Raw genomic sequence first — 55455 nt, 5'->3', positions numbered from 1 at the left:
GCGTGGCGGGTGCGGCGTTGCGCGTGGCCACCAGCGGAATGCGCAGGCGCGGTGAAAGGTGCGGCGCCAGCGCTTCCAGGGCTTCGGGCTCCAGCACGAGCAGCCTGGCGCGCGCGATCGCGCGGCTGTTCTCGTTCATCGAACCACCGAGCGCCGGGGGCATGAGCGGAATCGGCGCGTTCGCGTCCGCCTGACTCAGGCCCGCGGGCACGGCGCGCGCCAGGGGCTGGCCTTGCGGCGTGTACAGCAGCAGGAAGTCCAGCCCCAGCCGCTCGCGGGCCAGGGCGAGTTGCTCGTTGACGGCGTCGCGCCGGTCCGTCGGGGTCGCGGGCCGCAGGGCGGTGTAGAGCGCCTGTGAGCCCGCCACGCCCAGCGTGCCCGAGCCGACCTCGCTGAGCACCTGATCGAAATACCCATGCGCCACCGCCAGGTCGCTGCGCACCTTCGTGATCAACAGGCGGTCGTAGGCGACGTTGCCCCACAGCGCCAGCGCGAGCACCAGCATCGGAAACGCCAGCAGCAACGGCAGCAGCGCCATCGCCAGCAGCTTGTTGCGGACCGAACCGGCCAGCCAGCGGGGGGCGCGCCAGACCGTCATGCGCGGGGCGTCGGTGTCATGTCGTGCCCCATTCGGCGACGCGGCGCTCCAGCGTGCGGCGCGAGACACCGAGCAACTGCGCCGCGCGCGTCTTGTCGCCTTGCACCGAATCGAGCACCGAGAGGATGTGCATCTTCTCCAACGTGTGCAGGTCGGTGGGCAGGGCGCTGCTGGTCTCGGGGCGGCGCGCCACGCCGGGGTACAGCGCCGACACATTGAGGTTGCCCAGGATCAGCGACCGCTCCAGCAGGTTGCGCAGCTCGCGCACGTTGCCGGGCCAGTCGTACTGGCGCAGGAAGTCCATCTCGTGCTCGCTGATGGCCAGTGGCTCCACGCCGAGCGAGGGCGCCAACTGGGCGATGAAGTGCGCCACCAGTTCGGCGATGTCCTCCTTGTGCTCGCGCAGCGGCGGCAGCGCGAGGTCCACGACCTGCAGGCGGAAGTAGAGGTCCTTGCGGAAGCGGCCGGCCGCCACCTCTTCGCTGAGCTGGCGGTTGGTGGCGGCGACGATGCGCAGGTTCAGCGGCACCAGCTGTTCGCTGCCCACCGGGCGGATGTTGAGGTCTTCGATCGCGCGCAGCAGCGTGGCCTGGATGGACAGCGGCAGTTCGGCGATCTCGTCGAGGAACAGCGTGCCGCCCTGGGCGTAATGGAAAAGGCCGTCGCGCGCGCGCGTGGCGCCGCTGAACGCGCCCTTGGCGTGGCCGAACAATTCGCTCTCGATCAGCTCGGGCGAGACCGCCGCGCAGTTGACCGGCACGAAGGGCCCGCCCGCGCGGCTGCTGAGCGCGTGCAGCTCCCGCGCCACCAGCTCCTTGCCGGTGCCCGACTCGCCCTGCAGCAGCACGGTGCTGTTGACCGGGGCCACGCGCGCGATGGATTCGCGCAGCTGCTGCATGGCGCTCGAGCCACCGACCAGCGCGGCGCGCCCGGGGGCGCTGGTGACGACCGCGCGGCGCAGCACGAAGTTCTCGCGCCGCAGGCGCGAGCGCTCGTAGCAGTGCTTCACCGCGTTGAGGATCTGCGGCACGCGAAACGGCTTGAGGATGAAGTCCGAGGCGCCCGCGCGCAGCGCTTCGATGGCGGTGTCCAGGTCGGCGAAGGCGGTGATCAGGATCACCTCGCCGGTGAAGCCCTGCTCACGCAGCTCCTTGAGCCAGACCACGCCGCTCTTGCCGGGCAGGGAGATGTCGAGGATCACCAGGTCCACGTGGTGGCCGCGCAGCCACTGCGCGCCGTCCTCGGCGCTGGAGGCGCTCATCACGAAGTGGCAACGCGGTGCCAGCGTCTTGACGAGGAAGTTGAGCATGCCCTGCTCGTCGTCGACGATCAGGATCGACCAGTCGGGCCAACCCTCCAGGGTTCTTTCGGGCGAAGGGGGGAGAAAGGGGGTGTCCACCCCGAAGGATTCTACGGAGTAAGCCTACGAAATCACTGGGGTATTGGCGCATTTCCGACCCCTTGCGCGGGACGGCGCGTGCGACAACTTGTCGCACCCGGGGATGACAGTTTGGCGCGGGACGCCGCAACTGAATGGCTTTGTCTCATGGGTTATCCCTAGGCCGTCGAGCGGGGTGCCGCGCGTTGCCTGGGTGGCCGTTGCCGCGCGGCGGATGCCGATGCGGTGGCACGGTTCTGGCTATGAATTCGGAAGCGCGACCGCATGTTGCGCTGCGGCATTCAAGGATGAGAACCACTCTCATTTCAGAGGGGCACTGCCCTTATGAGTGGCTTGCATAGGTGGTGGGGGACGGTTAGATTCCACGTATGCAAAAGGCCCGCATGTTGTGTTGGTGGGCCCGACATCCACAGGAGACAGGCATGAACAAGTCCCCACGATCCACGCCCGAAGAAGGCCGTCCGAACCTGAACCGCCGCACCCTGTTCGCAGGCGCGTCCACCGTGGGTGCGCTGGCCGCTGCGGCCACCTTGCTGCCCCGTGTGGCGCCGGAAGACGCGGCGGCCGTGGTCGAGCCCAAGCCGGCGCCGACCAAGGGCGGGGGGTACTCGCTGAGCGACCACGTCAAGCAGTACTACCAGACCACCCGCATCTGAGCGAACAGGAGCTCCCCATGTTGCTGACCAAAAAATCCGGCCCGGGTGCGCACGCCTCGGGCGCGACGTCTTCCGCTTTTGTCCACCGCCTGCAGCGCGGCCTGTCCTCGGCCCTGCCCACCATGGACCGCCGCGCCTTCCTGCGCCGCTCGGGACTGGGTGTGGGCGTCGGCCTGGCCGCGAGCCAGCTCACGCTGGTGAAGAAGGCCGAGGCCGCTTCGGGCAAGTCGTCCATCGACGGCACCGGCAAGATCGAAGTCAAGCGCACCGTCTGCACGCACTGCTCGGTGGGCTGCGCGACCGACGCGATCGTGGAGAACGGCGTCTGGGTGCGCCAGGAGCCGGTGTTCGATTCCCCCATCAACCTCGGTGCGCACTGCGCCAAGGGCGCCTCGCTGCGCGAGCACGGCCACGGCGAGTACCGCCTGCGCTACCCGATGAAGCTGGTGAACGGCAAGTACCAACGCATCAGCTGGGACACCGCGCTCAATGAGATCACCGCGAAGATGAAGGAACTGCGCGAGGCCAGCGGGCCCGACTCGGTGTACTTCATCGGTTCCTCCAAGCACAGCAACGAACAGGCGTACCTGATGCGCAAGTTCGTGAGCTTCTGGGGCACCAACAACTGCGACCACCAGGCGCGCATCTGCCACTCCACCACGGTGGCCGGCGTCGCGAACACCTGGGGTTATGGCGCCATGACCAACTCGTACAACGACATGCAGAACAGCAAGTGCGCGTTGTACATCGGCTCCAACGCCGCCGAGGCGCACCCGGTCTCCATGCTGCACATGCTGCACGCCAAGGAAACCGGCTGCAAGATGATCGTGGTGGACCCGCGCTTCACCCGCACCGCGGCCAAGGCCGACGAGTACGTGCGCATCCGCTCCGGCACCGACATCCCCTTCCTCTTCGGCCTGCTGCACCACATCTTCAAGAACGGCTGGGAAGACAAGCAGTACATCAACGACCGCGTCTACGGCATGGAAGCCGTCAAGGCCGACGTGATGGCCAAGTGGACCCCGGCGGCCGTGGAAGAGGCCTGCGGCGTCAAGGAAGAACAGATGTTCAAGGTGGCCAAGATGCTGGCCGAAGCCAAGCCGGCCACCATCGTCTGGTGCATGGGCCAGACGCAGCACACCATCGGCAACGCCATGGTGCGCGCCTCGTGCATCCTGCAGCTGGCGCTGGGCAACGTGGGCAAGAGCGGCGGCGGTACCAACATCTTCCGCGGCCACGACAACGTGCAGGGTGCCACCGACGTCGGCCCCAACCCCGATTCGCTGCCCGGCTACTACGGCCTGGCCGCCGGCTCGTGGAAGCACTTCGCCAACACCTGGGGCGTGGACTACGAGTGGATCAAGAAGCAGTACGCCGAAGGCACGATGGAGAAGCCCGGCATCACGGTCTCGCGCTGGATCGACGGTGTGCTGGAGAACAACGAACTGATCGATCAGGGCCCCAACCTGCGCGGCGTGTTCTATTGGGGCCATGCGCCCAACTCGCAGACCCGCGGTCTGGAGATGAAGCGCGCGATGGACAAGCTGGACCTGCTGGTGGTGGTGGACCCGTACCCCTCGGCCACCGCGTCGATGGCGGCCATGCCCGGCAAGCCCGAAGACCTCAACCCGAATCGCGCGGTGTACCTGCTGCCGGCGGCGACGCAGTTCGAGACCAGCGGTTCCTGCACCGCGTCCAACCGCTCGCTGCAGTGGCGCGAGAAGGTCATCGACCCGCTGTGGGAGAGCCGCAGCGACCACATGATCATGCACCAGTTCGCTGAGAAACTCGGCTTCGCCACCGAGCTCAGCAAGAACTACAAGATGCAGAAGATCAAGGGCCTGGACGAACCCATGCCCGAGGACATCCTGCGCGAGATCAACAAGTCGGTCTGGACCATCGGCTACACCGGCCAGAGCCCCGAGCGCCTCAAGGCCCACATGCGCAACATGAACGCCTTCGACGTGAAGACGCTCAAGGCCAAGGGCAAGGTGATCGACAAGGAAACCGGCTACGACATGACCGGCGACTACTTCGGTCTGCCCTGGCCCTGCTACGGCACGCCGCAGATCAAGCACCCCGGCTCGCCCAACCTGTACGACACCTCCAAGCACGTGATGGACGGCGGCGGCAACTTCCGCGCCAACTTCGGTGTGGAGCGCGAAGGCAAGTCCCTGCTGGCTGAGGACGGTTCCTACTCGGTCGGTTCGGAGATCACCACCGGCTACCCCGAGTTCGACCACGTGCTGCTCAAGAAACTGGGCTGGTGGGCCGACCTCAGCGAGTCCGAGCAGAAGGCCGCCGAAGGCAAGAACTGGAAGACCGACCCGACCGGGGCCATCATCCGTGTGGCCATGGCCCACGGCTGCCACCCGTTCGGCAACGCCAAGGCGCGTGCCGTGGTGTGGAACTTCCCCGACGCCGTGCCGCAGCACCGCGAGCCGATCTACGGCACGCGCCCCGACCTGGTGGCCAAGTACCCTAGCCACGACGACCAGAAAACCCGCTGGCGCCTGCCCATTCTCTACAAGTCGCTCCAGCAGAAGAACGTGGACGACAAGATGCACGAGAAATTCCCGCTCATCATGACCTCGGGCCGGCTGGTCGAGTACGAGGGTGGCGGCGAGGAAACGCGGTCCAACCCCTGGCTGGCCGAACTCCAGCAGGAGATGTTCGTCGAGATCAACCCGAAGGCGGCGGCCGAGCGCGGTGTGCGCAACGGCGAGCGCGTGTGGGTGAACACGCCGACCGGTGCGCGCCTGAACGTGCAGGCGCTGGTGACCGAGCGCGTCGGGCCCGACACGGTGTGGCTGCCGTTCCACTTCTCGGGCCGCTGGCAGGGCGTGGACATGAAGCCCTACTACCCCGACGGTGCCTTCCCCGTGGTGCGCGGCGAGGCCGTCAACACCGGCACGACCTATGGCTACGACATCGTCACGATGATGCAGGAAACCAAGACCACGATCTGCAACGTCGAGAAGGCATGAGGAGAACAAGATGGCACGAATGAAATTCATCTGTGACGCCGAGCGCTGCATCGAATGCAACGGCTGCGTCACCGCCTGCAAGAACGAGCACGAGGTGCCCTGGGGCGTGAACCGCCGCCGCGTGGTCACGCTCAACGACGGCATTCCCGGCGAGAAGTCGATCTCGGTGGCCTGCATGCACTGCAGCGACGCGCCCTGCATGGCGGTCTGCCCGGTCAACTGCTTCTACCGCACCGACGAAGGCGTGGTGTTGCACGACAAGGACGTTTGCATCGGCTGCGGCTACTGCTCGTACGCCTGCCCGTTCGGCGCGCCGCAGTTCCCTTCGCAGGGCACCTTCGGCGTGCGCGGCAAGATGGACAAGTGCACCTTCTGCGCCGGCGGCCCCGAGGCCCACGGCAGCCAGAGCGAGTTCGAGAAGTACGGCCGCAACCGCCTGGCCGAAGGCAAGCTGCCGGCCTGCGCCGAGATGTGCTCGACCAAGGCCCTGCTCGCCGGTGACGGCGACGTGGTGGCCGACATCTTCCGCAACCGCGTGCTGCAACGCGGCAAGGGCGCCGAAGTCTGGGGCTGGGGCACCGCCTACGGCACCGCACAGGGGACCAAGTCATGATGCGCCGTTTCACCCTCACCACCGCGGTGGCCGCCGCCTTGCTCGCGCTCACCGCCTGCGGCGAGAAACCGCAGGAAATGAACGCGGCCGGCGTCAAGCAGGACAGTGCACCCTACCAGGGCGTGGGCAGCAGCCAGTACGCCAACACCGACTGGAAGGCCGGCGACAAGACCAGCTGGGAACAGCAGCTCAAGACGCGCGCGCAGTACGGCCAGAACGACTACACCCGCATGGGCGGCAACAAACCCTGAGGCCGCCACCATGCACAGCCTCCTGACCCAAGGCCTGCGCCACCTGGCGCTGCCCAAGCTGTGGTGCGTGGCCCTGCTGGCGCTGAGCGCGGCCTGGGCCAATGCCCAGACGCTCAAGGTGGACCCGCCGCAGGAAGACCCGGCGCCCGCCGGCGCCGCCGCACCCGCCGGCGGCCAGATGGGCGGCATCAAGGGCGCGAACATCTTCGAGATCGCGCCCGACGCGAACAAGGACCCGAAGTACCCGGAGCAGACCAACGCCGAACGCGGCAAGGTGCAGCCCGGCAACAACGCGCCGATGTGGCGCGACGTGGGCAAGGGTGTAACCGGCTATTCCAGCCTGCCGTACCCGGAAGCCGGCAACCTGATCCAGCCGTTCGTGAACTACCCCGGCGCGCGCCTGACCAACGCGGGCGAAGCCTGGCGGCAGGTGCGCAACCAGTGGATCATTCCCTATGGCGGTTCGGTGCTGCTGATCGTCGCGGTGGCGATCGCGCTGTTCTACTTTGCCAAGGGGGCGATTCCCGTGCACGGCCAGCCCACCGGGCGCGTGATCGAGCGCTTCACCTACTTCGAGCGCGCGGCGCACTGGGTCAACGCCATCGCCTTCGTGGCGCTGGCAGTCTCCGGCATCATCATGGCCTTCGGCAAGTTCTTCCTGTTGCCGATCATCGGCAGCACGCTGTTCGGCTGGCTGACCTACGCGCTCAAGAACCTGCACAACTTCGCCGGGCCGCTGTTCGCGGTGTCGCTGGTGGTGGTGATCCTCACCTTCGTCAAGGACAACCTGCCGGCCAAGGAAGACATCACCTGGCTGCTCAAGGGCGGTGGCCTGTTCAGCGGCCAGGAAGTGCCTTCGCACCGCTTCAACGCGGGTGAGAAGGTGGTGTTCTGGGCCGGTGTGTTCTTCTTCGGCCTGATCGTGGTCGGTTCGGGCCTGTTCCTGGACAAGCTGCTGCCCTCGGTGGACTACACGCGCGGCAACATGCAGGTCGCGCACATGATCCACGCCAGCGCGGCGGTGCTGATGATGGCGCTGTTCATGGGCCACATCTACCTCGGCACCATCGGCATGAAGGGCGCCTACAAGGCCATGAAGACCGGCTACGTGGACGAGACCTGGGCCAAGGAACACCACGAGCTCTGGTACGACGACATCAAGGCCGGCAAGATCCCTGCGCAGCGCACGGCGGGCCCGGTGGACGCGGCCAGCGCGGCCGAGGCCTCGCGCGCCGTCAAGGCCTGAACCCCAAGAGACAACGAGGACATCTCCATGAAACGCAGCCTCCTGTGCCTGACCCTGCTGCTGGCCGCCACGGCCCACGCCAAGCTGCCGGCGCCCCCGCCGCCGACGGAAGAAGCCAAGGCCAAGGCCGCCGAAGCGGCGGCCAAGACGGCCTGGGCCGCCAAGGTCGACGGCTACAAGCTGTGCGCCTACATGGACAAGGCCGCCGCCAACTACTTCAAGACCGCCGCAGCCACCGGCAAGAGCGTGCCACCTGCGACGGCCAACGCGCCCGCGTGCACCGACCCCGGGCCGTTCGCCTACGTGGCGCCCAAACCGGCCGAGGCCGCCGGGGCCCACTCGCCGCCGGAAACCGCCAAGGCACCGCCCAGCTCGAACGCGCCTGCGGCGGCGACCACGCCCGCCAAGAAATAAGCCTTCCCACCGCCTTGTCATGGGCCGCACCTCCGGGTGGCGGCCCTTTTCATGCGGTAGTCTTCGCCCATGCCCCTGCTGCCCCAACTGACCCAGGCGCGCGCGCCGCTCACCCGTGACGTCGAGGTCATGAACGAGCAGGGTGCGCGCGAGATCATCGCCATTCCCGCCGAGCGCGACCTCACCGTCTACGTGGACAAGCGCGAGCTCGTCACACTCATGACGCTGGGCGCGCAGCCCGAGTGGCTGGTGCTGGGCTACCTGCTCAACCAGCGCCTCATCGCCTCGGTGGACGAGATCGAGTCCATCACCGTGGACTGGGACGTGAACGCCGCCTCGGTCAAGACCCGGCACGGCATCGACCGCATCGAGGAGCGCACGTCCAAGCGCGTGGTCACCACGGGTTGCGGCCAGGGCAGCGTGTTCGGCAACCTCATGGACGAGATCGACAGCATCCGCCTGCCCGACGAGGCCAGGCTGACGCAGTCACAGCTCTACGCCATCGTCAACGCGATCCGGCTCAAGGAGAGCACCTACAAGTCGGCCGGTTCGGTGCACGCCTGCGCGCTGTTTTACGGGCAGGAGCTGCAGCTGTTCGTGGAAGACGTGGGCCGCCACAACGCGGTGGATACCATCGCCGGCTGGATGGCGCTGCAATCGGATGCACCCACCGGCGAGAAGATCTTCTACACGACCGGCCGCCTCACCAGCGAGATGGTGATCAAGTCGGCGCAGATGGGCGTGGCGGTGGTGGTCTCGCGCAGCGGCATTACGCAGATGGGGCTGGACGTGGCCTTGCGCGTGGGCCTGTGCGCCATCGGCCGTGCCACCAACCAGCGCTTCCTGTGCTACGCCAACCCCCAGCGCCTGGTGCTGGACGCGGTGCCGCCGGTGACGCCGCGCTCACAGCCGGTGTCTCACTAGGGTTCGGGCCGGCGCCACAGCCAGATCAGCACGCCGGCCATGCTGCCGGTGGCCGTGACCATGGCCCAGGTGGGGGCGCCGGTGAGGGGCATGATGGCTGCGCACAGCGTCATCATGAGCGTGGCGCTGCGCTTGGCGCGCCGGCTCACCTGGCCGCCCTGTTGCCAGTCGCGCAGCATGGGGCCGAAGAGGCGGTGGGCCATCAGCCAGGCGTGCAGGCGCGGCGAGCTGCGCGCCGCCGCCCAGGCGGCCAGCAGGATGAACACGGTGGTGGGCATGCCCGGCACGACCACACCGATCAGACCGAGCAACAGGCACAACAGGGCGAGGGCGGCGAGCAACCAGCGGGTGAGGCCCCGCGTGGGGGCAGGAGGTGTCGTGGGCATGGGAATCGGTTGTCAGCGCAGGATGCGCAGGGCCACCGGGCCGTCGCGGTTGCCGATGAGGTTGAGCACGTTGCCCAGGGCGTCGCGCCGCTCGGGGGCGGCGCGCGCGCTGCCCTGGAAGCGCAGTTGTCCGCCGATGAAGGCGCCTTCGCCCTGGAGTTGCAGCACGCCCTGCGTGGTGGAGAGCGCGAGCGCGGTGGTGCCGTCCTGGCCGCCTTGCAGGGCCATGCGGTAGCTGCCCAGCGGGCGCACGGTGGAGATGCGGGACGAGACCGAGTCCGCCTCGATCAGCAGCTCGCCCTTGAGCTGCCAGCCCTGCGCGCTCTGGTGCAGTTGCAAGTGCTGCGCGCGCAACGCCAGATCGCCTTCGAAGCCCAGGGTGTTCCAGGGCGTGCCGAGCCCACGCAGCAGGCCGGCCGGGCCGTGCCAGTCGAGCGAGGCGGCGCTCAGGACCACCGCGCCGCCCGCATCACGCGTGGCGACCAGGTGCAAGGGCTGTCGCAGGCCGGCCTCGTTGTGAAGCGTGATTCTGAGGGCTCCCCACCCAGGGCGCAGGCGCCACGCCAGGCGCCCGGGCAGGGTGGTGGCATCGCGGCTGCCGGCACCGCCCTGGAGCCGAAGCTCCGCGGAGCCGTCCCAGAGCGTGCCCCGGGTGTTGACGAGGACGATGCGCTCACCGCCGGCGCGCTCGATGAAGCCGGTCGCCCAGGCCGCTGGAAAGCGCAGCACCAGCGCCGCCAGCAGGCCCAGCAGGGCGCACCCGAAGGCCCAGCGCCAGGGTGGGTTCATGCCGACGCGGCCACCACGGCGCAGTGCCGTTCCACATGGGCCAGGGCGCGCGCGAAGGCGGCGTCGGCACCGGCGGCGGCGCGGGCCTCTTCGTTCGCCGGCAGCACCAGCTCGTCGAATTGCTCGACGAAGCTGCGCCAGTGCGCGGCACGGCCGTCGGGGTGGGGCGCCAGGTGGCGCGCGCCGTGTTCACCGCTCAGGCCCAGGCTGGCCACGCGCTTGAGCAGGAAGGCCGCGCCGAGGTTGGAGCCTTCCACCGTGTAGAGCCAGCCCAGTGCGGTGGCCGTGTCGGTGTGGCTGCCGGCGGGGAACACCGGGGCTTCCAGCGGTTCGGGCAGCGCAATGCCAAGGTCGCGCAGGTCCTGCTCGACCAGCGCCAGGCGGCTGCGCTGCGCGAGCAGCGGCAGGTGGTGGTTCAGCACCGGGTCGTCGTAGAGCGCCTGCACGTCGCGGTGCAGCAGGTACTGGGTGAGCACGAAGCGCGCGTAGTGGTCGCGGCTGGCGAAGGGGTTGAAGGCCATGATGCGCCGGTCCAGCACCTCGTGGGTGCTGCGGGTGGCTTCCTTCAGGCGCTGGCGGCGGCTGTCTGTGGTGTGTGCGTTCGTGGTCATGGTGTGGCGATCGATGTCATGGAGGGGCATTCAGGTGGGGCGACGGCGGCGCCAGGCCAGCGCGCCGAGCAGGGCCAGCGGGCCGGCGAGCCAGCCCATCGCGCCGCCACCGCCGTTGCCGCCGGCTTCGGCGGAGGCGTTGGCCGGCACCACGTCGATGGTGAAAGAGGCCGCCACCGGCGCGGGGAAGTTCACCGGGTCGCCGCTCTGGCAGGTCAGCGTGTAGGTCCAGGTGCCCAGCTGTGCCGGGGTGTGCTTGTCGCTGGTGGAGGCCACGGGGCGGCTGCCGCTCCAGGGGTTGCCCGGCGCGTTGCTGCTGGCCACGCAGTTGTTGATCAGCTGGCCGCTCCAGCTGAAAGTGACCTCGCGGCCCAGTGCGATGGTGCGCGCGGAGGTCGGTTGGCCCGCGCCGAGGTTGTTCAGCGCCGTGGCGTTCAGTGTGACTTTCGGCTCGAAGTTGAACACCGGCACCTCGTCGCCGGGTGTGAAGCGGAACAGAACACCGTTGTTGCTGGGGCCGCTTCGGTTGGTGATGCCGTAGAAGTGGCCGTCCACGCCCTTGCGGAGGTTGAAGGGGTTGTTGCCCTCGGTGGCCGCAGTGAAGGCATAGAGCGTTTCATACTTCTCCAGGGCGGTGTTCCAGCGGAAGACCGTGCCAGCGCCATTCACGCCGCCGCTCGCCGTGGAGCCGTAGAAGTGGCCGTCGTCGCCCAGCACCAGCGATGACGGGTACGCGCCCTCGGTGTTGGCGTTCGCGCCGGCGAGGTGGTGCAGAACCTCGAAGTCGGTGCCATCGGGCCGGATTCGGAACAGCACGCCGGTGCCGTTGGTGCCCGCAAAAGGGTTGATGCCATAGATGCGGCCGTCGCTGCCTTCCAGCAGCGGCCCGAAGCTGCCTGTGTTGAAAGACAGCGCCGGGTCGGTTTGGTAGAGCAGCGCCACCGCATCGGTGTTTGGATCGAGTGCGGCCAGGCCGACCGTGCGCGACACGTTGGTGGAGCCGAGCCCGTACAGCTTGCCATTGCTGTGGTTCAACAGCCAGGTGATCAGACGCGTGGTGCGTCCGGCGGCGACGTTGTAGCTGTAGATCGTGGTGATGCCACCGGCGCCGCTTTTGTCGACCTTGTAGGAGTCGTTGGTGAAGCTGGTGTACAGCGTGCCGTTGCTGGCTTCCTTCCAGGTCCTCAGGCCGTTTGTGGTGTGTTCGGCCAGGCCGTTGATCCAGGCGCTGGAGGCAAAGTCGAACTGGCTGAGCCCGGTGTTCGTGGTACCGCGGATACCGAACAGATCGCCGCTGGCGGTCACGGTCAGGTGGCTGACGTTGCGGGCGTCGCTGGCGAGCAGGGTGGTGAACTGGCTGGTGGCCGAATTGAACCGGAACAGCAGGCCGTTGGACATCACCCCGTAGAAGTTGGGGCCCGTGGCTTGCACGAAACGCGACTCTTCGGCGTACGCCGAGTCGTAGACGGCCGGTTGGGCGGGAAGCGTGTGCAGGACATCGACCGATGGCAGGGTGGCCTGCGCAGCGGCCGCGGCCACCGACAGCAGGGCGAACACCGCGCGGCGGACGTACCGGCCGGTGGGAGGAGGGGCGAGGGTGTGTGCGGACATGGTGTGGATTCGCTTCGCTTGAATCAGAACTGGTAGGTGAGCGTGACCTTGGCGGTGCGCCCGGGGGAGGGAATGGCCACCGCAGAGCTGGTCATGGCCTCGACGTAGTAGCGGTCGCGCAGGTTCTCGACGCTGAAGTTCAGGTCGAGGTGGCGCCCGATGCGCCAGCTGCCGAACAGGTCGTAGATTTCGTGCGGGCGCCAGCCGGTGTTGACGGTCTGCCCGGCGCTGGTGAGCAGGGTGCCGGCGGAGCCGGTGACGAAGTGGGCACGCAGGCCCAGGGTCAGGCGGCGCTCCAGCAGGCGCGTGCCCAGGGTCAGCGTCTGGGTGCGTTTGGGTGGCAGCACCAGGCCCGCCATGTCGGTGCCGAGGTTGGCGTCGAAGGTGTCCTTGCAGCCGGGCGCCAGGTAGCCGCAGAACTGGGCTTTCTCGAAGTGGTTCAGTCCGTAGCTGCCAAAAAAAGCCCCGTTGTCGTACCGGGCGCTCAGCTCCACGCCTTTGAAGCGTGCGCCGTCGATGTTGGTGTAGTAGTAGGGCGAGCCGGTCCCGGAGGACAGGTGGCGCGCGAGGTAGCCGGTGTGGCGGTTGTTGAACAGCGTGAAACCCACGTTCACCGCGTCTTCGCGGGCCCACACGTTCTTGCCGTTCCAGCGTGCGCCGACCTCGGTGCTTTCCGTCACTTCGGGTTGCAGCACGCTGCGGTTGTGGCCATAGGTCAGGCCGACTTCCTTCGGCGTGGGCGGGCGCCAGCCCTCGCTGGTTCGGACGAAGAACGCGAGCGACTCGATCGGCTGGATGGTCAGGCCCACGCTGGGGTTGACGCGGTCGTGGCCGTCGTTGATGGCAAAGGGAATGCGGGCCTGCCCCGGAATCGGCGAGATGAAGCTGCCCGTGCCTTCGCTGGCGTAGGACTCGCGGCGCAGCCCGACGTCCAGGGCCACGTGCTCGTTGAACTGCACGTTGGCGCGCACGAACAGGCTGGAGAACTCGCGCTCGCCGCGGGGTTCGGTGATGCCCAGGCCGGTGGTCTTCTCGTGTTGCAACGAGCCGCCGTAGGCCAGCGTGAGACCCACGCCGGCGAGGTCGAACACCGAGCTGTTCCACGCCTCCAGGCCCTGCGTGTCGGTGGTGCCGGACACGCCGTAAGTGATCTCCGGATGCAGCTCGTCGAGCTTCACGTGCCAGAGGTTGAGGCGCAGGTTCCAGAGCGGGTTGGCGGCGGGCTTCCAGCCGTAACGCACCAACGAGGTGGTCTTCTCCACCTCGGACAGCAGCTTCTGTTCGATGTTGTAGTCGAACGCGGTGATGCGCGATTCACCGAACTTCGACTCCAGCTGGTTGTGGCTGAGTTCGACCCATTGATCGGCCGGCAATTGCAGGCGCGCCTTGAACAGCGCGGACTTCGTGTCCTGCGAGGTGTTGAACACCTCCTGGTCGGGCTTGTAGAGCGAGATCGGTTCGCGCGTTTCGCCCGCGGGGCCGTGGTTGCTGAACGTGGGGCTGCCGCTGGAGCCCGCGTAGTAGTTGCTGCTGCGCCGTTCGCTGTGCACGGCCACCAGGTCGAGCTTGCCGTCGAGTGCGCGCCATGCGCCGGCCACGCTGCCCGACTTGTTCCGGTCCGGTGTGCGCACGTCGATCGCACCCGTGTTGTTGTAGGTGCGAAAACCGGTGCCGGGGCTGGCGTTGTTGGCCCAGCCGCCACGCAGGCGCAGGCCCCAGTTCTTGCCGTCGCGCAGCAGGTCATCGGCGGTGAGGGTGCTGAGGTTGACCACGCCGCCGCCGGTGCCGGCACCGTGCGGGCCGCTGTTGGGGCCTTTCTCCACCACGATGCCGCTGACCAGGTCGGGGTCCACGTAGTTGTGGTTGTTCTCGCCGCCGTAGCTCTTGGAGGTGTTGCTGGTGGACTGCGTGCCGTCCACCAGTACCTTCACGCGGTCGCCCTGCTGGCCGCGCACGTTGAGGTCGAACGAGGCGCCGTTGCGCGCGTTCGCGGCGGTGACGCCGGGAACGCCTTTGAAGATGTCGCTGGTGCTGGTGGGCGGCAGGCGGTCGAGTTCCTCGCGGCTGACCGTGTTGACCGTGGCGGCGTTGGGCAGGGCCTGTTCGCGCTCGGCCGTGACCAGCACGGTGGGCAGCTCGACCGCGTCCGCCTGCGGGGCGGGCGTGGCCGGCGCGGGCGCGGGCGGGGGCAGCGGGCGCACCGTCAGGGCGCCGGCCTCGATGCGGCCGGCCAGGCCGCTGCCTGCCAGCAGGCGTTCCATCGCCTGCTGGGGTGTGAAGCGGCCCGTCACGGCGGGTGCGCGCTTGCCGGCGAGCAGCGCGGGCGACACCACCAGGGTCAGGCGCGACTGGCGCGCGAGGTCGGTCAGGGCCTGCGACAGCGCTTGTGCCGTGCCGGTGGTGTTGAGCACCACGGAGGTGTCGGTCGCGGTCTGGGCCCACGACGTGAGCGGCGTGCCCAGTGCCAGCAGCACGGCCAGCGGAACCGTGGCCAGCGGCCAGCGGGGAATCTGCATCGGATCCATCTCCAACAACGTCGGGGCCGCCGGGTATTCGGGGCCCTCTGTTCAGGAAGACGGATCAGCGCAAAAAAACCTGATGTGTGTGTCGCTGTGGATGAAAAAAAGCGCCGCGCTTCAGCGCGCCACGATCTCCGTGCCATCCGCGCCGCGCACGAGGCGCACCGGCAGCACCTCGGGCAGGCTGCGCGCGAATATGCCGAGTTGCTGCAGGTCCACGCTGGCCGTCACCGGCAGGCGGGCCACCGCCGCGTCGGTCGCGCGAAGGTCTGTCTCGCCGTAGCGGCCCAGCTCGTCAAGCACGCGGCCCAGCGGCACGTTGTCGAAGTCCAGCCGCCGGTGCTGCCACGCGGCCATGGCGTCGGTGGGCATGCGGCCCACGGCGCCCGGCTGGCCTTGCGCATCGGTGGTGACGGTCTGGCCGGGCGTGAGCTCCACCGCCTGCGCGCCCGTCGTGTCGTTGGCGCGGGCCACGCGCACACGGCCCTCCAGCACGGCCACCCGCACCGTCTGCTCGCCTTGCAGCGACGGGGTGTAGCGCACGGAAAACCGCGTGCCCACGACGGTGATGCGCGCCGCGCCGGCCAGCACATCGAAAGGCTGCGCGGTGTTGCCCCGCACCTGGAACAGCACCTCGCCTTCGGGCAGGCGCACCTCGCGCCGGTTGCGGTACAGCGTGACGCCGGCGCGCGTCGCGGTGTCCAGCAGCAGCTGGCTGCCGTCGGGCAGTTCGGCCGCGAGGTTCTGCCCGCGCTGCGTGGCGTAGTCGCGGCTGAAGGTGGGTTGCTGTTGCCAGTGGTCCCAGCCGAACCAGCCGCCGCCTAGCACCCCGAGCGTGAGCACGGCGGCCAGCGCATGGGACAGGCCGCGCCGGCGCAGCGCCGGGGCCGCAATGGGAGGCGGGGCCGCTGGTGCCGGGGCGGGTGCCCGCGGGGTGTCCAGGGCGGACGATTCGGCCGCCTTGTCCAGCGCCAGGGTGGTGCGCAGGCGCGCCGTGCCGGCCGGGGGGATCTCGTCGATGGCGCTCCAGACGCCGGCCAGTTCCTCGAACGCGGTGCGGTGCTCGGGCGCTGCGTCGAGCCAGGCCTGCAAGGCGGCCTGTTCCGGTGCCGGCAGGCCGTCCGCCGCGCGCACCGACCATTGCAGGGCCTCGAAATCCACCGGCGAGAGCGCGTCCAGCAGGGACTCGTCGATCGGTTCATCGACGTGTGGGGGCGGCGGTGGCGGGCGCTGGTTCATGGGGGCGATTTTCGTGGTTTCTCCCAAGGAGACGGATCAGGCCGCCAAAACCTGATGTCGGGTGCTTCGCCGCTCAGTCGTCGAGGGCCGGTGTCCGTTTGGCGCGGACGGTTTCGCCCAGGGCCTGGCGGCAGGCCGCCACCGCCAGCATGATGTGGCGTTCGACCGCGTTGACGCTGACCCCCATGGCAGCGGCCACCTCGGCATGCGACAGCCCTTCGATCTTGTGCAGCACGAAGGCCATGCGGCAGCGCGGTGGCAACCGCTCGATGGTGGCCACCAGCGTGCGCGCGCGCTGCATGCCGGCGTAGATGGCCTCGGGCTCGTGCGCGCTCGGGCCGGCCATCTCCTGGAGCAGGTCGTCGCTGTCGTGCTGGCGCACCTTGAGGTGCCGGTGGCGGTCGATCAGCAGGTTGCGGGCGATCTCGAACAGCAGGGCACGCGCGTTCTCGACGGGCTCGCCCGAGCGCATGCGCGCCAGCATGCGCTCGAAGGTCAGCTGCACGAGGTCTTGCGCTTCGTGCGGGTCCTTGACCTCCCGCATGAAGAAGCCCAGCAATTCGTCGTAGTACCGAACCAGCATGGCGAGCCAGAAACCCTGGATGAAAAGATGTGCGCAAGTGTAACTCACGAATGAGAATTATTCCCATTTGAGGTGGCGTTCCATCACCAGCAGGCCTGCTGCTGCCGCCACGCCATACGCATGCGCCTGCGCCACGATGGCGCCGCCGATCAGCGCGGCCTCGCTGGCCACGGGGCCGACCGCCCACTGCCATGCCATCCAGGCCAGCACCGTGGCCAGCGCCACGCGGCCCAGCCCATCGCCGCGCCGGGCCTGCGGCCAGAGCGTGAGCACGAACAGGCCGTACAGCACACCCGACAGCCCCACGTAGTGGGTGAGTGACGGATCGAAGGCCAGCAGCATCAGCGAGACGCCCAGCCCCAACCCGGCCACGCACGCCAGCAGCCTGCCGGGGGACGGCAGCGGGTTCGCCAGCACGCCGCAGAGCACCAGTCCCAGGGCGTTGAGCGCCCAGTGGGCCCAGCCCAGGTGCACCAGGTGCGCGGTGAACAGCCGCCAGAGCTCGCCGTCCAGCAGGGCGGCGCGCTCGAAACGCAGCGTTGCCCGGGCACCGGCCGGCAAGGCCTGCAGCACCGCCATGGCGGCGATGAGCGCGGCGATGGCGAGCCAGGTGCGGCGGTGGGTTGGGGAAGGGCGGGACACGGCGGGCAGTATAGAAACCGCGCATGAAGGCATTGCGTGAGGACATAAACTCGACCCACTGCCCATCCGCCGCCGGGGCATGCCACGGCGGCCCGCCTTTTGAAAGCGCCTTTCCCATGAGCCGAGACGTCCACGTCATTGACCACCCCCTGGTGCAGCACAAGCTCACCCTCATGCGCCGCAAGGACACCAGCACCAAGAGCTTTCGCGAGCTGGTGCATGAGCTGAGTGCCCTGCTGGCCTACGAGATCACGCGCGACATGCCGATGCAGGAGATCGAGATCGAGACCCCGCTGGAGAAGATGACCTCGCGCGTCATCGACGGCAAGAAGGTGGTGCTGGCCTCCATCCTGCGCGCCGGCAACGGTTTTCTGGACGGCATGCTGCAGGTGATCCCGGGCGCGCGCGTCGGCCACATCGGCCTGTACCGCGACCCCGCCACCCTCAAGGCGGTGGAGTACTACTTCAAGATGCCACACGACATGCACGAGCGCGACGTGATCGTGCTCGATCCCATGCTCGCCACCGGCAACTCCGCCGTGAGCGCGGTGGACCGGCTCAAGAAGACCAACCCTCGCTCGATCCGCTTCGTCTGCCTGGTGACCTGCCCCGAGGGCCTCAAGACCTTCCATGACGCCCACCCCGACGTGCCGGTCTACACCCCGGCGGTGGACCGCGGCCTGAACGAACACGGCTACATCGTGCCGGGCCTGGGCGACGCGGGCGACCGAATCTTTGGGACGAAGTGAACCAGTCGGGCCGCGCGCGCTCGAACCCCGCACCATGACACCGCCCACCCCCTCCTTGCCCATCCGCTTCTGGACCCTGGGCTGGTCCTCCCTGGTCCGCGACTGGCGCGCGGGCGAACTGCGCCTGCTGATGCTCGCCGTCACCCTCGCGGTGGCCGCGCTCACGGCGGTGGGCTTCTTCGCCGATCGCCTGCAGGGCGGCCTCACGCGAGACGCCAGCGCGCTCATCGGCGGCGATGCGGTGGTCAGCAGCGACCACCAGCCGCCACCCTCGTTCGAGGCCCGGGCGCGCGAACTGGGCCTGACCACCACGCAGACCCTGGGCTTTCCCACCATGGGCCGCGCGCGCGACGAAGAGGGCGGCGCCGCGCGCCTGGTGGCGCTGAAGGCGGTCGGCGAGGGCTACCCGCTGCGGGGGACCCTGCGTGTGGCCGAGGCCCAGGGCGGGCCCGACAGCGCCACCCGCGAGATCCCTGCCCCCGGCACCGTGTGGGTGGACGAGGCCCTGCTGGCGGCGCTCGATCTGAAGATGGGCCAGGCGCTGCTGCTGGGCGATGCCACGTTCCGCATCGCGCGCCTCATCGTGGTCGAGCCGGACCGGGGCGGCGGCTTCATGAGCTTCGCGCCGCGTGTCATGCTCAACGCCGCCGACCTGCCCGCCACCGGCCTGGTGCAGCCCGCCAGCCGGCTGACCTACCGCCTGGCCGTGATCGGCAACGAGGCCCGCGTGGCCGATTTCAGCGACTGGGCCACGAAGGCCATTGAGCAGCCCGACGTGCGCGGCATGCGGCTGGAGTCGCTCGAAGGCGGTCGGCCCGAGATGCAGCAGACACTGGGGCGCGCCGAAAAATTCCTCAACCTCGTGGCCCTGCTGGCCGCGCTGCTGTGCGCCGTGGCCGTGGCGATCGCCGCGCGCGGCTTCGCCCAGCGCCACCTGGACGACTGCGCCATGCTGCGCGTGCTCGGCCTCTCGCAAGGCACCATGGCGCGCGCCTACACGCTCGAGTTCGCGCTCATCGGCCTGTTCGCCAGCGCCCTGGGGGTGGCCATCGGTTATGCGGTGCACCACGCCTTCGTGCTGCTGCTGGCCGGTCTGGTTGAAGCCAGCCTGCCCGCGCCCAGCCTCACGCCGGTGCTGCTCGGCCTGGGCATGGGCCTCACGCTCATGATGGCCTTCGGCCTGCCGCCGGTGCTGCAGCTGGCCCAGGTGCCCCCGCTGCGCGTGATCCGCCGCGACGTGGGCCAGCTCAAGCCCGCCACGCTGGCCGTGCTGGGCCTGGGGGTGGCGGGTTTCGCCGCGCTGCTGCTGGCCGCCAGCCGCGACCTGCTGCTGGGCGCCATCGCCGTGGGCGGCTTCGCGGGCGCGGTGCTGCTGTTCGCCGCCGCCAGCTACGCGGCGGTGCGCGTGCTGCGCGCGAGCGTGAACGAGGCCACCGCGCCGCGCGCGCTCGTCATGGCCACGCGCCAGCTCTCGGCCCGCCCGGCGTTCGCCGTGGTGCAGATCAGCGCGCTCGCGGTCGGCCTGCTCGCGCTGGTGCTGCTGGTGCTGCTGCGCACCGACCTGATCTCCAGCTGGCGCAGCGCCACGCCGCCCGATGCGCCCAACCGCTTCGTCATCAACGTGCAGCCCGAGCAGGGCGAGGCCTTCCAGCAGGCGCTGCGGCAGGGCGGCGTGCAGCGCTTCGACTGGTATCCCATGATCCGGGGCCGGCTGGTCACCATCAACGGCAAGACCGTGGCGCCCTCGGACTTCACCGAAGACCGGGCGCAGCGCCTGGTGGACCGCGAGTTCAACCTCTCCAACACCGCCACGCTGCCCGCGCACAACCCGGTGGTGGCCGGCCGCTGGACCGAGAACGAACGCGATGCGCTGAGCGTGGAAGAGGGGCTGGCCGAAGAGCTCGGCCTCAAGCTCGGCGACCGCCTGGGCTTCGACATCGCCGGCCAGATCACCGAGGGCCGCATCACCAGCCTGCGCAAGGTGGACTGGGGCTCGATGCGGGTGAACTTCTTCGTCGTGTTCCCGGTGGCCCAGGTGCCCGACGTGCCGCTGAGCTACATCAGCGCCTTTCGCGCGCCCGAACCCACCAACGGTTTCGACAACGCCCTGGTGCGCCAGTTTCCCAACATCACCAACGTCGACATGAGCCAGACCATCGCCCAGGTGCAGCGCGTGCTGGGCCAGGTCATCAGCGCGGTGGAGTTCCTGTTCGCCTTCACGCTGGCGGCCGGTCTGGTGGTGCTGCTCTCGGCGGTCACGGCCACGCGCGGCGAGCGCGAGCGCGAGTTCGCCATCCTGCGCGCCGTGGGCGCGGGCTCCGGGCTGCTGCGCCAGGTGCAGCGCATCGAGCTGCTCGGCGTGGGCCTGCTGGCGGGCTTCCTGGCCTCGGCCGTGGCGGTCGCGGTGGGCTGGGCCCTGGCCCGTTTCGTGTTCCAGTTTTCGTGGACGGCTTCGCCCTGGGTGCCGCTGGGCGGTGCCGTTGCGGGCGCCTTGCTGGCGTTGCTGGCGGGCTGGTGGGGGCTGCGCAGCGTGCTGCGCACGCCGGTGGTGGAAACCTTGCGCAAGGCAGCAGTCTGAAAAAAACGGCATGAGCGATCTCATTCAACCCCAGGAACCCACGCAGCACGCCACGCCGTTCGACTGGATCGGCGGCGAAGACCGGGTGCGCGCGCTGGTCGACCGCTTCTACGACCTGATGGACATCGAGCCGCGTTACCGCGAACTGCGCGCGGCTCACGGCAGCACGCTGGAGAGCGCGCGGCAGAAACTGTTCTGGTTCCTCTGCGGCTGGCTCGGTGGCCCGCAGCACTACACCGAGCAGTTCGGCCACCCGCGCCTGCGCATGCGGCACATGCCGTTTGCCATCGGCATCATCGAGCGCGACCAGTGGCTGGCCTGCATGGACCAGGCGATGGGCGAGACTGGCGTGGACGCGGCGCTGCGCGAGCGGCTCAAGACCAGCTTCTTCCAGACCGCCGACTGGATGCGGAACTCGCCGGGCTAGGCTTCACCTCGCTGCCTGCGGGATGTCCTCGTGCAGGCAGAGGTAGTTGCCTTCGGTGTCCTTGAACCACGCGGCCTTCTCGGCACCGAGCACGCACACGTGGTTCACAGTCTTGAAGTCCGGGAAGTCGTAGTCCTCGAACACCACGCCGGCCTGCTTGAGTCCGCCGATGGTGGCGACGATGTCCGCCACCTGGAAGCTGATCGCCGTGTGCTCGGCCTTCGTGCCTTCGGGTTTGGGAAACAGCGCCAGGGTGGTGCCGCCCACCTGGTACACGAACTTGCCGTCCGGCCGGGTGCCGCCGGGCGTCAGCCCGAGCCGTCCCTCGTAGAACTGGCGGGCCCGCGCCATGTCGATGACGGGGAGCATGGTGGTCACTGCAGCGTTGTTCAGCATATGCAGTCCTTTCCAACAGCGGACATGCAGTATGGACCCGCGTCAGCCCGAGCGCAACAGCACCACCAGCGCGCCCGCACCCCCTTCGGCCGGGCGCGCCTGCACGAAGGCGATCACTTCCTTTTTCTGCACCAGCCAGCGCAGCACGCGGTTCTTCAGCACCGGGGTGCGCCCGGGTGAACCCAGGCCCTTGCCGTGCACCACGCGCACGCAGCGCAGGCCGGCGAGGTGGGCTTCACGGATGAAACGGCCCAGGGCTTCACGGGCTTCGTCGGTGCGCAGGCCGTGCAGGTCGATCTGGCGCTGGATGCTCCAGCGGCCTTCGCGCAGCTTGCGCACGATCTCCGGCCCCAGGCCCGGCCGGCGGTAGCTCAGCAGCTCATCGGTGTGCAGCAGGGTCTCGACGTCGAACTCGTCCGACAGGGCCTCACGCATCACCGAGGCCTCGTCTCGCTGGCGCTGCAGGGGCAACGGGTCCACCGGCACCGGGCGCGGCTCGATGCGGCCCGGGTGCGCGATCGGCCGCACCGGGCCGACCGCGAGCTCGAACAGCCGGTGCTCGCGTTCGCGCCGGGCCGTGGCCAGGCGCTCGGCCTCGCGCTCGGCGGTTTCGCGCGCGCTGCACTCGGCCAGCGCGTTGCGGATGGCCTTGAGTTCGCCGAGGGTGGTCGCCTTCATGTCCGCCATTGTGGAGGTTCCAAGGCTGTCGTCTTTCAGGGAGCTTCCGTATCCATCGGTTTGCGTGGATGCTTCTTTTAAATGTAGTAATAAATATTTTATTTGATACCAAGATTCTGGAAAATATGATTTATAAAGTGGTACTTTAAAAAATGAAAGGCGAGGTGCTTCTTGACATCAGGTTCCCGGTATCTCCGCTATGGCGGGGCTGCGTACGACAAGACTTCAGACGCCTTGATGGCGCGATTCGTCGACAGCTGGTACGCGCGAGCGACAGTGCGACGGCCATGGGCTTGGGAGCCGGCCCTCGATCCTGAGGTGCCTGACTTCGTGACTGCGCTGCTGCCCTTCCGGGATGACCCTGCCTTTCATCAATGTCCGCAGCACCTTCAGTCCGCGTGCCTGTCGGCGGCTTGGCTGGTCTACAACCACAAGACGATCTCGATCGAGACGCAGATCATCATTCCTGCCTGCCTCGACCTAATGCAGCTGAGCACGTCTCACCGACTGTCGGATCGCGAGTTGAGCGCGGTCGCAGAGACCGTCACCGATGAAGGCTTCCACACGCTCGTGGCGGCCGAGTTGTGCCGGATGACCTCGTCCTTTCGGGGCATCGACGTGCGCATGCCCGCGTTCGATCTCACCTTGCGGCTGGACGCGCAGCAGCGGGCGATCGCGGATCCCCGCCGCTTCGCTCTCGTGCGCCTGGCCTACGCGACGGTGTCGGAGATCTTCATCAGCGACTACCTATCGCTTTTGAGCGAGGCCGACGAGATCCAGCCCCTGTTCCGCACCGCCGTCGCACTGCATAAGGCCGATGAGGTGTGTCACAAGCGCCTGTTCCCGATGCTGGTGCGGCCGGTCGTTCAGGACTGCAGCACGGATGAGAAAGCCTTGTTCGTGCGTTCGCTCTACGAAGCCCAATCCGCCTTCACCAGCCGGGAAACGCGCCTGTGGGCTGATGTGCTGGATCAGCTCTACCGAGGCCTCCCCGATAGTGAGGGCCTGCGTCCGCCGCAATGCACCGAACTGCACGGTGATGGCGACTTCGAGGGCGTGGCGGACTTGGTGTCTGAGCTGGGGCTGGCGAGATCCGACCTTCTCGAGGCGCGCGCTCCATCGCTTGCCTGAGCCCCCGCTGATCAGGCGTGCGCTTTACGCGCCACCACTTTCCGTTTGCGTTAACCCCCAACTGTGTTCGAGGAGAACCGAGGCATGTGTTCAATTTTTGGCATTTTTAATCCCGCAGTTTCCGAGCAGGAGGCGCGGCGGATCGCGGTGGATCAGTCCAATCTCATGATCCACCGCGGGCCCGACTCGCACGGCGTCTTCTCATGTCCGAGCGGCGTCCTGGTGCACAACCGCATATCGATCGTCGATGTGTTTACCGGTGGCCAGCCTCTCTACAGCCAGGACCAATCGGTCGCGCTCGTGGCCAACGGCGAGATCTACAACCACCACGAGGTCCGTCAGACGTTCGCGCAGTACCCTTTCGCAACAGCGTCGGACTGCGAGGCCATCCTGGCTGCGTACATGGAAGAAGGCGTGGCCTGCCTGCAGCGCCTGCGGGGCATGTTCGCCTTCGCCATCCTGGACCAACGCACCGGGACCTATCTGATCGGCCGGGATCACATGGGCATCCTCTCCCTCTACTACGGCCATGACGCCAGTGGCGCCCTGTACGTGGCTTCAGAGATGAAAGCCTTGGTGGGCGTCTGCGAGCGCATTGAGATCCTTCCGCCCGGGCACTACCTGAGTAGTGCATCGCCGGCGCCTGTTCAGTACTACGAACGGGACTGGCAGAACTTCGAGGGCGTGCGCGGCTGGTCGAGCGAAGTCGCGGCCCTGCGCGAGGCGCTGGAGGAGTCGGTCGAGTCGCACATGATGTCCGATGTGTCTTTCGGCTTGTTGCTGTCGGGGGGGCTCGATTCGTCGCTGGTGTCCAGCATCGCGGTCCGCAAGTACGTTCAAGCCGGTGGCCGGGCATCGGACCTATGCTCCTTCTCCATCGGCCTGGAGGGATCGCCCGACCTAGCCGCCGCGCGTGAGATGGCCGCCTTTCTCGGCACCCGCCACTTCGAGCACGTGTACATGATCGAAGAAGGTTTCGACGCCATCCGGAAGACCATCTGGCACATTGAGTCGTACGACGTGACGACGGTCAGGGCGTCGACGCCGATGCAGATGCTGGCGAGGAAGATTCGCGGCAATGGCGTGAAGGTCGTGCTCACCGGTGACGGATCCGATGAGGCCTTCGGGGGCTATCTGTACTTCCACAAGGCACCGGGTCCTCGCGAGCTTCACGAGGAGTGCCTTCGGAAGCTGTCGATGATGCATCTCTACGATTGCCTGAGGGTCAGCAAGACCCTGCTGTCCTGGGGCGTGGAGCCCAGGGTGCCCTTCCTAGACCGACAGTTCCTTGACGTGGCGATGCGCATCGACCCCCGCTTCAAGATGTGCGGTGACGGCAGGATAGAGAAACACATCCTGCGCGAGACCTTCGCCGACTACCTGCCGCCCAGCATCGCATGGCGTCAGAAGGAGCAATCGTCCGATGGTGTCGGTTATGAATGGATCGATGGCTTGAAGGCCATGGCCGCGCAGGCAGTGACAGATCGCGCGCTGCAAGCGGCGGGGCACCGCTTTCCCCACAACACCCCTGGGTCCAAGGAGGCCTACCTGTACCGATCCATCTTCGAGGAGCTCTTTCCGCACCGATCGGCGGTGTTTTGCGCGCCTGGCGGCAAGTCGGCAGGCAACGCCACCGAGGCAGCCAGTGCCTGGCTGGGGGGGCAGTTGATCGACGATCCTTCGGGTCGTGCGGTGATCGGTATCCACGCCAGTGCCATGGCGGCCCACTGAGACTTGGAGGGAAACGCCATGCAAGCCCCGAACGAACAGCAGAATATCGGCCTGGGTATCCATGCCGGCGTCGGTGCCTCCCTCATATGGGGCACATACCCCTTGTGGTACCGGCCGCTATCCCATGTCCATACTTATGAGTTACTGGCTAACCGAATCCTGTGGTCCATCGTGTTTCTGATGCCCCTGCTGTTCTTCGTCTATCGCAAGGGCGCGCAGTTCCGGCAACTCGTTAGAGACGTCACCAAGCTGCCTGTGGTGGCCGTCTGCGCGGCCATCTTGGCCGTCTGGTGGTTTCTCTACATGTACTGCGTGACTAACAACCGCGTGCTGGAAGCAGGTCTTGGATACTATCTAGGGCCCATCTTCACCGTGGTGATGGGCATGGTGTTCCTGCGGGAGCGCATCGACCGCTGGTCGGCGGCATCGGTGCTGGTTTCTTTTGCGGGCATCGGGTACTACGCCATCGCTACCCAAGGCAGCTTTCCGTTCTTGGCCATCGGCCTCGGCCTGTGCTACGCGGGTTACACGGTCTACAAGCGGGCCAACGTCAACTTTGATGCGCAGGTTTCGGTCGCCCTCGAGTTGCTGGCCTTACTGCCGGCGGCGATGCTCATCTTCGCGCACTACGTACAACAGGGTTCCTTACAGTCCTTCCGGACCACCAGCCTGACCGACAACGTTCTGTTGTTCATGCTCGGAGTGATCAACGTGTTGCCCATGTGGTGGTACACGGTGGCCACGCGAAACCTTCCCACCGTGCCTATGAGTTTTCTCCAGTACATCTCACCTACCTGCAATTTTCTGCTGGCCGTGTTCTGGTTCGCCGAGCCTTTCTCGCGGCACTCCCTCATCATGTTCCTGCTGGTGTGGACGGGTGTGGGCATCTACACCGTGAGGACGATCCACCGCATGCACAGCGCCCGTGCATCACTGCCGCCAGGGGTGCAGCGTGTGCGGTGAGCCACCCTGGTTCGTGGCTCCGATGAACCTGCCCAACGGCCTGGACGATGGCGGCGGGGTACGTGAGGCGTATGTCTCGCTGGTCCGTTTGTTAACTGCTGCCTCGCCCATGGCGTCGATCATCCATGCCTCGGGGGACGTGCTGGGCACCGCTCTGGTGGCGCCCGTGCTCGAATGGCGGGACGGTCACCTGATGCTGGGCTTCTTCGAGGGCGACGTGCCCGAGCGGGTGTCGCAGGTGCTGATCGTGTGGACGGTGAGCGCCCGAGTGCCACCCGGCCTGTGGCCGTCTCCCGCGCCGCTCACGGCCTTCGCGGGCTACCTGCACGTGTCACTGCGTTGTTCCTTGCTGGAGCCGGTCGCGCCGCAGCGCTTTTGGGCGCGCCAGGCGCTGGTGCAAGGCAACTTGGGCGACCTCGGCACGGCCGACCTCGGCCGGGTCTTGCAGGGGCTGCGGCTATGTGGGGACGATGCTCAGCGCACTGCCGCGGGCGTGTTCAGCGCCTGGACGCGTTACGCGGCCAGCGCCCATTAGGGCACAACCCCAGCCGCCCATCGGCCGCATGCGGTCATGCACAACCTCCCGAGACCCAACAACTAGATCAAGCCTTCCTGGGCCATGGAAACCGCCTTCTCCCGTGTGACCACGAAATGGTCGAGCACGCGCACATCCACCAGGGCCAGGGCCGTGAGCACGGTGCGGGTGAGCTCGACGTCGGCGAGTGAGGGTTCGGCGTTGCCGCTGGGGTGGTTGTGCGCCAGTACCACGGCCGCCGCGTGGAAATGCAGGGCGCGCACCACGATCTCTCGCGGGTACACCGCCGCCTGTGCCAGGGTGCCGCGAAAGAGTTCTTCCATGGCGATCAGGCGGTTCTGGTTGTCGAGGTACATCACGGCGAACACCTCGTGCGGCCGCGCGCCCAGGTGCAGCTGCAGGTAGTCGCGCACCGCGCTCGGGCTCTCAAAGACGGCTTTTTCCTCCAGCCTTTCGGCCAATGCACGCCGGGCCAGTTCCAGCACGGCGATCACCACGGTGCGCTTGGCGGGGCCGAGCCCCTTGATCTGCTTGAGGGCGTCGGCCCCGGTATGGAGCAGGCCGCTGACACCACCGAAGCGCTCCAGCAGCTCCTCGGCGAGTTTGAGCACGTTCTTGCCGGCGATGCCGGTGCGCAGCAGCAGGGCAAGCAACTCGCCATCGCTCAGAGCGCCGGCCCCTCGCTCAAGCAGTTTTTCGCGGGGGCGCGAGTCGCGCGGCCATTGCTTGACGCCAGTGATTGACAGGTCATTCATGGGCGGTCCTTCCTGATGGGATGGGGTTTTTACAATAGAGGGCTGTGTCGGCTCCCAGCTGTCCATTTTGCATACTTTTGACTGATATAACCCCACGCCCTATGCCCCAAGTCCAAGAAGGTTCCTTCCTGACCCTGCACTACCGCATGTCCGGACCGCAGGGACAGGTGATCATCGACACCTTCGAGGGCAAGCCCGCGACGCTCAGCCTCGGTGCGGGCGAGCTGTCGCCCGCGATCGAGCAGCGCCTGATCGGGCTGGAAGAGGGCACGCGCACGGTGATCGAGCTCGCCGCCGGCGAGGCCTTCGGCGAGCGCCAGCCGGACATGGTGCAGTGGGTGGCGCGCAAGCTGCTCAACGAGCTGGGCGACCCGCACGAGCAGTACGCGGCGGGCGACGTGGTGCAGTTCCCCACGCCCGACGGCCTGGGCAGCTACGCCGGTGCGGCGGTGCAGGTGCGCGAGGACGGCGCGGTGCTGTTCGATTTCAACCACCCGCTGGCGGGTCAGCCGGTGCGCTTCGAAGTGCAACTGATCGGGGTGCTGTGATGGGCGATTCACCCGAAATCATCATGGCCGAACCCCGGGGCTTCTGCGCCGGGGTGGACCGCGCCATCGAGATCGTCGAGCGCGCGCTGGCCAAGTTCGGCCGGCCGATCTATGTGCGCCACGAGATTGTGCACAACACCTACGTGGTCAACGACCTCAAGTCCAAGGGCGCGATCTTCATCGAGGAGCTGTCCGACGTGCCGCCCGGCGCCACACTGGTGTTTTCGGCGCACGGCGTGAGCAAGGCGATCCAGGACGAGGCGAAACAACGCGGCTTCCAGATCTTCGACGCCACCTGCCCCCTGGTGACCAAGGTGCATGTGGAGGTGGCCAAGCTGCACCGCGAGGGCTACGAATTCATCATGATCGGCCACAAGGGCCACCCCGAGGTGGAAGGCACCATGGGCCAGCTCGACAGTGGCATCCACCTCGTGGAAGACGTGGCCGACGTGGCCCTCGCCGCGCCCGCGCAGACCGAGAAGCTTGCCGTGGTCACGCAGACCACCCTCTCGGTGGACGACGCGGCGGAGATCCTCGACGCCGTGAAGGCGCGCTTTCCCAGCGTGCGCGAGCCCAAGCAGCAGGACATCTGCTACGCCACGCAGAACCGGCAGGACGCGGTCAAGCTGCTGAGCCCGCAGGTGGACATCGTGATCGTGGTGGGCAGCCCCACCAGCTCCAACAGCAACCGCCTGCGCGAGCTGGCGGTGAAGCTGGGCACGCCCAGCCACATGGTGGACAACGCCGACGAGATCCAGGCCGAATGGTTCGAAGGCAAAAGCCGCGTGGGCCTCACGGCGGGCGCCTCGGCGCCCGAGATCCTGGTGCGCCAGGTGATCGAGCGCATCAAGGCGCTGGGCGCGATCTCGGTGCGCACGATGGACGGGCTGACCGAGACCATCAAGTTCCCGCTGCCCAAGGGCCTGAAGATCGACGGCGAAGACACCAAGCCGCTGGAACACCTGCGCTGAACGCGCGCCGCGCCCGGCCGGGGCGCAAAACTACAATCGCCGCATGCTAGACATCGTTCAACTGAGAAAAGACCTCGACGGGGTCGTGGCGCGCCTGCAGACCCGCAAGCAGCCCCAGCCCTACCTGGATGTGCCCGCCTACCAGGCGCTGGAGTCCGAGCGCAAGGCGCTGCAGACCCACACCGAGGACTTGCAGAGCCGGCGCAACGCGCTGTCCAAGCAGATCGGCATGCTCAAGGGCAAGGGCCTGCACGCCGAGGCCGAGGCGGCCATGGCTCAGGTGACGGCGCTCAAGGCCGAACTCGATGCGTCGACCGCGCGGCTGGATGTGATCCAGGCCGAGCTGCAGAACCTGTTGCGGGCCGTGCCCAACCTGCCGCACGAGAGCGTGCCGGTGGGCGACGACGAAAACGGCAACGTGGAGCTGCGCCGCTGGGGCACGCCCCGCACGTTCGACTTCGAGCTGCGCGACCACGTCGACATCGGCGAAAAGCTCGGGCTGGACTTCGAGACCGGCACCAAGCTCGCGGGCTCGCGCTTCACCTTCATGCGCGGCCCCATCGCCCGGTTGCACCGCGCGCTCGCGCAGTTCATGCTGGACGTGCAGACGCAGGAGCACGGCTACACGGAGTGCTACACGCCCTACATCGTCAACGCCGAGACGCTGCTGGGCACCGGGCAGTTGCCCAAGTTCGAGGGCGACATGTTCGCCGTGAAGAAGGGTGGCCAGGAAGGCGAGGAAGTGCCGGACACGCAGGCGCTCTACCTCATCTCCACCAGTGAAATCACGCTGACCAACACCGTGCGCGACACGGTGCTGGTCGAGGCCGAGCTGCCGATCCGCCTGACCGCGCACACGCCCTGCTTCCGCTCCGAAGCGGGCAGCGCCGGGCGCGACACGCGCGGCATGATCCGCCAGCACCAGTTCGACAAGGTCGAGATGGTGCAGATCGTGCACCCCGAGAAGAGCTACGAGGCGCTGGACGCGATGACCGGCCACGCCGAGGCCGTGCTGCAGAAGCTGGGCCTGCCTTACCGCGTGATCGTGCTGTGCACCGGCGACATGGGCTTCGGCTCGACCCGCACGCACGACCTGGAGGTGTGGGTGCCCGCGCAGGGCACCTACCGCGAGATCAGCTCGGTGTCCAACTGCGAGGCCTTCCAGGCGCGGCGCCTGCAGGCGCGCTTCAAGAACGCGCAGGGCAAGAACGAGCTCGTGCACACGCTCAACGGCTCGGGTCTGGCGGTGGGCCGCACGCTGGTGGCGGTGCTGGAAAACTTCCAGAACGCCGACGGCAGCGTGACCGTGCCCGAGGTGCTGCGGCCTTACCTGGGCGGTCTGGAGCGGCTCACGCCCCAGTGACCGGACACCCGGTGGGTGCTGGCCGCTCCCCGGATGTCGAAAGCGCCCTGGCCCGTTCGTCGTGAGGGTGGGGCGCCCCTGTTGGCGGCGGCCCCTTTGCTCCAGAAAGGAAACGCCATGGCCAAGCTCGTGTTCGGCATGAACCAGTCCCTCGACGGCTATGTCGACCACACGGGTTTCGCGCCCGGCCCCGCGCTCTTTCGTCACTTCATCGAGCAGGCCCAGGGGCAGACGGGCAGCGTCTATGGTCGCGTGATGTACGAGATCATGCGCTACTGGGACGACGAGCACCCGGAATGGGACGCCGAGGAACGCGCCTTCGCGGCGGCGTGGCGCCGGCAGCCGAAGTGGGTGGTCTCGCGTACCCTGAAGTCGGTCGGCCCCAATGCCACGCTGGTGGGGGATGACCTCGAGGGTGCGATCCGCTCGCTGAAGGCCGGGCACGACGGCGAGATCGAAGTGGCCGGTCCGAACCTGGCGAAGCGCCTCACCGAGCTGGGCCTGATCGACGAGTACCGGATCTACCTGCACCCCGTGGTGCTGGGGCAGGGCCAGCCCTATTTCGCCGGGCCCCGGCCGCCGCTGCGCCTGGTGAGCCACGAGCCGATGGGCGAGGACGTGCTTCGGTTGACCTACGTGCCGGCCTGAGTTCGTGAGGATGGCCGGTGTCAGCGCGGCTGGCGCATGAGGTGCTGCGCCACCGCGTCGAAGGCCGGCAGCGTGGTCGGGTCGTTGGCGGAATTGCTCGCCACCGGGTGCGAGGCGTAGCGCACGATCACCACGCCGGCCTGCGGGTTCACGTAGATGCGCTGGCCGTGCACGCCGCGCGCCATGAAGGCGCTGTCGGGCTGGTGGGTGACCCACCACATGTTGCGGTAGCTCCAGCCCGGCAGCAGGCTGTAGCCGGCCTGAGCGAAGGCCTCGCGGCTGCCGCCGCGCCGGATGTCGTCCACCACGGCCTTGGGGACGATCTGCTGGCCGTTGAAGCGGCCGTTCTGGCGCAGCATCTCGCCAAAGCGGGCGAGATCGCGCAGGCCGGTGTTGAGGCCACCGCCGGCGAAGGGGGTGCCGGTGGCGTCCACCGTCAGGTAGGCGTCCTGTTCCGCGCCCAGCCGGCTCCAGATGCGCTCGGACAGCAGCTCGGCCACGTTGCGCCCGGTGACGCGCGCGATGATCCAGCCCAGGGCGTCGGAGTTGACGGTCTTGTAGGCAAAGGCGGCACCGTGCCGGCCCTCGGGCTGCACGGTCTGCAGGTACTCGTAATAGCTGCGCGGGCCGGTGTAGTCCTTCGGCTTGGGCAGCGGGTTGCCGGCCTGCGAGAAGGCCCAGACCTCCGCATTGGGGTCGGCGTAGTCTTCGCTGTACTTGAGGCCGGTGGTCATGTCGAGCACCTGCCGCACGGTGGCGTTGCCGAAGGCCGATCGCGCCAGCTCGGGCACGTAGTCCGCGACCCGCTTGTCCGCGTCCAGCCGGCCTTCGGCCACCAGCATCGCGCCCAGGGTGCCGGTGACGGACTTGGTGACCGACATGGCGCCGTGCTGCCCCTGCGCGTTCAACACCCCGAAGTAGCGCTCGTAGACGACGCGGCCCCGGTGCAGCACCAGGATGCCGTCGGTGTAGTTGGCCGCCAGCGATTCGGCCCAGGTCATGGTGGAGGTGGTGCCCAGCGGCGTGAAGCGCACGGCATCGATGCCCGGCCGAAGCGCGCGCGGCAGGGGTGTGGGCGCGCCCACGCCGCGGGAGACGTTCACCGTGGGCATCAGCTGGCGGAAGTTCGACACGCTCCAGCGCATCGCGGGAAACTGGAAGTAGCTGCCGTCGTCGAAGCGCAGCTGGCGCTCCGGCGGGGGCGGGGCGCCCACCATCCAGCCCAGCCGGGCGGGGTCGCTGGCCGTGGCATCCGGCGGCGGGGTCTGGGCGGAAGCGGCGGTGGCCGCGCCCAGCACGAGTGCGAATGGCAGCAGAGCGGATTTCATGGTGCTCCCGTGTGAACAGGGGGTCATGTTGGGGGGCTGGTCAGGCGGGCGCGAGCCAGGACTTCTTTCAGGTCGCGCAGCCCGACCGGTTTCTGCAGGCGCGCATCGAAGCCGTCGAAGTCGGCGCGCCCCGCTTTCTCGTCTTCGACACCGTAGCCCGTGACCGCGGTGGCGAAGAGGGTGTCGCTGCCGGGCAGAGCACGCAGTTCCCGCAGGGTCTGCGCTCCGCTCTTGTCCGGCATACCGATGTCGAGAAACACCAGGCGGGGGGTGTCCTGCCGGGCCGCTTCGAGCGCCGTGTCGCCGTCGTACGCGGTGCGCACGCGGAACCCCAGCAGGCGCAGGATGTCCGCGAGGCTGTCGGCCGCATCGCGGTTGTCGTCCACCACCAGCGTCCAGGGCGTCTCGGTTGGCGCCACCGCGGTGTCCATGGAGGCCCCGGGCAGTTCGAAATGAAAGACGCTGCCCTGACCCGGGCCCGGGCTGGCGGCGGCGATGCTGCCGCCATGCATTTCCACGATGGAGCGCGCCAGCGCCAGCCCGATGCCCAGGCCGGATTGCCGTGACGCGGCCACACCGTCGCCCTGGGAGAAGAGGGCGAAGATGTCGTGGATCGCCGCCGCCGAGATGCCTTCGCCGTTGTCGGTCACCTCCACCCTCAGTCGCGCGCCGTTCACGCGGGCACTCAGTTTGATGGTGCCGCCGATGGGGGTGAACTTCGAGGCGTTGCCCAGCAGGTTCTGCAGCACCTGGGCGAGGCGGATCTCGTCGGCGTTCACCCAGATCTCGGTCAGCGGCAGGTCGAGGTCGAAAGCCTGGGACCGGACGTCCATCGCCGGCCGCACCGATTCGATGGCCCGTGCCGCCACCCGGTGGAACGACACCCGTTCGGGCTTGATGCGGATCTTGCCGCTGGTCAGGCGCCCGGCATCCAGCAGGTCGTCGATCAGCCGCGTGAGCTGGGTCAGCTGCCGGTCGATCATGTCGCGGCTGCTGCGCAGCGTGGGGCTGGGCGTGGATTCCATCTGCAGAATCGACACGGCGTTGCGGATGGGCGCCAGCGGGTTGCGCAGTTCGTGGGCGAGCATCGCGAGAAACTCGTTCATGCGCTTCAACGAGTGCTCCAGTTCGCGCTGCTTGCTGCGTTCGCTCATGTCGCGCGTGACCTTGGCGAAACCGAGCAAGCGGCCGTCGGCGCCATGGATCGGCGTGACGATGATGTTGGCCCAGAAGGTCGAGCCGTCCTTGCGCACGCGCCAACCCTCTTCCTCGGTCCGGCCATGGGCCAGGGCGTCCCTGAGTTCCCGGACGGGCAGACCGGCCTGCACGTCTTCCTGGCGGAAGAACAGGCTGTAGTGCTTGCCGATCACCTCGCTGGCCGCATAGCCTTTGATGATTTCGGCCCCGCCGTTCCAGCTCTGGATGATGCCGGTGGGGTCGAGCATGTAGATGGCGTAGTCGCGCACGCCCTCGATCAGCAGGCGAAACCGCTCCTCGCTTTGTTGCAAGGCCTCCTCGTGGGCGCGCCGTTCGGTCAGGTCCCGCGTGACCTTGCCGAAGCCGGTGAGGGTGCCGCGGGCATCGCGCAGCGCGGTGATGACCACGTTGGCCCAGAACGGGGTGCCGTCCTTGCGGATCCGCCAGCCTTCTTCTTCGTACTTGCCGACCGCGGCGGCCAGCTGCAGTTCGTGGTCGGGCCATCTGCTGGCGCGGGCCGCCTCCGGATAGAACATCGAAAAATGCCGGCCGATGACTTCGTCGGCACGGTAGCCCTTGATGCGTTCGGCGCCGGCGTTCCAGGACATCACGTGGCCCGACGGATCGAGCATGAAGATGCCGTAGTCCTGGACGGCCTCCACCAGCAGCTGGAAGCGGTCGGTGGCGCTCGACGGTTCGGGCGGGTCGGAGGGGCTCACGGGAGTTCGCTCCAGAAGATGGAAGGGAGACGACGGCTCACAGTCTACGCCGCCGTGGAATTGCCCCGGCTTTCCCCCGCTGTTCGCGGCCTTCCGGATTCGCCGGCGTGGGAAATTCATCGTTTTGCAGGTCGTCTGACCTTGCCCGTCCTCGGGCCCTGTCAGGCATTCACTTCCACTGGACGAAGAAAGAAGAAGCCGCGTGACCCATCCCCATTCCCTCCCCACAGGCGCGTCTCTGGCATCCATGAGCCTGCGCACCAAGTTGTTGTTGCTGGTCGTCGGCGTCGTGTTGCTCGGGTTTGCCGTCACCGTCGTTTCCCTGACGCGGCAGGCCGGCCAGCTGCAGGAAAGCACCGCCCTCATGTACGCCGAGGAACTGGCGACCCGCAACGCGGCCCAGGTCGGGGCCGAGCTGAACGCCACCATGACGGCCGCGCGCACCCTGGCGCAGGCGCTGGGCGGTCTGAAAAGCACCGGGCAGGCCGACCGCATCGAGGCCGACGCGCTGATCCGCAACGTGCTGGAAGGCTCGCCCCATTTCCTGGGGGTCTGGGTGGCCTGGGAACCCAATGCCTTTGACGGCCGCGACGCCGAGTACGTGGACAAGCCCGGCCACGACGCCACGGGCCGCTACATCCCCTACTGGAACCGGGGCTCGGGTTCGCCGATGGTGGAGCCGCTGGTGGACTACGACAAGCCCGGCCCGGGCGACTACTACCAGCAACCCAAGCGCACCGGCAAGGAAACGCTGATCGAGCCCTACAAGTACACGGTCGGGGGCAAAGAGGTCTTGTTGACCACGACCTCGGTGCCGATCGTGGTCAACGGCCAGTTCGTGGGCGTGGCGGGCATCGACCTGCCGCTGTCCAGCCTGCAGGAAAAGGTGCAGGCGATCCGCATCTACGACACCGGCTACGCCAGCCTGCTGTCGAACGGCGCCGTGTACGTCGGAGACCGCGACGCGGCCCATGTGGGGCAGGTTTTGAAGAAGCCCGCCGAACTGGAGGCCATGCGCAATGCGCTGAGCGAGAACCGCCCGCAGCGCGTGCGCTACCAGCACGAAGGCCTGGGCACCGAAGTGACCAGCGTCTACGTCCCGATCCAGGTGGGCAAGGACAACTCATCGTGGGCCTTTGCGGCCACCGTGCCGCAGGACCGCATCCTCGCCGAGGTGCGCCAGCTCAACGTCACCGCCGCGATTCTCGGTGCGGTGTCCATCGTGCTGGTGTCGCTCGGCCTGCTGTGGGCCCTGCAGCGCCTCGTGCTGCGCCCGCTGGGCGGCGAGCCGGCCGAAGCGGTGGCCGTCAGCGCCCGCGTGGCACGCGGCGACCTGGGTCAACCGGTGCCCGTGCGGGCCGGGGACACGGAAAGCCTGATGGCCCAGCTGGCCGTGATGCAGAAGGACCTGGCCGGTGTGGTCGGCCGCGTGCGGCGCGGCGCCGAGGCGGTGGCCACGGCCAGCGCGGAGATCTCCCAGGGCAACCAGGATCTCTCCAGCCGGACCGAGAACCAGGCCAGCGCGCTCGAAGAAACCGCGGCCTCCATGGAGCAGCTGGGCACCGCTGTGAGCCAGAACTCGGGACACGCGCGCGAGGCCGATCAGCTGGCGCGCTCGGCCACGTCGCTGGCGGAGCAGGGCGGCGCGGCGGTGCAGCGGGTGGTGGACACCATGCACGACATCGATGCCGGTTCGCGCAAGATCGCGGACATCATCGGCGTCATCGACGGGATCGCGTTCCAGACCAACATCCTTGCGCTCAATGCGGCGGTGGAAGCGGCGCGCGCCGGTGAACAGGGCCGCGGCTTCGCGGTCGTGGCCGGCGAGGTGCGCAACCTGGCCACGCGCTCGGCCCAGGCGGCCCGCGAGATCAAGGCGCTGATCGGCAGCAGCGTGGAGAGCGTGGGCAACGGCACCCAGCTCGTGAACGAGGCCGGCCAGACCATGCAGGAACTGATTGCCTCGATCCAGAAGGTCTCCCGACTCATGTCGGACATCAGCACCGCCAGCGGTGAACAGAGCGCGGGCGTGAGCCAGGTCGGCGAAGCCGTGGTGCAGCTGGACCAGACCACGCAGCAGAACGCCGCGCTGGTGGAAGAGATGTCCGCCGCCGCCAGCAGCCTGCGGCAGCAGGCGGACGAGCTGGTCAGGACGGTGTCGGTGTTCCAGCTCGGCGCGGCCGCCCGGGTCGATTGAACCGCGCGGGCGTGCTCACGGCAGCACGCCCTCGTCGTAGATCCTGCCCAGTTCGAGGGCGTCGGCCTGGATGATCCCTTGTTCGATGTAGTGGCGGCGCATCTTCTCGATGGTGGGCACCCGGATCCGTCCGGAGGGGTTCTCGAACGAGACGGTGGCCAGCAGCCGTTGCGCCGTGGGCGCATCGACGTTGAAGCGTTGCATCAGGCGTTGGCGGTTCTTCTCCGGACTGGCCTGCGCCACATCGCGGGCCCCTTCCAGCAGCGCGGCGACCGCGCGCCGGATCAGGGCCGGATCGCGCTGCAGCGTGCCGCGTCTGGCAAGGATCACGTAGGGGTCCCAGTCACGGCCCAGGAAGCTCGAGAGTTTCACCACGCTGGCGAGCCGCCTGTCCTTGTCGATCAGGGCGGCCGCGTGTTCGGTGGTCACCCAGATGTCGGCCTGCCGCTGGTTGAGGGCCTGGTAGTTCTGCGGCAGTCCCCCTGTCGGGACGAAGCTCACCTCGTTCGATGCCACCCCCAGTGACTTGAGGAAGAGGTCGGCGTAGAGCTTGTCCGTGCCCGACATCTGGGTCACGGCGATGCGCTTGCCACGGATGTCGGCCGCCTGGATGGGCCGCTCGGTCAAGGACCACATGTGCCACTCGGCGTGCAGGCCCAGGTCGGCGACGACCACGAAGTCCACGCCTTTGCTCATGTAGTTGATGGCCGCGCCCAGGCCGTACAGGCGGACGTCGGAATGGTTTTCTTCCTCGGGGTTCCAGGTGCGGCGGTCCCCGCCGCCCAAGGGGGGCGGCGTCGTGGGCTGCAGCCCCTGCTTCTGCCACAGTCCTTGCTCGCGGGTGACCATCTCCACCAGGGCGGTGGACGGCACGGTGCCGACGCCTGGGGCGAAGGTCAGGGGTTGAAGGGGCTGCTGGGATGCGGCGGGTTGCGCGAGCGCCGTGCAGGCCGCCACGGCCAGCAGGACCCGGGTCAGGCGGTTGGGGAGGCGGGAAAGGGCCGGCATGGTGTCTCCTCGTCAGGGGCGCTGCAGGCCGATGCGGTCGATGATGGGGCGTTCCGACTGCATGATCTCGTGGGCGAAGGCCGTGAACTGCTGGCTGCTCATGTACTGGGGGTCGATGTCGTACTTGCGCAGCGCGTCGCGGAAGCTCTCCTGGTCCATCGCCTGCTTGAACGCGTTGTGCAGGCGCTCGACCACGGCGGGGTCGGTGCCGCCCGGCGCGACCAGCCCGAACGGCGCGTTCTGCACGATGGGGTAGCCGAGTTCCTTCAAGGTGGGCACGTTGGGGAAGCGGGGGCTGCGGGTCTCGCCCGCCATCGCCAGCAGGCGCAGCGAACCCGATTCGACCAGACTGGCCCAGCTCGGGCCGTCGGCGAGCGATTTCACATGGCCGCCTCGCACCGCTGTGAGCGCCTGGGCGCCGCCCGGGAATGGGATGTGGCTGAACTTGACGCCGGCGCGCTGGCCGAGGTCTTCCATCGTCAGATGGGGCGACGACAGGGTGCCCGGCGTTCCGTAGGTCATTTCGCCCGGGTGCGCCTTGGCGTAGGCGATGTAGTCCGCCAGCGTCTTGATGTCGGAGCTGGCGGGCACGGCCAGGCCAAAGGGGTAGGAGGCCAGGCCGATGATGTACTTCAGGTCCTTGACCGGGTCGTAGCTGGTCTTCGTCAGGTAGTGCTGGCGGAAGACCGAGACCGCCACCTGGGCGATGGTGTAGCCGTCGGCCGGCACGGTCTGCATGAGCTGGGCGGGGATCACCATGCCCGCCCCCGGCTTGTTGTCCACCACCACCGGCTGGCCCAGGATGCTGCTGGCATTGGAGGCCAGCACGCGGAACGCCGCGTCGGTGGCACCGCCCGGCGCGAAGCCCACAAGCAGCCGGATCGGCCGGGACGGAAAGGCGGTCTGGGCGCGCGCGGCGGGCGCCAGGGCCAGCGTGGCGGCGGCCATGGAGCCGCTCAGGAGTTGGCGTCGTTTCATGGGAGCTTCCTTCTCGAAGAACGTGCGTCAGGCGGCACGGGGTTGATCGGTGCCATCCAGGGGTGTGGCCCAGGCGTCGTAGCCGTACACCCAATCGGCGTTGTTGTCGTTGCGCAGCCAGTCGTTCTTGCCCGAGGCCACCTGGATCTGGCTGGCGCGCGGCTTGCGCAGCGCTTCATAAGTGCGCAGCGCTGCCGCGCCATCCGGCCCGGCGGCCAGGCAGCGCGCCAGGACCACCGCATCCTCGATGCCCATGGCCGCGCCCTGGGCCATGAACGGCAACATCGGGTGGCAGGCATCGCCCAGCAGCGTGATGCGGCCCTGCGTCCATTGCGCCATGGGCTCGCGCACGTACAGCGCGGTCTTGAGCACCACCTCGCAACGGCCCAGGATGGCCTGCACCTCGGGGTGGAACTGGGCGTAGGCCGCGAGCAGCTCCTGCTGCGTTCCCTTGACCGACCAGGACTCGTGGCGCCAGCTGTCCTCCCGCGCGGTGGCGAACACGAACAGCTCGCGCCCGCCCTGGATCAGGAAGGTGAACACCTGGCTGGCGGTGTTCGGCCCCCACCACTTGGTGGTCGGCGTCAGGTCCAGGTGGCCGAGCTGTTGCGCATCGACGATGGCGCGGAAAGCCACCTGACCGGTGAAGGTGGGCTGGTCGGCGCCAAACAGGTTTTCCCGCACGGCGGAATGGATGCCGTCGGCACCGACGATGGCATCGAACCGGTGCGTCTGGCCGTTGTCGAGCTCCAGGGTGGCATGGCCGTCGCCCTGGGACACCCGCCGGACCCGGCTGCCCAGGTGGATCTCGATGTCCGACGCGGCCGCTTCCAGCGCCGACAGCAGATCGGCGCGGTGCACCGTGAGCTGCGGGGCGCCGTACCGGCGCTCGCCGGCTTCGCCCATTTCCAGGCTGGAGGTCACCTCCCCGCTGTCCCAGGTCCGGCTGATGCGGCGGGTGGGCCGGAAGGCCGAGGCCCGCAGCGCCGGGCCGATGCCCAGGCCGTCCAGCGCCCGGACGGCGTTGGGCGTCAGGTTGATGCCCGCGCCCACGCGCCCGAACCGGGCCGCCTGCTCGAAAACCACCGGGGTGAGGTTCAGGCGCTTGAGCGCCAGCGCTGCCGAAAGGCCGCCGATGCCCGCGCCAATGATGGCGATGCGATGAGAGGTCATGGTCTGAATTGTTATGAATGCGAAAACAAGTTTTGTATGTTAAATTTTTCGTTCCAAAACCGACCAGGTGAAAACCCTGATGGGGGCGGGCGCCGATCAGCGCCGGCCCAAAAGTCGATTTCATAGAATCGCTGCGCAACGCGAGGCAGCCCGCCTGGTGGCGTTGCGCCCCTCCGCCATGAACCCCACTCCCGAGACCCCGCCCTCGCTGACACCGCCCTCCACCGACGAGCCGGACGGTGGCGAGACCGACAAAAATCCGTATTGGGTGGAGGCCCTGGCCCAGGGCCTGGCGGTGCTGAGGGTGTTCGAGACCGAACACGGCAGCCTGACGCTGACCGACATCGCCCAGCGCCTCGGCTGGAACCGCGCCCGACCCTTCCGGTATGTGCAGACGCTGGAGCGGCTGGGCTACCTCAGCCGGGAGGAGCCGGGCCGGCGCTACCGACCGACGTCCCTGACGATGTCGCTCGGCTACGCCTACCTCAGCCGGCTGTCCCTGATCGAGCTGGCGCAACCCGTGCTCAACCAGCTGCGGACCGCGGTCAATGCGTCGGTGCACATGGGGTTGCTGGACGGTGGGGAGCTGGTCTACGTGGCCAACGCGCGGATTCCGCTGCCGACCGCGATCAACATCCATGTGGGTTCCCGCACGCCGGCTTTCGCGACCTCGATCGGGCGGATCCTGCTGGCCTACCTGTCTCCCGAGGCCGTGGACGCCATCCTGGGGACCGGGCCCATCCCCGCCATGACGCCCAACTCCACCAGCGACCCGGTGGCGTTCCGGCACCTGCTGGCGCGTGCGCGCCAGGACGGCTACGTCTTCAACGACCAGGAGTTCCACCTGGGCGTGCGCTCCATCGCGGCGCCGGTGTTCGATGCGGCAGGCCAGGTCGTCGCCGGCATCAACGCGACGGCGATGACGCACGCGTTCACCGACGAGGTGGTGAAAGACGCGGTGTTGCCGGCCGTGTGCGCGGCGGCCAGCGAAATCTCCCGGGGCCTGGGCTTCGTCGGGAAGCCCACCCCCGAGCCGGCGTGATCCGGTCCCCGGGGCCGGTGCCTCGCGTCAGGGCGTGATGCCGGCTTCCTTGATGAAGCGGGTCCAGCGCGTGCTCTCTGCGGCCTGGTAGCGGCCCAGGTCCTGCGGCGAGCCGCCGGCCACGTCGGCGCCCAGGTCCGAGAGGCGCTGGCCGAGTTCCGGCGTTCGGATCGCGGTGTTGATGGCCTGGTTGAGCTTGGTGGTGACGTCCGTCGGCATGCCGGCGGGCCCGAACACGCCGTACCAGATGGTGACGTCGAAGCCCGGCAGACCGGCTTCGGCCACCGTGGGCACGTCCGGCAGCAGCGAGGACCGCTTGGGCGTCGTCACGGCCAGGGCCTTGAGCTTGCCCGAGCGGACCAGCTGCAGCACCACGGGCATGCTCTCGAACGCCATCTCGATGCGGCCGCTGGTCAGGTCGAGCAGGGCGGGTGAGCTGCCCTTGTAGGCCACGTGCGTGATCTCCACGCCGGCCATGCGCTTGAAGAGCTCGCCGGCGAGGTGCTGCATCGATCCATTGCCGACCGACGCGAAGTTGTAGCTGTTCGGGTGGGCCTTGAGGTGGGCGATCAGTTCGCGCACCGAGTTGGCGGGCACCGAGGGAGGCACCACGAGCACGTTGGGCACGGTGCCCACGAGCACGATGGGGGTGAAGGACTTCACCGGGTCGTAGGGCAGGCCCGGCACCATGCTGGCCGCCGTGGCGTGCGTGCCCGGGCTGCCCAGGGTCAGCGTGTAGCCGTCGGCGGGCGCCTTGGCCACCATGTCCGTGCCCAGGGTGCCGGAGGCGCCGGGCTTGTTGTCGACCACCACCGGCTGGCCGAGCGTGCGGGCGATCTCGTTGCCGATGGCGCGCGAGAGCACGTCGTTGCCGCCGGCCGGCGCCCAGGGGGACACCCAGCGGATGGGCTTGGTGGGGAAGGTCTGCGCGGTGGCCGTGCCCAGGGTGGCGAAGGCGCAGAGGGTCAGCAGCAGTGGGGGCAAGAGCCTGTTCATGGTCGTGGTTCCTTTGGCTTCAAACAAAAAAAACATCCCTGTGGTGGCTTGTCGGTGGTGTGTCCATCAATCCGCGCGCAGCGCGCGCTCGACGAAGTCGAGCCGGTCCTGTCCGAAGTGCAGATCGCCGTCGATCACGAAGCTGGGCACGCCGAACACGCCGGCCGCGAGGGCTTCGGCGGTGTGCGCCTCGAAGCGGGACCGGGCCTCGGGGGTCGAGGCACGCGCCAGCAGCGCTTCGGCGTCCAGGCCTTCGTCGCGCACCATGCGCGCGAGCGTGGCCGGGTCGGCGATGTCGAGGTCGTGCACCCACACGCCGGCGAGCATGCGCTGTGCCAGGGGCCAGACGACCGCGTTGCCGTGGGCTTCCTGCGCCACGATCAGCAGTTGCGCGGCCAGTGATTCGTCCACGGGGTGGTGGGCGGGCCTGGCGCTGATCGGCATGTTCAGCCAGGTCGACCAGCGCTCCCGCTCGCGCGCCCGGAAGGCTTGCCGGGCAGGGGACAAGGCGGCCAGCGGCGTGCCGCCGGTGGCGCGGAACACGTGCAGCAGATCGATGGGTCGGTAGACCACGGTGGCGCCCGTGTCGCGCACGATGGCATGAAACCGGGGGCCGCCGAGGTAGACCCACGGCGACAGCACCGAGAAGTAGAAGGTGACGGTTTTGCCGCTCATGCCTGGCCGTCCTTGGCGGTGTCGCCGGCGCGTGGCAGCACCACGGCATCGAGCGCGACCGCGCCTTGCCCGGCCGGGAACACCCGCAGCGGATTGATTTCGATGGACTCGACCGTCGCGGCCTGGTTGACCGCCAACTGCGACAGCCAGACGATGGTGTCGGCCAACGCGTCGGCATCGGCCGCGGGGGCACCCCGGTGACCCTGCAGCAGCGCATGGGAGCGCAGCTCGCGCAGCATGCCGTGCGCCTGTTCGTGCGACACCGGGGCGAGCCGAAGCGCCACGTCGTTGAACAGCTCGACGAAGACGCCCCCCAGGCCGGCCATGACCACCGGGCCGAAGATCGGGTCCTGCTGCGTGCCGACGATGAAGTCCAGACCGGGCCCGGCCATCGGCGTGACCAGGGCGCCCTCGATGCGGGCCTCGGGGGCGTCGCGGCCCACGCGCGCCATCATCTGGCGCCAGGCGGCCGCGACAGCGTGTTCGTCGGCCAGGCCCAGCGCCACGCCGCCGACCTCGGTCTTGTGCACGATGTCGGGCGACAGCACCTTGAGCGCCACGGGGTAGCCCGCCTGGCGGGCGGCGTCGATCGCTTCGGATTCGGTGGTCGCCACCCGTTCGTCCGGCACGGCGATGCCGCAGGTGGCGAGCACCTGCTTGACCGCGTGCTCGGTGCGGGCGTCGGCCAGGGCGCTCGCGTCGGGCAGCGGGCGGGGCGCCGAATGGCGGGCCGGAGCGCGCAGCCGCGCCTGGGCGAGCGACCTGAGCGCGGCCACCGCGCGCATGGCCCGCGTGGTGTCCTCGAACAGCAGGTAGCCCGCCGCCTGCATCTGCTGCGCGAGCGCGGGCGGCGCCAACATGGACAGCACCATCAACACCTGCGGGAACTCGCGCCGCAGGCGCGTGAGGATCTCGGCCAGCGGTTGCTGCAGGTGGGGTGCGTGCGGCATGGCGGTGAGGAACAGCAGCACGCATTCGTGGTTGCCCTCGGCCAGCAGCGTGCGCACAAAGGTCTCGAACACCTGCATGTCGGCCCAGATCTGAGCCGTGCCGTCCACCGGGTTGCGCACCGAGGCGTGGGGCAGGAGCGCCTGCAGGCGTTCCTGCGCGGGAATGGGCAGGGGCGTGAGCGTCAAGCCGTGCTGTTCGGCCGCGTCGGCGGTGAGCACGCCGATGCCGCCAGACACGGTGAAGACGCCGACCCGACCTTCGCGCGGCCGCAGGCCGGTGGCGCAGGCGCGGGCCACGTCGAAGAAGTCCTCCACCGAGTGGGCGCGGTGGACGCCGTATTCGCGGAACAGCGCGTCGAACACGCGGTCGTCGCCGGCCAGCGCGCCGGTGTGCGACTGCACGGCGGCGCGGCCCACCTCGGAACGGCCCGCCTTGACCATGATCACCGGCTTGCCCGCGTCCTGCGCCAGCGCCAGCGCCTCGATCAGGCGAGCGGGTGTCTTGCAGCCCTCCATGTAGCCCATGATCACGTCGGTTTCGGGGTCCTGCGCGAAGTGGGCGATGCAGTCCGCCAGCTCCACGTCGCATTCGTTGCCAGTGGTGACCCAGGCGCCCAGGGGCAGGCCCTGCTCGCGGGCCATCACCAGCGCCTGCCCGCCGAACGCGCCGCTCTGGCTCACCAGCGCCACGCGCCCCAGTGGGGGCAGGCCCAGATCGACCATGAAGGCGAAGGTGCCCAGGAAGCCGGTGCGCAGGTTCATGAAGCCCATGCAGTTGGGACCGAGGATGCGCATGCCGCTGTCTCTTGCGATGGCGCCCAGTTCCGCCTGCGCCGCGCGCCCGGCTTCGCCGACTTCGGCAAAGCCCGAGCTGAACACCGTGACCGCGCGCACGCCGCGCTCGGCGCAGCTTCGCACCGCCGGCAGCACCGCCTGCGCCGGCAGGGCGATGATGGCGTGGTCCACCGGCGCCGGGAGGTCGGCCAGGCTGGCGTAAGCGGGCAGGCCCTGGACCTCGGTGGCGCGCGGGTTGACGGGGTAGATCGCACCATCGAAGCCGTGGCTGCGCAGGAATTTCAGCGGCCGTCCGCCGATCTTGGTGGCGTCGGACGACGCGCCGAGAATGGCGACCGAGCGCGGCGCCAGCAGCGCGGCCAGAGAGCGCGGCGGGGTCGGGGGGGCGAAGTGGCGGGTGTCGCTCAGCAGGTTCATGGTGCGGGGGCTTTTTTCTCTTGGTCCTGGCGGCGGGCGGCGAAGAAGGCCGCCACGAGGCCTTGGGTCTGTTCGGATGAGGCCAGGCGCAGGTAGGCCTGGCGCTCTGTGGATGCGCCTTCGGCGAAGGGGCGTTCGGCGGCGCCGGCGATGAGCGTGATGGCTTCCTGCACGGCTTCGCGCGCGCCGAACCGCTCGGCCGCGAGTTCGCGGTAGCGCGCGAGGAGCGACGGTGTGGCCGGGCCCCCGGGCACGCCGAGGTCGGCGGTGCGCCGCCACGGCCGTCCGCCCGCGGCGATGGCCAGGGCCCAGGCCGCTGCCGTTTCGCGCAGGTCCAGGTCGGGCGGCACGACCGCGTCCAGCCAGCCGGTGGCCAGGGCGGTGTCGGTCTTCATCGGCTGGGCGAGCGCCACCATCTCCAGGGCGGCTTCGATGCCGACCAGGCGCGGCAGCCGCTGTGTGCCGCCCGCGCCGGGCACAAAGCCCAGGTTGACCTCGGGCAGCGCGAGCAGGGCGTCGTGCGATCCCACGCGGGCATGGCAGGCCATGGCCAGCAGCACGCCGCCGCCAATGGCCTTGCCCTGGATCGCGGCGACCACGGGCTTGGGAAAGCGCTCCACCACCTCGGCCAGTTCGCCCAGCGGCGTGCTGCCGGGCGGATCGGGCTGGCCGACCTCGCGCAGGTCGCCGCCGCCGGAGAACATGCGGCCCTGGCTGGCGATCACGACGGCCCGCACCGCCGCGTCGTCCTGGATCGCCTGCAGCGCGTCGCGCAGGGCGCGGCGCACCCCGCGGTTCAGGGCGTTGATCGGGGGGTGGGTGATCTCCAGCCACGCGACGCCGGCCGTGCGGTGCTCGGCGACGAGGGGCGCGTCGTCGGGGCGGGTCTGGGTGTCAGCGAGGTCCATGCGGCCAGTGTGGACCAGATGATGATTCTGAAAAACTGAGTTATTTTGATCGAACGATTCCATAATGGAATCAAAATGACCGAACCACTTTCACCCTCCACCTTCACGGGCGTGCGCCTGTCGCACCTGTTGTTGTGCCGTGCGCTCGTGTCCACCGGTACCTTGCATGGCGCGGCGCGGCTGCTGCACCGCACGCAGCCTGCGGTCACCAAGATGTTGCAGGAGCTGGAGTCATCGCTGGGCGTGCGCCTGTTCGAGCGCGGGCGCATGGGGACCCACCCCACCGCCAGTGGCCGTGCCTTTCTGCACCGCGCCGAGGTGATGCTCAACGAATGGGGCATCCTGCGCGACGAACTGCAGGCCATCGAAGCCGGCGAGGCCGGTCTGCTGCGCGTCGGGGCCACGCCGATCATGCTGTTGTCGCTGTTGCCGCGCGCACTCGGGCGCTTCCTGGAGCGCCGCCCCGGCATGCTGGTGCGCTTCCGGGAAGGGTCGATCCACGACCTGCTGATCGCGCTCGATTCGGGGGAGGTGGACTGCGTGGTCGGCCGCTTCTCGGGCGAGTTGCTCGACAGCGAGCCCAGGCGCACGCTGCGGGTCGAGCGGCTGTACGACGAGACCCTGGCCATCGTGGCCGGTGCGCGCCACCCGCTGGCCCGCCGCCGCCGGTCGGTGGGGTGGCAGGAACTGGCCCAGGCCCAGTGGGTGCTGCCGCCGCCGGAACTGGTGACGCGGCAGCTGCTCAACACCGAGTTCATCCGCGGCGGCGTGACGCCGCCCAAGCCCCTGATGGAGTCGGCCTCTTTCACCAGCAGCCTCGCGCTCGCCCACGAGCTCGTGACCCTGGCCATGGTGCCCCTGGATGCGGCCCGGCTGGCCCAGCGGCATGGCCTGGTGCGTGTGCTGCGCACGCCCCTGTCGACGTTCTCGGCGCCGATCTCCATCGTGCAGCGCCCCAGCTCGCTGCAGGGCGAGGTCTACGCCGACTTTCTGGCGTCGGTGCGTGCTGCGGCGGCCCAGGTGCGGGCCTAGCGCGACGCGACCGTGTAGATGCGGTTGCGCCCTTCCAGGCAATACGTCTGGGCGTGAAAGATCGGCCGGTCCTGTGCGTAGTGCACGCGGTCGAGCAGCACATAGAGCTGCGGCTTGCGGTTCCCGCGCGCCCAGCCGATGGCGCTGGAGTGCACCGCGTGGTACTCCACTTCGGTGCGGTCGGTGCGCACGCCCAGGCGCGCGAAGATGTCCACGAACGACATCGAAAACAGGGCCTCGTCCAGCGCCTCGGGGAACAGGCTGTCGACATAGCGGTCGTAGCCGTAGCTCAGCAACTCGTCGTCGCTGTAGATCGCGCGCTCGGTGTAGAGCACGCGCGCGCCGGTCGGCAGGCCCAGTTTGTGGGTTTCCTCGGGCGTGCCCGCGCGCCGTTCCAGCTTGTGCAGCACGATGCGCGGCGTGCGCCCCTGGCCCTTGATGGTGTCGGTGAGCGATTCGAAGTGGCCCATGCCCATCGAGGCCGGCGGCGGCGGGGGCGGGCTCACGAGGGTGCCCACGCCGCGCTGGATGCGCAGCAGCCCTTCCGTCACCAGGCGGCTGATGGCTTCGCGGATGGTGTTGCGCGACACCGCATAGGCGCCGGCCAGCGCGGTCTCGGCCGGAATCGCCTGGCCCGCGGCCCATTCGCCGCTCGCCAGGCGCCGGCGCAGGTCCTGCGCCAGCCGGTCGGGCAGGGTCAGGATGTCAGCTCGGCCCATGACTTGCGCTCGCCGGCAAAGTTCTTGTAGACCTGTTCCCCGGCCACGATGGGCTCGAAGCGCGGTGCCTCGCCGTCGGGCGCGAAATCGCGCGGGTCGATCACCTGGTGGTAGTTCGGGTGGATGAACAAGGGGATCGAATAGCGCTCGCGGCCCGAGCGGTTGATCACGCGGTGCAGCGCCGATTTCAGCCGGCCGTTGCTCCAGCGCGTGAGCAGCTTGGCGACGTTGAGCACGATGGATTTTTCGTCGGGCACCACCGGCAGCCAGTCCTGGTCCGGGCCGAGCACCTCCAGGCCGCCGTTCATGTCCTGGATCAGCAAGGTGATGAGGCCCTGGTCTTCGTGCGCGCGCACCCCCTCGTCCGCGATGTGCTGCACCACCTCCTGCGGCGGGTAGTGGACCACGCGCATGTTGGAGTAGGTGTTGCGCGAGACGTTGGCGAAGAAGTCCGCCGGTGCACCGAGGTGCAGCGCAAACGCCTGCAGCACCGCTTCGCCGACCTGGAACATCTCGCGGTAGCAGGTCTCCAGGTGCTCGCGGAAGCCCGGCACATCGGGCCAGGGCGTGGCCGCGTAGAACGGCAGCGGCAAGAGGGCCGGATCGATCGGCGGGATCGGATGGCCCATGCTGAAGGCCTCCTGTCCGCTGGGCTTCTGGCCCGGCTTGGCGTTGTCGAACATCGGCTGGAAGCCGCGGTTGGTCTTGCGCTCCTGGTAGGGCGCCTTGGCTTCGTCGCTCTGTCCGAAGAACGCTTCGGCGGCGCGGAAGGTGTCGGCGATCACCGCGGGCGGGACGCCGTGGCCCACCAGCTTCATGAAGCCGTAGGTCTCGGCGGCGCGACCCATGTCGCGCGCGATGGCCTCGCGCGCGGCCGGGTCGTCGCCGAACAGCGGCGAGATGTCGATGGTGGGGATCGCGTGGGTGGCGGCAGGGTTGCTCATGCGGTGTCTCTCAGTTGGCCTTGATGCCCGGGTTGAAGGCGTTGGTCATCATCTCGGCGGCGGGGGCCACCGACTTGATCTGGTCGTATTCCTTGTAGAAGGCCATGGTGTCGTCCCACACCTTGGGGTCCATCCACAGCAGGCCGCGGGCCTTGGTGTCGGCACTCTGGTTCAGCGGGTTCTGCACCTTCATGCGCCAGGCGAGCTTGTCGGCGCGCTCGATCTGCTGCGGGTAGGCATCGACCAGCTTCACCGCTTCTGCGGGGTGGTCGATGGTGAACTTCAGGCCTTTGGCCACGGCGCGCACCACCTTGCGCACGGTCTCGGGTTTCTCCTTGATCATCTTGCCGCTCGTGAACAGCGTGTCGCCGTACGAGGCCACGCCGTACTTCGAGAAACGCACGACCTTCCAGGTCTTGCCTTTCAGGTGCGCGGGTGCGTCGGCCTTGGCGGCTTCCAGTTCGACCTGGTAGGTCTGGTTGTGCAGGTGGCCGGTGAAGTAGTCCACCTTGCCCACCAGCAGCGGTTCGGCGTTGGCCAGCACGGTCTCGACCTTGATCTTCGACAGATCGAGGTTGTTGCGTTTGGCCAGGGCCTTCAGAAACATCTCGCCATCGGCCTGGATGCCCACGCGTTTGCCTTCGAGATCCTTCGGCGTGGGTTCCGGGTCGCCGGGGTTGCCCAGGCCGATGTACACGTACGGCAGCTCCTGGATCAGCGCGCCGATGGCCACCACGTCCACCGGCGACGGGGCCAGGCGCGCGGACATGATGAACGAATGGGCCATGACGCCGAACTGAGCCTGGCCCACGCCCACCGTGGGGATGGGGTTCTTGCCCGGGCCGCCGTCGATGAAGCTGACCTTGATGCCCTCTTCGGCGAAGTAGCCCTTGGCATCGGCCACCATGAGCGCGGCGTACTGGCCGTTGCGCAGCCAGGAGAGCGCGATTCGGATGTCTTCGGTCGGGGCCTGCGCGGCGGCGCCGCTCCAGGTGGTGATGCCGACGGCCAGGGTGGCGGCGAGCCGGATGAAGGGTGCGCGCATGGTGGAGCTCCTTGAGGATCGGAAGGGACGTTCGGAAAAGGGGATGGGTCGGGCAGAGGCGTCACTTGCCGCCGTTGCGGCTGCGCTCGCTCCAGTTGATGCGCGCGCCGATCAGCTGGACCAGCATGTAGATCGCATAGGACAGCACGGCGGCGAGCAGCGCCACGGCATAGACCTGGTCGCCGCGGTACTGGGCCATCGCGCGGTTGATCACGTAGCCCAGGCCTTCGGAGGAAATCATCCACTCGGCGGCCACCGCGACGATGATGCTGCCGCTGCCCGTGATCTCCTGCGCCGCGAGGATGTACGGGACCGAATACGGCAGCCGGACCTTGAGGAACACCTTCCAGGGGCTCACGTCGAGGATGCGCATGCGGTCGAGCACCACGGTGTCCACCGCCGCCAGGCCGCGCATCGTGTTGACCAGCACGGGGAAGAAGCCGGCGATGGTGACGATCATCACCTTGGTCCACAGGCCGTCGCCCACCGCCAGCACCAGCACCGAGGCCAGCGCCACATAGGGCACGTTGCGGATGGTGATGGCCGCCGGCATCAGCAGGCGGTTGAACATCGGCAACGAGGTGAACAGCACCGCCAGGCCGATGCCGACCACGTTGGCGAGCAGGAAGCCGATGGCCGCCGCGCGCAGCGTGACCACCAGGTGCTGCGTCACGAACGAGGTCTCCTGCGTCAGCACCGCCAGCACCTGCGTGGGGCGCGGGATCACGAACTCCGGCAGGCCCGAGAACGCGATGGCCAGGTACCACAGGCCGAGGATGGAGACGATCGGCAAGGCGATGCGCGAAACGATCCTCAGCACGCGCCGCAACAGGGTGAGCGCCGCAGCGGCCGGCGGTGCCGGTGCGACGGCGGGAGGGGTCACGGTGGTGGTGTTCATGCGGCGGCCCTCCATTGGCCGAACAGCAGGCCGCGGATGCGGTCGGTGAGGGCCACGAATTGCGGATCGGTGCGGAAGGCCGCCGTGCGAGGGCGCGGCGAGGGCACGGTGATGTCGGCCAGGATGCGGCCCGGCGCCGGTGAAAACACGATCACGCGATCGGCCAGCAGCACGGCTTCATCGACATGGTGGGTGACGAACAGCACGGTCTTGGGGCGCGTGGCCAGTTCGGTGCCCAGCCACAGGCCCAGTTCCTCGCGTTTCATCTCGTCGAGCGCGGAGAAGGGTTCGTCCATCAGCAGCACCTCGGGGTCGTGCGCGATGGCCGAGGCGAAGTTCACGCGCTGCAGCATGCCGCCCGAGAGGTGGTGCGGCATCTTCTCTTCATGGCCCGCCAGACCGAAGTCGCGCAGCAGGCCGCGCGCGGGCAGGCCGGCCCGGCCGGTCACCTTCTGGGTGAACTCGACATCCTCGATGGCGCGCTTCCAGGGCAGCACGGCCGGGCGCTGCGACACCAGTCCCAGCTTGCGCTGGCGCCGCACGGTGGCGGGCGGCAGGCCGCCGATCCGCACCGAGCCGCCGGAGGGTTGTTCCAGGTCGGCCACCATGCGCAGCAGCGTGGTCTTGCCGCAGCCCGATGGCCCGACCAGGGCGATGAACTGGCCGGCGGCGATGTCGAGATCGACCGCATCGAGCGCGACCGTGGCACCGAAGCGGCGGGAAAGGTTTCTGAGTTGAATGTCGGCGGACATGATGTCTGGACGTCCCCAAAAGTGGGCGGGTTGTTGGACGTCCAATGTCCAGAGCGAGATTCATGCCACCGCCTCGGCCCGCCGACCGAAGTCTGTTTGAATTCAAAGGGCCCGTGGCCGGACGCCGGCAGGGCCATGGCCGTGGCGACACCTGTCTCAGGGATTCCCCGAAGGTCAACTCCGTTGACAACAGGTTCCGCCAACTTCACAATAAACCTAACGAACGATCGCTTTTCATGACAACGACCAAATCCACTCGACCGCCCCGAGCCGACAACCGTTTGCCTGAACTTCTGGATGCCGCCGCGCGCCTCTTCGCGCGGCGTGGATACGCCGCGACTTCCATGCGCGACATCGCCGTCGAGGTCGACATGAAGCCAGGGTCGCTCTACTACCACTTCCCCTCCAAGGAGGAGCTTCTGCTGGCGGTCTACCAGGCCGGCGTGCTGGAGCTGGAGAAGACGACGGCCGAAGCCCTGCAGAAGGAAACCGACCCGTGGGTGCGGCTGGAGGTGCTGTGCCGGGCGCATCTGGAAGTCGTCCTGCGCGACAGCGACTACGCCCAGGTGCTGATCCGCGTGTTGCCGGACGACATTCCCCAGGCCGCGGATCGTCTGCGGGAACTCCGCGAAAGCTACGAACAGGTCTTCCGCACCACCGTGGCGCAGCTGCCGCTCTCTGCGGGCACGGACCGGCGTGCCCTTCGTCTGATGCTGATTGGCGCGCTCAACTGGGCGGTGCTCTGGTTCAACCCCGACGGACGCGATTCCCCACGCGTTCTCGCGCGAAAGTTTGTGGGGCTAGTGAAGGAAATACAAGATGGCCGAACGTCCCCCTAGGGTGATCGTCACGAAGATTGGTTTTGACGGACATGACCGAGGCAGCCGCGTGATCGCGGCCTGCCTGCGCGATGCGGGCATGGAGGTGATCTACACGCCGCCGTGGCAGGAGATTCCCACCGTCGTCAAGCTCACGATGGAAGAGGACGCCGACGTCATCGGCATTTCCTCGCTCGCCACCGACCACCTCATCGTGCCCAAGCTGATGGCCGCGCTGAAGGAGGCGGGTCTGTCGGATGTGCAGGTCATCGTCGGCGGCATCGTGCCGGCCAAGGACGAATCGACGCTGCTGGACTGCGGCGTGGCCCAGGTGTTTCACCCCGGCACCTCGCTGGACGATGTGGTGGTGTCGGTGCGCGCGCTGTCCGAGAAGCGCCGCGCCTTGCTGGGAGCCTCGACATGAACGGCCAGGCCCAATGGGAAACCGAATTCGCCCAGGGTGTGGCGGGCGACGCCACCACCTACAACCGCTCCGGCATCGGCATCAAGCCGCTGTACACCCCGCAGGACCAGACCGGCGCAGCACCGTATGACGAAGCGCTGGGCTATCCCGGCCAGTACCCGTACACGCGGGGCATCTACGCCACCATGTACCGGGGTCGCAGCTGGTCCCAGCGCCAGCTCATCGGCCTGGGCGTGCCCGAGGACTACAACCTGCGGGTCAAGGAGATCCTCGACCTCGGCGCCTCGGCCCTGTCGCTGATCCCCTGCAACTCGGTGTTCCGGGGCTACGACGCCGACGACGTGCCGTCGGAGTTGCTGGGCACCTGCGGAACGGTCATCAACCACGTGGAAGACATGCGGGTCGCCCTGGATGGTGTGCCCATCGGCAAGCTCTCCACCGCCATGAACGACCCCTCGCCCTTCACGCTGCTGGCCTTCGAGCTCGCGGTGGCCAAGCGCCGTGGCGTGCCGTGGACCAAGATCACCGGCACCTCGAACCAGAGCGATTGCATTTCCCATTTCGTCGCGAACCACATGTTCTTCCGCCTCGCGCTGCAGGGCGCGCGCCGGGTCATCGTGGACCACATCGCGTTCGCGAACAAGCATGTGCCCGGCTGGAACCCGCTGTCCATCGTCGGCCAGCACATGCAACAGGCCGGCGCGACCCCGGCCGAGGCCATGGCGTTCACGCTTTGCTCCGGCATCCAGTACGCGGAAGACTGCATCGCCAGCGGCATGGACCCCGACCAGTTCCTGCCGCGCTTCACCTTCTTCTTCGACGTCTCGGTCAGCTTCTTTGAAGAGGTGGCCAAGTTCCGCGCCGGTCGCCGCATCTGGGCCCGGCTGTGCCGCGAGCGCTTCGGCGCCAAGGACCCGCGTTCCTGGCGGTTCAAGTTCCATGGGCAGACCTCGGGCGTGGACCTGACGCGCCAGCAGCCGCTCAACAACGTCGCGCGGGTCACGGCGCAGGCCATGGCCGGCATCTTCGGCGGCCTGCAATCGCTCCACACGGACGGCTACGACGAGGTGTTCTCCACGCCCACCGCCGAGGCCGCCCGCATCGCGGTGGCCACGCAGAACATCCTGCGGGAAGAGGCCCACCTGACGGACGTCATCGACCCGCTGGGCGGCTCCTACTACGTGGAGTCGCTCACCAACGACATGGAGACGAAGATCAACGCGATCATCTCGATGATCGATGAGGCCGGCGGCATGTACCAGGCGGTGGAAAAGGGCATCGTGCAGCGCATGATCGGCGAATCGGCGCTGGCCTTCCAGAAGAAGGTCGATGCCGGTGAGCAGACCATCGTGGGTGTCAACGCCTACCAGGTCGAGGAAGACCCCGCGACCTACCCGTCGCTGGAGTACCCCGACGCCGAGCGCATGCAGTCCTACCTGCGCCGCCTGGCCGACTTCAAGAAGTCGCGCTCCAACGCGGACGTCGACAAGGCGATCGCCGCCCTGGCGCGGTCGGCCAACACGGCCAAGTCCAACGTGTTCGAGCATGTGGTGGCCGCGGCGGAGGTCGGTGCCACGCACGGCGAAATCTGCGGCACCTTGCGCAAGGAACTGGGCTTCGGACATCCGTTGACGGTGGTGTGATCGCCGTGAGCAACATGTCCATCCAGAAGGTGCTGGCCGGCGACCGGCGCTCGATTGCCCGGGCCATCAGCGCGCTCGAGAACGGCGGCGAGACCGCCTACGAGGTGCGCCGCGCCATCGCGGCATCGCAAGGCCGCGCGCACGTCATCGGCGTCACCGGGCCACCCGGCGGTGGCAAGTCCACGCTGGTGTCGTCGCTGATCAAGGGCCTGAGGCAGAAGGGCAGGACGGTCGCCGTCGTGGCCATCGATCCTTCCAGCCCGTTCACCGGCGGTGCGGTCCTGGGTGACCGCATCCGCATGGGAGAGCGCCAGAGCGACGAGGGTGTCTTCATCCGCTCGCTCGCCTCCCGCGGCCATCTCGGCGGCCTGTCCGTGGCGGCGGGGGATGTCATCGACCTGTTCGACGCCTCGGGCTTCGACGTCGTGATCGTCGAGACCGTGGGTGCGGGCCAGTCCGAGGTGGAGATCACGCGCTTTGCCGACACCCGCCTCGTGGTGTGCCCACCGGGCCTCGGGGACGATGTGCAGGCCATCAAGGCGGGCGTGCTGGAAATTGCCGACCTCTTTGTCGTGACCAAGGCCGACCTGCCCGATGCGCGAAAGACCGAGTCCGAGCTGCTGGCCATGTTGACGCTGAGGCGTTCGCAGGCCGAGGCGCCGCAGGTCAGGTGCGTGTCGGCCCCCCGTGACGAGGGCATCGACGAGCTGGTGGACTGGCTCGACGCGCGAAGCGAGCGGGGCCGGCGGCACGCGGCTGGCGGTGCCAAGGCGGCCTACAACCTGGTCTCCCGCTGCATCGCGGGCGACAACATGGCCCGGCTGCTCGGCATTGAACTCGTGTCGGCGTCGATGGGCAGCACCACGCTGCGCATGAAGGTGATGCGCAAGCACATGAACTTCAACGACCGGTGCCACGGTGGCGCGCTCTTTGCGTTGGGCGACATGGCGCTCGGCCTGGCCTGCAACTCGCACGGAAAGATCGCCACCCTGGTGGACGGCCAGCTCAGCATCTCCACGGCGGTGGAGGAGGGCGAGTGGCTGGTGGCGCACGCCTACGAGGTCTCGCGCTCGCGCAAGATCGGCAGCTACCAGGTGAAGATCACCCGGGCGCGCGACGACGAGCACATCGCGTTGTTGCACGGCACGGTCTATGTGCTGGACCGGTCCGTCGAGCCGGTGGCGGGCGAGGGCGCGTGATGGGCCTGCTCTCGGAAGCACCGCTGCAGGGGCGGGGGCGGCAGCGCCTGCGCTCTCTCAAGCGCCTGGCGCGGGCCGGCAGCGGCGCCCAGGCCGAACCCTCGCTCAGGCTCCAGAGCCAGGTGATCGCGCTGGCGCTGCTGGACCGCAGCATCAAGTTCAAACACCGGCGGCTGGCGCTGCTTCGGCTGAAAGAGGCCGTTGAGCTGGGCGCCTCGGTGAACACCGAGCAGTGGACCTATTGCAAGGGCGTCATGGCCCTGGTGCAGGACGTCGCGCTGCGGGCCGATGTCGAGCGCGCCGCGACCTGTTTTCAAGCTTCCCGCGTTGCCAAGGTAGGACCCCTGTGAACACGACTTTCCCCCGATGGCTGCTGGCACAGGCGGCCGAGCACGGCGACCGCCCGGCGATGCGCGAGAAGGAATACGGGATCTGGCAGACGACGACGTGGTCGGGCATGGCGCAGCTGGTGGAACAGCTGGCGTGCGGGCTGCACCAGGCGGGCCTGCAGCGCGGCGAGCACATGGTGGTCATCGGTGCCAACCGGCCGCGCCTGTACGCCACCATGCTGGCCGCGCAGTCGCTGGGCGCCATCCCCATCCCGCTGTACCAGGACGCGGTCGCCGCCGAATGCGTCTTCCCCATCAACAACGCCGA

General features: G+C 68.3%; 54 protein-coding genes (1 of these 54 only partly in view). 27 read left to right on the top strand and 27 right to left on the bottom strand.

Translation table 11 applies throughout. The features are described from left to right. Window positions 1-598 carry part of the coding region annotated (locus tag AC07ZS_RS18445) for a sensor histidine kinase (RefSeq protein ID WP_494799982.1) on the bottom strand (this coding region is incomplete at its 3' end). 1242 nt of the annotated region lie to the left of the window's left edge, so 598 of the 1840 annotated nt are shown. Window positions 599-614: 16 nt separating this feature from the next. After that, entirely contained in the window at window positions 615-1997 is a 1383-nt protein-coding gene (locus AC07ZS_RS18440) for a sigma-54-dependent transcriptional regulator (protein ID WP_494799981.1), read from the bottom strand. A 422-nt stretch (window positions 1998-2419) separates the two neighbouring features. On the opposite strand from AC07ZS_RS18440, the gene AC07ZS_RS18435 reads away from it, so the two are divergent. The 7 genes from AC07ZS_RS18435 (at window position 2420) to AC07ZS_RS18405 (ending at window position 9088) form a co-directional block, all read left to right on the top strand. Next, on the top strand, window positions 2420-2653 hold the full coding sequence (locus AC07ZS_RS18435) for a formate dehydrogenase (RefSeq protein ID WP_494799980.1): 234 nt from the start codon (window positions 2420-2422) through the stop codon (window positions 2651-2653). Between the two features lie 17 nt (window positions 2654-2670). Then, complete coding sequence (locus tag AC07ZS_RS18430; RefSeq protein WP_494799979.1) at window positions 2671-5640, top strand: formate dehydrogenase subunit alpha; 2970 nt, start codon at window positions 2671-2673, stop codon at window positions 5638-5640. A gap of 10 nt (window positions 5641-5650) precedes the next feature. After that, window positions 5651-6253 carry a formate dehydrogenase FDH3 subunit beta gene (gene fdh3B / locus AC07ZS_RS18425; protein WP_291115509.1) on the top strand — a complete coding sequence of 201 codons (603 nt, stop codon included), beginning with the start codon at window positions 5651-5653 and terminating at the stop codon, window positions 6251-6253. After that, window positions 6250-6504: a hypothetical protein gene (locus tag AC07ZS_RS18420; protein WP_494799978.1), complete on the top strand. Its 255-nt coding sequence runs from the start codon at window positions 6250-6252 to the stop codon at window positions 6502-6504. The genes fdh3B and AC07ZS_RS18420 overlap by 4 nt, the downstream gene beginning before the upstream one ends. A gap of 10 nt (window positions 6505-6514) precedes the next feature. Continuing rightward, window positions 6515-7750 (top strand): formate dehydrogenase subunit gamma, encoded by a 1236-nt coding sequence (locus tag AC07ZS_RS18415; protein ID WP_494799977.1) that lies wholly within the window; start codon window positions 6515-6517, stop codon window positions 7748-7750. 27 nt (window positions 7751-7777) lie between these two features. After that, on the top strand, window positions 7778-8164 hold the full coding sequence (locus tag AC07ZS_RS18410) for a hypothetical protein (protein WP_494799976.1): 387 nt from the start codon (window positions 7778-7780) through the stop codon (window positions 8162-8164). Window positions 8165-8233: 69 nt separating this feature from the next. Beyond that, complete coding sequence (locus AC07ZS_RS18405) at window positions 8234-9088, top strand: formate dehydrogenase accessory sulfurtransferase FdhD (RefSeq protein ID WP_494799975.1); 855 nt, start codon at window positions 8234-8236, stop codon at window positions 9086-9088. On the opposite strand, the gene AC07ZS_RS18400 is transcribed toward AC07ZS_RS18405, so the two are convergent. From AC07ZS_RS18400 to rrtA, 8 genes are all read right to left on the bottom strand, one after another. After that, entirely contained in the window at window positions 9085-9474 is a 390-nt protein-coding gene (locus AC07ZS_RS18400; protein ID WP_494799974.1) for a YbaN family protein, read from the bottom strand. The genes AC07ZS_RS18405 and AC07ZS_RS18400 overlap by 4 nt on opposite strands. A 12-nt stretch (window positions 9475-9486) precedes the next feature. After that, a complete protein-coding gene (gspN, locus tag AC07ZS_RS18395) occupies window positions 9487-10263 on the bottom strand; it encodes a type II secretion system protein N (RefSeq protein WP_494799973.1) in 777 nt (258 codons plus the stop codon). Continuing rightward, on the bottom strand, window positions 10260-10874 hold the full coding sequence (locus AC07ZS_RS18390) for a biliverdin-producing heme oxygenase (RefSeq protein ID WP_494799972.1): 615 nt from the start codon (window positions 10872-10874) through the stop codon (window positions 10260-10262). Before AC07ZS_RS18390 ends, gspN begins: the two co-directional genes overlap by 4 nt. Before the next feature lie 30 nt (window positions 10875-10904). After that, entirely contained in the window at window positions 10905-12485 is a 1581-nt protein-coding gene (locus tag AC07ZS_RS18385; RefSeq protein ID WP_494799971.1) for a choice-of-anchor tandem repeat GloVer-containing protein, read from the bottom strand. A 23-nt stretch (window positions 12486-12508) separates the two neighbouring features. Continuing rightward, window positions 12509-15001 carry a TonB-dependent receptor gene (locus AC07ZS_RS18380; protein WP_494799970.1) on the bottom strand — a complete coding sequence of 831 codons (2493 nt, stop codon included), beginning with the start codon at window positions 14999-15001 and terminating at the stop codon, window positions 12509-12511. Window positions 15002-15121: 120 nt separating this feature from the next. Continuing rightward, the gene (locus tag AC07ZS_RS18375; protein ID WP_494799969.1) at window positions 15122-16243 is read right to left on the bottom strand and encodes a FecR family protein; all 1122 of its coding nucleotides are present in this window, start codon (window positions 16241-16243) and stop codon (window positions 15122-15124) included. A gap of 73 nt (window positions 16244-16316) precedes the next feature. After that, window positions 16317-16874 carry an RNA polymerase sigma factor gene (locus AC07ZS_RS18370; RefSeq protein ID WP_494799968.1) on the bottom strand — a complete coding sequence of 186 codons (558 nt, stop codon included), beginning with the start codon at window positions 16872-16874 and terminating at the stop codon, window positions 16317-16319. A 9-nt stretch (window positions 16875-16883) separates the two neighbouring features. After that, window positions 16884-17468, bottom strand: coding sequence for a rhombosortase (gene rrtA, locus AC07ZS_RS18365; RefSeq protein WP_494799967.1), 585 nt, complete (start codon window positions 17466-17468; stop codon window positions 16884-16886). A gap of 116 nt (window positions 17469-17584) precedes the next feature. Here rrtA and upp point away from each other — a divergent pair, with 116 nt between their 5' ends. The 3 genes from upp to AC07ZS_RS18350 are packed head-to-tail and all read left to right on the top strand — an operon-like array spanning window position 17585 to window position 21222. After that, the gene (gene upp, locus AC07ZS_RS18360) at window positions 17585-18217 is read left to right on the top strand and encodes a uracil phosphoribosyltransferase (RefSeq protein ID WP_382323429.1); all 633 of its coding nucleotides are present in this window, start codon (window positions 17585-17587) and stop codon (window positions 18215-18217) included. A 34-nt stretch (window positions 18218-18251) separates the two neighbouring features. Next, window positions 18252-20795: an ABC transporter permease gene (locus tag AC07ZS_RS18355; RefSeq protein ID WP_494799966.1), complete on the top strand. Its 2544-nt coding sequence runs from the start codon at window positions 18252-18254 to the stop codon at window positions 20793-20795. Window positions 20796-20805: 10 nt separating this feature from the next. Then, on the top strand, window positions 20806-21222 hold the full coding sequence (locus tag AC07ZS_RS18350) for a group II truncated hemoglobin (RefSeq protein WP_494799965.1): 417 nt from the start codon (window positions 20806-20808) through the stop codon (window positions 21220-21222). A gap of 3 nt (window positions 21223-21225) precedes the next feature. Here the strand turns inward: AC07ZS_RS18350 and AC07ZS_RS18345 are convergent, their stop codons facing one another. Together AC07ZS_RS18345 and AC07ZS_RS18340 are read right to left on the bottom strand one after the other, a co-directional pair. Next, window positions 21226-21618 carry a VOC family protein gene (locus AC07ZS_RS18345; protein ID WP_494799964.1) on the bottom strand — a complete coding sequence of 131 codons (393 nt, stop codon included), beginning with the start codon at window positions 21616-21618 and terminating at the stop codon, window positions 21226-21228. 42 nt (window positions 21619-21660) lie between these two features. After that, window positions 21661-22305, bottom strand: coding sequence for a Smr/MutS family protein (locus tag AC07ZS_RS18340; RefSeq protein ID WP_494799963.1), 645 nt, complete (start codon window positions 22303-22305; stop codon window positions 21661-21663). Window positions 22306-22467: 162 nt separating this feature from the next. Here AC07ZS_RS18340 and AC07ZS_RS18335 point away from each other — a divergent pair, with 162 nt between their 5' ends. From AC07ZS_RS18335 to AC07ZS_RS18320, 4 genes are all read left to right on the top strand, one after another. After that, window positions 22468-23427 (top strand): diiron oxygenase, encoded by a 960-nt coding sequence (locus AC07ZS_RS18335; RefSeq protein ID WP_494799962.1) that lies wholly within the window; start codon window positions 22468-22470, stop codon window positions 23425-23427. Between the two features lie 84 nt (window positions 23428-23511). Further along, on the top strand, window positions 23512-25158 hold the full coding sequence (gene asnB, locus AC07ZS_RS18330; RefSeq protein ID WP_494799961.1) for an asparagine synthase B: 1647 nt from the start codon (window positions 23512-23514) through the stop codon (window positions 25156-25158). Window positions 25159-25176: 18 nt separating this feature from the next. Next, the gene (gene rarD / locus AC07ZS_RS18325) at window positions 25177-26121 is read left to right on the top strand and encodes an EamA family transporter RarD (protein ID WP_494799960.1); all 945 of its coding nucleotides are present in this window, start codon (window positions 25177-25179) and stop codon (window positions 26119-26121) included. Window positions 26122-26143: 22 nt separating this feature from the next. Further along, window positions 26144-26656, top strand: coding sequence for a hypothetical protein (locus AC07ZS_RS18320; protein ID WP_494799959.1), 513 nt, complete (start codon window positions 26144-26146; stop codon window positions 26654-26656). Between the two features lie 62 nt (window positions 26657-26718). Here the strand turns inward: AC07ZS_RS18320 and radC are convergent, their stop codons facing one another. Then, complete coding sequence (gene radC / locus AC07ZS_RS18315; protein ID WP_494799958.1) at window positions 26719-27411, bottom strand: RadC family protein; 693 nt, start codon at window positions 27409-27411, stop codon at window positions 26719-26721. A gap of 101 nt (window positions 27412-27512) precedes the next feature. Between radC and AC07ZS_RS18310 the strand changes: the two genes are divergently transcribed. From AC07ZS_RS18310 to AC07ZS_RS18295, 4 genes are all read left to right on the top strand, one after another. Beyond that, window positions 27513-27959 (top strand): FKBP-type peptidyl-prolyl cis-trans isomerase, encoded by a 447-nt coding sequence (locus tag AC07ZS_RS18310; protein ID WP_494799957.1) that lies wholly within the window; start codon window positions 27513-27515, stop codon window positions 27957-27959. Beyond that, window positions 27959-28930 (top strand): 4-hydroxy-3-methylbut-2-enyl diphosphate reductase, encoded by a 972-nt coding sequence (gene ispH, locus AC07ZS_RS18305; protein WP_494799956.1) that lies wholly within the window; start codon window positions 27959-27961, stop codon window positions 28928-28930. Before AC07ZS_RS18310 ends, ispH begins: the two co-directional genes overlap by 1 nt. A 43-nt stretch (window positions 28931-28973) precedes the next feature. Continuing rightward, entirely contained in the window at window positions 28974-30293 is a 1320-nt protein-coding gene (serS, locus tag AC07ZS_RS18300; RefSeq protein WP_494799955.1) for a serine--tRNA ligase, read from the top strand. Between the two features lie 117 nt (window positions 30294-30410). Next, the gene (locus AC07ZS_RS18295) at window positions 30411-30941 is read left to right on the top strand and encodes a dihydrofolate reductase family protein (protein ID WP_494799954.1); all 531 of its coding nucleotides are present in this window, start codon (window positions 30411-30413) and stop codon (window positions 30939-30941) included. A gap of 20 nt (window positions 30942-30961) precedes the next feature. Here AC07ZS_RS18295 and AC07ZS_RS18290 read toward each other — a convergent pair whose 3' ends face one another. Both AC07ZS_RS18290 and AC07ZS_RS18285 read right to left on the bottom strand, forming a co-directional pair. Further along, on the bottom strand, window positions 30962-32269 hold the full coding sequence (locus AC07ZS_RS18290) for a serine hydrolase domain-containing protein (RefSeq protein WP_494799953.1): 1308 nt from the start codon (window positions 32267-32269) through the stop codon (window positions 30962-30964). A gap of 23 nt (window positions 32270-32292) precedes the next feature. Further along, a complete protein-coding gene (locus AC07ZS_RS18285) occupies window positions 32293-34185 on the bottom strand; it encodes a PAS domain-containing hybrid sensor histidine kinase/response regulator (protein ID WP_494799952.1) in 1893 nt (630 codons plus the stop codon). Window positions 34186-34432: 247 nt separating this feature from the next. Between AC07ZS_RS18285 and AC07ZS_RS18280 the strand changes: the two genes are divergently transcribed. Beyond that, window positions 34433-36382, top strand: coding sequence for a methyl-accepting chemotaxis protein (locus AC07ZS_RS18280; protein WP_494799951.1), 1950 nt, complete (start codon window positions 34433-34435; stop codon window positions 36380-36382). A 15-nt stretch (window positions 36383-36397) separates the two neighbouring features. Here AC07ZS_RS18280 and AC07ZS_RS18275 read toward each other — a convergent pair whose 3' ends face one another. Genes AC07ZS_RS18275 through AC07ZS_RS18265 form a run of 3 tightly spaced genes read right to left on the bottom strand, consistent with a single transcriptional unit; the run spans window position 36398 to window position 39541 of the window. Continuing rightward, complete coding sequence (locus AC07ZS_RS18275; RefSeq protein ID WP_494799950.1) at window positions 36398-37390, bottom strand: ABC transporter substrate-binding protein; 993 nt, start codon at window positions 37388-37390, stop codon at window positions 36398-36400. A gap of 12 nt (window positions 37391-37402) precedes the next feature. Continuing rightward, window positions 37403-38368, bottom strand: coding sequence for a tripartite tricarboxylate transporter substrate binding protein (locus tag AC07ZS_RS18270; protein WP_494799949.1), 966 nt, complete (start codon window positions 38366-38368; stop codon window positions 37403-37405). 27 nt (window positions 38369-38395) lie between these two features. Beyond that, window positions 38396-39541, bottom strand: coding sequence for an FAD-dependent monooxygenase (locus AC07ZS_RS18265; protein WP_494799948.1), 1146 nt, complete (start codon window positions 39539-39541; stop codon window positions 38396-38398). A 178-nt stretch (window positions 39542-39719) separates the two neighbouring features. Between AC07ZS_RS18265 and AC07ZS_RS18260 the strand changes: the two genes are divergently transcribed. Then, a complete protein-coding gene (locus tag AC07ZS_RS18260; RefSeq protein ID WP_494799947.1) occupies window positions 39720-40583 on the top strand; it encodes an IclR family transcriptional regulator in 864 nt (287 codons plus the stop codon). 27 nt (window positions 40584-40610) lie between these two features. Here AC07ZS_RS18260 and AC07ZS_RS18255 read toward each other — a convergent pair whose 3' ends face one another. The 4 genes from AC07ZS_RS18255 to AC07ZS_RS18240 form a co-directional block, all read right to left on the bottom strand. Beyond that, complete coding sequence (locus AC07ZS_RS18255; protein ID WP_494799946.1) at window positions 40611-41579, bottom strand: Bug family tripartite tricarboxylate transporter substrate binding protein; 969 nt, start codon at window positions 41577-41579, stop codon at window positions 40611-40613. Window positions 41580-41645: 66 nt separating this feature from the next. Then, complete coding sequence (locus AC07ZS_RS18250) at window positions 41646-42254, bottom strand: 2-hydroxychromene-2-carboxylate isomerase (protein ID WP_494799945.1); 609 nt, start codon at window positions 42252-42254, stop codon at window positions 41646-41648. After that, on the bottom strand, window positions 42251-44416 hold the full coding sequence (locus AC07ZS_RS18245; protein WP_494799944.1) for an acetate--CoA ligase family protein: 2166 nt from the start codon (window positions 44414-44416) through the stop codon (window positions 42251-42253). The genes AC07ZS_RS18250 and AC07ZS_RS18245 overlap by 4 nt, the downstream gene beginning before the upstream one ends. Further along, a complete protein-coding gene (locus AC07ZS_RS18240; protein WP_494799943.1) occupies window positions 44413-45324 on the bottom strand; it encodes an enoyl-CoA hydratase/isomerase family protein in 912 nt (303 codons plus the stop codon). The genes AC07ZS_RS18245 and AC07ZS_RS18240 overlap by 4 nt, the downstream gene beginning before the upstream one ends. Window positions 45325-45399: 75 nt before the next feature. Between AC07ZS_RS18240 and AC07ZS_RS18235 the strand changes: the two genes are divergently transcribed. Next, a complete protein-coding gene (locus tag AC07ZS_RS18235) occupies window positions 45400-46356 on the top strand; it encodes a LysR family transcriptional regulator (RefSeq protein ID WP_494799942.1) in 957 nt (318 codons plus the stop codon). Here the strand turns inward: AC07ZS_RS18235 and AC07ZS_RS18230 are convergent. The 5 genes from AC07ZS_RS18230 to AC07ZS_RS18210 form a co-directional block, all read right to left on the bottom strand. Next, window positions 46353-47075, bottom strand: coding sequence for a GntR family transcriptional regulator (locus AC07ZS_RS18230; RefSeq protein ID WP_494799941.1), 723 nt, complete (start codon window positions 47073-47075; stop codon window positions 46353-46355). The genes AC07ZS_RS18235 and AC07ZS_RS18230 overlap by 4 nt on opposite strands. Then, entirely contained in the window at window positions 47054-48019 is a 966-nt protein-coding gene (locus tag AC07ZS_RS18225) for an isopenicillin N synthase family dioxygenase (RefSeq protein ID WP_494799940.1), read from the bottom strand. Before AC07ZS_RS18225 ends, AC07ZS_RS18230 begins: the two co-directional genes overlap by 22 nt. A gap of 10 nt (window positions 48020-48029) precedes the next feature. Continuing rightward, window positions 48030-49064 (bottom strand): ABC transporter substrate-binding protein, encoded by a 1035-nt coding sequence (locus AC07ZS_RS18220; protein ID WP_494799939.1) that lies wholly within the window; start codon window positions 49062-49064, stop codon window positions 48030-48032. 61 nt (window positions 49065-49125) lie between these two features. Continuing rightward, window positions 49126-49962: an ABC transporter permease gene (locus AC07ZS_RS18215; protein ID WP_494799938.1), complete on the bottom strand. Its 837-nt coding sequence runs from the start codon at window positions 49960-49962 to the stop codon at window positions 49126-49128. Further along, window positions 49959-50714, bottom strand: coding sequence for an ABC transporter ATP-binding protein (locus tag AC07ZS_RS18210; protein WP_494799937.1), 756 nt, complete (start codon window positions 50712-50714; stop codon window positions 49959-49961). The genes AC07ZS_RS18215 and AC07ZS_RS18210 overlap by 4 nt, the downstream gene beginning before the upstream one ends. Window positions 50715-50950: 236 nt before the next feature. Between AC07ZS_RS18210 and AC07ZS_RS18205 the strand changes: the two genes are divergently transcribed. The 6 genes from AC07ZS_RS18205 to AC07ZS_RS18180 all read left to right on the top strand — a co-directional run. Beyond that, a complete protein-coding gene (locus AC07ZS_RS18205) occupies window positions 50951-51553 on the top strand; it encodes a TetR/AcrR family transcriptional regulator (RefSeq protein WP_494799936.1) in 603 nt (200 codons plus the stop codon). Beyond that, window positions 51534-51956, top strand: coding sequence for a cobalamin B12-binding domain-containing protein (locus AC07ZS_RS18200; RefSeq protein ID WP_494799935.1), 423 nt, complete (start codon window positions 51534-51536; stop codon window positions 51954-51956). Before AC07ZS_RS18205 ends, AC07ZS_RS18200 begins: the two co-directional genes overlap by 20 nt. Then, on the top strand, window positions 51953-53599 hold the full coding sequence (locus tag AC07ZS_RS18195) for an acyl-CoA mutase large subunit family protein (protein ID WP_494799934.1): 1647 nt from the start codon (window positions 51953-51955) through the stop codon (window positions 53597-53599). The genes AC07ZS_RS18200 and AC07ZS_RS18195 overlap by 4 nt, the downstream gene beginning before the upstream one ends. 14 nt (window positions 53600-53613) lie before the next feature. Next, window positions 53614-54798, top strand: a complete 1185-nt coding sequence (gene meaB / locus AC07ZS_RS18190) for a methylmalonyl Co-A mutase-associated GTPase MeaB (protein WP_494799983.1) — start codon at window positions 53614-53616, stop codon at window positions 54796-54798. Further along, window positions 54798-55148 carry a hypothetical protein gene (locus AC07ZS_RS18185; protein ID WP_494799933.1) on the top strand — a complete coding sequence of 117 codons (351 nt, stop codon included), beginning with the start codon at window positions 54798-54800 and terminating at the stop codon, window positions 55146-55148. Before meaB ends, AC07ZS_RS18185 begins: the two co-directional genes overlap by 1 nt. Next, window positions 55145-55455: AMP-binding protein (locus tag AC07ZS_RS18180; RefSeq protein WP_494799932.1), on the top strand; the 311-nt coding region annotated here is incomplete at its 3' end. The genes AC07ZS_RS18185 and AC07ZS_RS18180, both read left to right, overlap by 4 nt.

Source organism: Hydrogenophaga sp. GW456-12-10-14-TSB4, from assembly GCF_059424305.1.
This window is presented reverse-complemented; position numbering and strand designations above follow the sequence as displayed.

Bases quoted from the DNA above. Each gene is read 5' to 3' on its own strand.
- AC07ZS_RS18255 (WP_494799946.1), bottom strand. From the start codon at position 41,579: ATGAACAGGCTCTTGCCCCCACTGCTGCTGACCCTCTGCGCCTTCGCC.
- rarD (WP_494799960.1), top strand. From the start codon at position 25,177: ATGCAAGCCCCGAACGAACAGCAGAATATCGGCCTGGGTATCCATGCC.
- AC07ZS_RS18310 (WP_494799957.1), top strand. From the start codon at position 27,513: ATGCCCCAAGTCCAAGAAGGTTCCTTCCTGACCCTGCACTACCGCATG.
- AC07ZS_RS18290 (WP_494799953.1), bottom strand. From the start codon at position 32,269: ATGAAATCCGCTCTGCTGCCATTCGCACTCGTGCTGGGCGCGGCCACC.
- AC07ZS_RS18240 (WP_494799943.1), bottom strand. From the start codon at position 45,324: ATGGACCTCGCTGACACCCAGACCCGCCCCGACGACGCGCCCCTCGTC.
- AC07ZS_RS18385 (WP_494799971.1), bottom strand. From the start codon at position 12,485: ATGTCCGCACACACCCTCGCCCCTCCTCCCACCGGCCGGTACGTCCGC.
- AC07ZS_RS18380 (WP_494799970.1), bottom strand. From the start codon at position 15,001: ATGCAGATTCCCCGCTGGCCGCTGGCCACGGTTCCGCTGGCCGTGCTG.
- fdh3B (WP_291115509.1), top strand. From the start codon at position 5,651: ATGGCACGAATGAAATTCATCTGTGACGCCGAGCGCTGCATCGAATGC.
- AC07ZS_RS18390 (WP_494799972.1), bottom strand. From the start codon at position 10,874: ATGACCACGAACGCACACACCACAGACAGCCGCCGCCAGCGCCTGAAG.
- AC07ZS_RS18260 (WP_494799947.1), top strand. From the start codon at position 39,720: ATGAACCCCACTCCCGAGACCCCGCCCTCGCTGACACCGCCCTCCACC.
- AC07ZS_RS18410 (WP_494799976.1), top strand. From the start codon at position 7,778: ATGAAACGCAGCCTCCTGTGCCTGACCCTGCTGCTGGCCGCCACGGCC.
- AC07ZS_RS18340 (WP_494799963.1), bottom strand. From the start codon at position 22,305: ATGGCGGACATGAAGGCGACCACCCTCGGCGAACTCAAGGCCATCCGC.
- AC07ZS_RS18295 (WP_494799954.1), top strand. From the start codon at position 30,411: ATGGCCAAGCTCGTGTTCGGCATGAACCAGTCCCTCGACGGCTATGTC.
- asnB (WP_494799961.1), top strand. From the start codon at position 23,512: ATGTGTTCAATTTTTGGCATTTTTAATCCCGCAGTTTCCGAGCAGGAG.
- AC07ZS_RS18185 (WP_494799933.1), top strand. From the start codon at position 54,798: ATGGGCCTGCTCTCGGAAGCACCGCTGCAGGGGCGGGGGCGGCAGCGC.
- AC07ZS_RS18430 (WP_494799979.1), top strand. From the start codon at position 2,671: ATGTTGCTGACCAAAAAATCCGGCCCGGGTGCGCACGCCTCGGGCGCG.
- AC07ZS_RS18265 (WP_494799948.1), bottom strand. From the start codon at position 39,541: ATGACCTCTCATCGCATCGCCATCATTGGCGCGGGCATCGGCGGCCTT.
- AC07ZS_RS18350 (WP_494799965.1), top strand. From the start codon at position 20,806: ATGAGCGATCTCATTCAACCCCAGGAACCCACGCAGCACGCCACGCCG.
- AC07ZS_RS18320 (WP_494799959.1), top strand. From the start codon at position 26,144: ATGAACCTGCCCAACGGCCTGGACGATGGCGGCGGGGTACGTGAGGCG.
- AC07ZS_RS18405 (WP_494799975.1), top strand. From the start codon at position 8,234: ATGCCCCTGCTGCCCCAACTGACCCAGGCGCGCGCGCCGCTCACCCGT.
- AC07ZS_RS18205 (WP_494799936.1), top strand. From the start codon at position 50,951: ATGACAACGACCAAATCCACTCGACCGCCCCGAGCCGACAACCGTTTG.
- AC07ZS_RS18275 (WP_494799950.1), bottom strand. From the start codon at position 37,390: ATGCCGGCCCTTTCCCGCCTCCCCAACCGCCTGACCCGGGTCCTGCTG.
- AC07ZS_RS18400 (WP_494799974.1), bottom strand. From the start codon at position 9,474: ATGCCCACGACACCTCCTGCCCCCACGCGGGGCCTCACCCGCTGGTTG.
- ispH (WP_494799956.1), top strand. From the start codon at position 27,959: ATGGGCGATTCACCCGAAATCATCATGGCCGAACCCCGGGGCTTCTGC.
- AC07ZS_RS18210 (WP_494799937.1), bottom strand. From the start codon at position 50,714: ATGTCCGCCGACATTCAACTCAGAAACCTTTCCCGCCGCTTCGGTGCC.
- AC07ZS_RS18215 (WP_494799938.1), bottom strand. From the start codon at position 49,962: ATGAACACCACCACCGTGACCCCTCCCGCCGTCGCACCGGCACCGCCG.
- AC07ZS_RS18270 (WP_494799949.1), bottom strand. From the start codon at position 38,368: ATGAAACGACGCCAACTCCTGAGCGGCTCCATGGCCGCCGCCACGCTG.
- AC07ZS_RS18235 (WP_494799942.1), top strand. From the start codon at position 45,400: ATGACCGAACCACTTTCACCCTCCACCTTCACGGGCGTGCGCCTGTCG.
- AC07ZS_RS18245 (WP_494799944.1), bottom strand. From the start codon at position 44,416: ATGAACCTGCTGAGCGACACCCGCCACTTCGCCCCCCCGACCCCGCCG.
- AC07ZS_RS18225 (WP_494799940.1), bottom strand. From the start codon at position 48,019: ATGAGCAACCCTGCCGCCACCCACGCGATCCCCACCATCGACATCTCG.
- AC07ZS_RS18220 (WP_494799939.1), bottom strand. From the start codon at position 49,064: ATGCGCGCACCCTTCATCCGGCTCGCCGCCACCCTGGCCGTCGGCATC.
- AC07ZS_RS18415 (WP_494799977.1), top strand. From the start codon at position 6,515: ATGCACAGCCTCCTGACCCAAGGCCTGCGCCACCTGGCGCTGCCCAAG.
- AC07ZS_RS18375 (WP_494799969.1), bottom strand. From the start codon at position 16,243: ATGAACCAGCGCCCGCCACCGCCGCCCCCACACGTCGATGAACCGATC.
- radC (WP_494799958.1), bottom strand. From the start codon at position 27,411: ATGAATGACCTGTCAATCACTGGCGTCAAGCAATGGCCGCGCGACTCG.
- AC07ZS_RS18195 (WP_494799934.1), top strand. From the start codon at position 51,953: ATGAACGGCCAGGCCCAATGGGAAACCGAATTCGCCCAGGGTGTGGCG.
- AC07ZS_RS18345 (WP_494799964.1), bottom strand. From the start codon at position 21,618: ATGCTGAACAACGCTGCAGTGACCACCATGCTCCCCGTCATCGACATG.
- meaB (WP_494799983.1), top strand. From the start codon at position 53,614: ATGTCCATCCAGAAGGTGCTGGCCGGCGACCGGCGCTCGATTGCCCGG.
- AC07ZS_RS18230 (WP_494799941.1), bottom strand. From the start codon at position 47,075: ATGGGCCGAGCTGACATCCTGACCCTGCCCGACCGGCTGGCGCAGGAC.
- AC07ZS_RS18280 (WP_494799951.1), top strand. From the start codon at position 34,433: ATGAGCCTGCGCACCAAGTTGTTGTTGCTGGTCGTCGGCGTCGTGTTG.
- serS (WP_494799955.1), top strand. From the start codon at position 28,974: ATGCTAGACATCGTTCAACTGAGAAAAGACCTCGACGGGGTCGTGGCG.
- AC07ZS_RS18435 (WP_494799980.1), top strand. From the start codon at position 2,420: ATGAACAAGTCCCCACGATCCACGCCCGAAGAAGGCCGTCCGAACCTG.
- AC07ZS_RS18200 (WP_494799935.1), top strand. From the start codon at position 51,534: ATGGCCGAACGTCCCCCTAGGGTGATCGTCACGAAGATTGGTTTTGAC.
- gspN (WP_494799973.1), bottom strand. From the start codon at position 10,263: ATGAACCCACCCTGGCGCTGGGCCTTCGGGTGCGCCCTGCTGGGCCTG.
- AC07ZS_RS18355 (WP_494799966.1), top strand. From the start codon at position 18,252: ATGACACCGCCCACCCCCTCCTTGCCCATCCGCTTCTGGACCCTGGGC.
- upp (WP_382323429.1), top strand. From the start codon at position 17,585: ATGAGCCGAGACGTCCACGTCATTGACCACCCCCTGGTGCAGCACAAG.
- AC07ZS_RS18250 (WP_494799945.1), bottom strand. From the start codon at position 42,254: ATGAGCGGCAAAACCGTCACCTTCTACTTCTCGGTGCTGTCGCCGTGG.
- AC07ZS_RS18420 (WP_494799978.1), top strand. From the start codon at position 6,250: ATGATGCGCCGTTTCACCCTCACCACCGCGGTGGCCGCCGCCTTGCTC.